This is a genomic window from Pseudomonas syringae pv. coryli str. NCPPB 4273 (genome assembly GCF_000972175.1).
In the GTDB taxonomy this organism is placed as follows: Bacteria; Pseudomonadota; Gammaproteobacteria; order Pseudomonadales; family Pseudomonadaceae; genus Aquipseudomonas; species Aquipseudomonas syringae.
Genome location: NZ_AWQP01000047.1, coordinates 1 through 44,544, shown reverse-complemented (window position 1 = coordinate 44,544; position 44,544 = coordinate 1). Strand labels below are relative to the sequence as shown.

38 protein-coding genes are annotated in these 44,544 nt (G+C 57.3%); 12 read left to right on the top strand and 26 right to left on the bottom strand.

The annotated features are described in order from the left end of the window. Positions 1-905: 905 nt before the first annotated feature. Entirely contained in the window at positions 906-1,148 is a 243-nt protein-coding gene (locus tag P406_RS18945) for a hypothetical protein (RefSeq protein ID WP_046237015.1), read from the top strand. Between the two features lie 57 nt (positions 1,149-1,205). Here the strand turns inward: P406_RS18945 and P406_RS18940 are convergent, their stop codons facing one another. The 8 genes from P406_RS18940 to P406_RS18900 all read right to left on the bottom strand — a co-directional run bounded on the left by P406_RS18940 (position 1,206) and on the right by P406_RS18900 (position 9,220). Then, a complete protein-coding gene (locus P406_RS18940; RefSeq protein ID WP_024660084.1) occupies positions 1,206-1,556 on the bottom strand; it encodes a hypothetical protein in 351 nt (116 codons plus the stop codon). Positions 1,557-3,614: 2,058 nt separating this feature from the next. Next, positions 3,615-3,884 carry a hypothetical protein gene (locus P406_RS18930; RefSeq protein WP_032698476.1) on the bottom strand — a complete coding sequence of 90 codons (270 nt, stop codon included), beginning with the start codon at positions 3,882-3,884 and terminating at the stop codon, positions 3,615-3,617. Continuing rightward, a complete protein-coding gene (locus tag P406_RS18925; protein WP_046237014.1) occupies positions 3,881-4,309 on the bottom strand; it encodes a hypothetical protein in 429 nt (142 codons plus the stop codon). The genes P406_RS18930 and P406_RS18925 overlap by 4 nt, the downstream gene beginning before the upstream one ends. 22 nt (positions 4,310-4,331) lie before the next feature. Next, positions 4,332-4,601: a hypothetical protein gene (locus tag P406_RS28095; RefSeq protein WP_080115744.1), complete on the bottom strand. Its 270-nt coding sequence runs from the start codon at positions 4,599-4,601 to the stop codon at positions 4,332-4,334. Between the two features lie 479 nt (positions 4,602-5,080). Next, on the bottom strand, positions 5,081-6,037 hold the full coding sequence (locus tag P406_RS18920; protein ID WP_046237013.1) for a tyrosine-type recombinase/integrase: 957 nt from the start codon (positions 6,035-6,037) through the stop codon (positions 5,081-5,083). A gap of 256 nt (positions 6,038-6,293) precedes the next feature. Beyond that, positions 6,294-7,355, bottom strand: coding sequence for an SDR family oxidoreductase (locus tag P406_RS18910; protein ID WP_003410201.1), 1,062 nt, complete (start codon positions 7,353-7,355; stop codon positions 6,294-6,296). Positions 7,356-7,444: 89 nt separating this feature from the next. Continuing rightward, on the bottom strand, positions 7,445-7,843 hold the full coding sequence (locus P406_RS18905) for an NUDIX hydrolase (protein WP_046237012.1): 399 nt from the start codon (positions 7,841-7,843) through the stop codon (positions 7,445-7,447). Positions 7,844-8,143: 300 nt separating this feature from the next. After that, on the bottom strand, positions 8,144-9,220 hold the full coding sequence (locus P406_RS18900) for an NAD(P)-dependent alcohol dehydrogenase (RefSeq protein WP_003410204.1): 1,077 nt from the start codon (positions 9,218-9,220) through the stop codon (positions 8,144-8,146). Positions 9,221-9,465: 245 nt separating this feature from the next. On the opposite strand from P406_RS18900, the gene P406_RS18895 reads away from it, so the two are divergent. Together P406_RS18895 and P406_RS18890 are read left to right on the top strand one after the other, a co-directional pair. Beyond that, the gene (locus P406_RS18895) at positions 9,466-12,375 is read left to right on the top strand and encodes a bifunctional diguanylate cyclase/phosphodiesterase (protein WP_046237011.1); all 2,910 of its coding nucleotides are present in this window, start codon (positions 9,466-9,468) and stop codon (positions 12,373-12,375) included. Between the two features lie 168 nt (positions 12,376-12,543). After that, the gene (locus P406_RS18890) at positions 12,544-13,098 is read left to right on the top strand and encodes a hypothetical protein (RefSeq protein WP_046237010.1); all 555 of its coding nucleotides are present in this window, start codon (positions 12,544-12,546) and stop codon (positions 13,096-13,098) included. Positions 13,099-13,309: 211 nt separating this feature from the next. Here the strand turns inward: P406_RS18890 and P406_RS18885 are convergent, their stop codons facing one another. The 8 genes from P406_RS18885 to P406_RS18850 all read right to left on the bottom strand — a co-directional run bounded on the left by P406_RS18885 (position 13,310) and on the right by P406_RS18850 (position 22,731). Then, the gene (locus tag P406_RS18885; protein ID WP_046237009.1) at positions 13,310-14,248 is read right to left on the bottom strand and encodes a carbohydrate kinase family protein; all 939 of its coding nucleotides are present in this window, start codon (positions 14,246-14,248) and stop codon (positions 13,310-13,312) included. Positions 14,249-14,270: 22 nt separating this feature from the next. Beyond that, positions 14,271-15,752, bottom strand: coding sequence for a xylulokinase (gene xylB / locus P406_RS18880; RefSeq protein WP_046237008.1), 1,482 nt, complete (start codon positions 15,750-15,752; stop codon positions 14,271-14,273). A gap of 10 nt (positions 15,753-15,762) precedes the next feature. After that, positions 15,763-17,244 carry a mannitol dehydrogenase family protein gene (locus P406_RS18875; protein WP_046237007.1) on the bottom strand — a complete coding sequence of 494 codons (1,482 nt, stop codon included), beginning with the start codon at positions 17,242-17,244 and terminating at the stop codon, positions 15,763-15,765. A 17-nt stretch (positions 17,245-17,261) separates the two neighbouring features. After that, on the bottom strand, positions 17,262-18,368 hold the full coding sequence (locus tag P406_RS18870; RefSeq protein WP_046237006.1) for an ABC transporter ATP-binding protein: 1,107 nt from the start codon (positions 18,366-18,368) through the stop codon (positions 17,262-17,264). A 30-nt stretch (positions 18,369-18,398) separates the two neighbouring features. Continuing rightward, the gene (locus P406_RS18865; RefSeq protein WP_003347187.1) at positions 18,399-19,232 is read right to left on the bottom strand and encodes a carbohydrate ABC transporter permease; all 834 of its coding nucleotides are present in this window, start codon (positions 19,230-19,232) and stop codon (positions 18,399-18,401) included. 10 nt (positions 19,233-19,242) lie between these two features. Then, positions 19,243-20,175: a carbohydrate ABC transporter permease gene (locus P406_RS18860; protein WP_046237005.1), complete on the bottom strand. Its 933-nt coding sequence runs from the start codon at positions 20,173-20,175 to the stop codon at positions 19,243-19,245. An 87-nt stretch (positions 20,176-20,262) separates the two neighbouring features. Further along, the gene (locus P406_RS18855; protein ID WP_046237004.1) at positions 20,263-21,585 is read right to left on the bottom strand and encodes an ABC transporter substrate-binding protein; all 1,323 of its coding nucleotides are present in this window, start codon (positions 21,583-21,585) and stop codon (positions 20,263-20,265) included. A 240-nt stretch (positions 21,586-21,825) separates the two neighbouring features. Further along, positions 21,826-22,731: an AraC family transcriptional regulator gene (locus P406_RS18850; protein ID WP_032702878.1), complete on the bottom strand. Its 906-nt coding sequence runs from the start codon at positions 22,729-22,731 to the stop codon at positions 21,826-21,828. 118 nt (positions 22,732-22,849) lie between these two features. On the opposite strand from P406_RS18850, the gene cobF reads away from it, so the two are divergent. Next, entirely contained in the window at positions 22,850-23,608 is a 759-nt protein-coding gene (cobF, locus tag P406_RS18845) for a precorrin-6A synthase (deacetylating) (protein WP_046237003.1), read from the top strand. A 139-nt stretch (positions 23,609-23,747) separates the two neighbouring features. On the opposite strand, the gene P406_RS18840 is transcribed toward cobF, so the two are convergent. Then, positions 23,748-25,082 carry a glycosyltransferase gene (locus P406_RS18840; RefSeq protein WP_046237002.1) on the bottom strand — a complete coding sequence of 445 codons (1,335 nt, stop codon included), beginning with the start codon at positions 25,080-25,082 and terminating at the stop codon, positions 23,748-23,750. Continuing rightward, positions 25,075-25,446 carry a response regulator gene (locus P406_RS18835; RefSeq protein ID WP_003410234.1) on the bottom strand — a complete coding sequence of 124 codons (372 nt, stop codon included), beginning with the start codon at positions 25,444-25,446 and terminating at the stop codon, positions 25,075-25,077. Before P406_RS18835 ends, P406_RS18840 begins: the two co-directional genes overlap by 8 nt. A 332-nt stretch (positions 25,447-25,778) precedes the next feature. Here P406_RS18835 and P406_RS18830 point away from each other — a divergent pair, with 332 nt between their 5' ends. The 5 genes from P406_RS18830 to P406_RS18810 all read left to right on the top strand — a co-directional run bounded on the left by P406_RS18830 (position 25,779) and on the right by P406_RS18810 (position 32,433). Beyond that, positions 25,779-29,297, top strand: a complete 3,519-nt coding sequence (locus P406_RS18830; RefSeq protein ID WP_024650116.1) for a response regulator — start codon at positions 25,779-25,781, stop codon at positions 29,295-29,297. 28 nt (positions 29,298-29,325) lie between these two features. Beyond that, entirely contained in the window at positions 29,326-30,168 is an 843-nt protein-coding gene (locus P406_RS18825; protein ID WP_080052540.1) for a CheR family methyltransferase, read from the top strand. Beyond that, positions 30,165-30,779: a chemotaxis protein CheB gene (locus P406_RS18820; RefSeq protein WP_046237001.1), complete on the top strand. Its 615-nt coding sequence runs from the start codon at positions 30,165-30,167 to the stop codon at positions 30,777-30,779. The genes P406_RS18825 and P406_RS18820 overlap by 4 nt, the downstream gene beginning before the upstream one ends. Beyond that, positions 30,773-31,954, top strand: a complete 1,182-nt coding sequence (locus P406_RS18815) for a hybrid sensor histidine kinase/response regulator (RefSeq protein ID WP_003420766.1) — start codon at positions 30,773-30,775, stop codon at positions 31,952-31,954. The genes P406_RS18820 and P406_RS18815 overlap by 7 nt, the downstream gene beginning before the upstream one ends. 101 nt (positions 31,955-32,055) lie before the next feature. Beyond that, positions 32,056-32,433, top strand: coding sequence for a response regulator (locus tag P406_RS18810; protein WP_003318062.1), 378 nt, complete (start codon positions 32,056-32,058; stop codon positions 32,431-32,433). 55 nt (positions 32,434-32,488) lie between these two features. Here the strand turns inward: P406_RS18810 and P406_RS18805 are convergent, their stop codons facing one another. Further along, the gene (locus P406_RS18805; protein ID WP_046237000.1) at positions 32,489-34,519 is read right to left on the bottom strand and encodes a response regulator; all 2,031 of its coding nucleotides are present in this window, start codon (positions 34,517-34,519) and stop codon (positions 32,489-32,491) included. Next, positions 34,516-36,000, bottom strand: a complete 1,485-nt coding sequence (locus tag P406_RS18800) for an ATPase domain-containing protein (protein ID WP_046237016.1) — start codon at positions 35,998-36,000, stop codon at positions 34,516-34,518. The genes P406_RS18805 and P406_RS18800 overlap by 4 nt, the downstream gene beginning before the upstream one ends. A 220-nt stretch (positions 36,001-36,220) precedes the next feature. Between P406_RS18800 and P406_RS18795 the strand changes: the two genes are divergently transcribed. Together P406_RS18795 and nudC are read left to right on the top strand one after the other, a co-directional pair. After that, the gene (locus P406_RS18795) at positions 36,221-37,033 is read left to right on the top strand and encodes a crotonase/enoyl-CoA hydratase family protein (RefSeq protein WP_046236999.1); all 813 of its coding nucleotides are present in this window, start codon (positions 36,221-36,223) and stop codon (positions 37,031-37,033) included. A 38-nt stretch (positions 37,034-37,071) separates the two neighbouring features. Beyond that, positions 37,072-37,908: an NAD(+) diphosphatase gene (gene nudC / locus P406_RS18790; protein WP_016568067.1), complete on the top strand. Its 837-nt coding sequence runs from the start codon at positions 37,072-37,074 to the stop codon at positions 37,906-37,908. Here nudC and P406_RS18785 read toward each other — a convergent pair. From P406_RS18785 to P406_RS18760, 6 genes are all read right to left on the bottom strand, one after another. After that, a complete protein-coding gene (locus P406_RS18785) occupies positions 37,876-38,655 on the bottom strand; it encodes a TSUP family transporter (protein WP_003410257.1) in 780 nt (259 codons plus the stop codon). The genes nudC and P406_RS18785 overlap by 33 nt on opposite strands. Positions 38,656-38,747: 92 nt before the next feature. Then, positions 38,748-39,896 (bottom strand): Gfo/Idh/MocA family protein, encoded by a 1,149-nt coding sequence (locus P406_RS18780; protein WP_046236998.1) that lies wholly within the window; start codon positions 39,894-39,896, stop codon positions 38,748-38,750. Positions 39,897-39,996: 100 nt separating this feature from the next. Continuing rightward, complete coding sequence (locus tag P406_RS18775; RefSeq protein WP_003348996.1) at positions 39,997-40,764, bottom strand: SDR family oxidoreductase; 768 nt, start codon at positions 40,762-40,764, stop codon at positions 39,997-39,999. A 27-nt stretch (positions 40,765-40,791) separates the two neighbouring features. Then, on the bottom strand, positions 40,792-41,859 hold the full coding sequence (locus tag P406_RS18770) for a phosphotransferase family protein (RefSeq protein ID WP_046236997.1): 1,068 nt from the start codon (positions 41,857-41,859) through the stop codon (positions 40,792-40,794). 212 nt (positions 41,860-42,071) lie between these two features. Beyond that, positions 42,072-42,389 (bottom strand): SCP2 sterol-binding domain-containing protein, encoded by a 318-nt coding sequence (locus P406_RS18765; protein ID WP_046236996.1) that lies wholly within the window; start codon positions 42,387-42,389, stop codon positions 42,072-42,074. 55 nt (positions 42,390-42,444) lie between these two features. Continuing rightward, complete coding sequence (locus P406_RS18760; RefSeq protein ID WP_046236995.1) at positions 42,445-43,155, bottom strand: histidine phosphatase family protein; 711 nt, start codon at positions 43,153-43,155, stop codon at positions 42,445-42,447. Positions 43,156-43,360: 205 nt separating this feature from the next. Between P406_RS18760 and sohB the strand changes: the two genes are divergently transcribed. Then, positions 43,361-44,383, top strand: coding sequence for a protease SohB (gene sohB / locus P406_RS18755; protein WP_003369385.1), 1,023 nt, complete (start codon positions 43,361-43,363; stop codon positions 44,381-44,383). The last annotated feature ends 161 nt before the right edge of the window (positions 44,384-44,544 follow it).

The window sequence follows — 44,544 nt, the reverse complement described above, 5'->3', positions numbered from 1 at the left end:
AAATCCGCTCTGCTGGGCGGTCGAGAGGGGAATCCGAAAGGGTTCCCCTTTTTCTTGCCTTGAGAAAACGTTCACAATCTATAGGCATCGTTCACACACTGCAATGGGAACGTCCGTTCTCGTTCAAATCATCGTTCACACAAGCATTCACAGTGGCATTCACACGAGTAAATGTGAACGACCGTAGCTAACCTACTGATCTGTATGACTTGAACACCTTCTTGTTAAGGTGGTGCTCATTGTTCGTGGCCTCACAATGGCAAGCTTCTAACCAACTGAGCTACGTGCCTGCTGTGGGCTGGACGCTACCCGACCCCTCTGTGGAATTTTCTTGACGCTCAAGGCAAGGGCCAATTTCTGTGTGCGTGGGGTCAGCAAGGCGAGAGGGGTAGGCAGGGGGTTAGGGGCTGTCCTTTCTTATGCATTGGTGGTCGGAAATTTCTATGAAAAATTATTGACGTGGTGTATGTATGGCGCAAGGCCATCCCTTGTCTGAGGTGTAGGAGGTACTGTGCAAAATCTTCTCAAAAGTCTGATGCTGCTATGGAGAGAGAGAAAATTCGGAGATGAGATAGCAGACCTGCTCGGAGTAAACAGACGTCTATTCCACAGCGCTATGGAAGAGGGTGGTTGCCGGTCTCACATGGTGAGGTTGTGCATATTGCGTGATGGGGGCGTGTCGAAAGTATTGATTGCTGTTGATTGTTGCAATTACTTGCTACCAGGTCTCAGGAGGTTAGAGAATAGATATGGACAGCAGGTATTGATAGAAACAGGTAGGGCGAATTTAATGGCCTATATTATAGAGAATCGATAGCTATAGAGTTGGAGTACGCAACTGAGTTGAACACTCACAATAGCCATTCGCTGGTTGCAAATGTCTAATCTGTCGGGCAGGAAGTGCTATGGATGATGAGCGCAGGAAGAGTATGAAGTTGGTTATGAAAGCAACAGCAGGCTATCATCCTGTGGGGGTTTTGTGTAACTGGGTTTTGATTAATTTCCTTTTTGCGTGTGTTGCGATAGCAGTATTCAAGGGTAAGGTGTTGAGTGCATTGCTTGTTTTCTTTGTGGTGTTCCTGATCAGACAAGTGGCTATGTATATGCTCACTCTGTATCTCGTCAGAAAGTATGTTAAAGAAAGGTGAATGTGGTCCTAGAGCTTTAGGTACAATGCACCCTACTTCTTTTAATAAATAATTCTCTCAGTTTGGTGACACTAGGGTCAGCCTTCGGAAGTCTGCTTCCCATTCCTCAGTCACTTTGGCTTCTTTAGCTAGGTGGCCTTCAATGTCTTGTTTCTTAGGACGACCCACTGGTCTGGTTACACCAGCAATCTTAAGTAGTTCCTTGACAGCAGGTATGCTACCTTCGTTAAGCGCATACTTCAATGACTCAAGTGACTTGTCGAACCAGTAGAGTCGATGTTCTTCTTTCCATCCTTGGTTTTCTGCATGGGTATCTAGCAGGGCTAGACTAACTCCAAGTGTTTTGGCTAGCTCAATGTGTGAGTAAGCTTCTACGTATTGCTGTTTGTGTTCGTCTTGAATATTCATATTGTTCTCTTTGAATGTGTGAGGATAGTAGTGGGCTTTCAGCAGGAGTCACTGCGTGACAGCAGAAGCAAGAGCACGCCACGTAGTGGCATACGCAATAAAGAAAGATCAAGAGCAATACATACTGGTTGGTAGTTCGCTTTTGATTCTCTCTTTTATGCGTGCTGTTGTCAGCTACGCTGACGTTGCTTTTGCTTTTAAGGAAGGTCCATCGATAGATGGTAGTCGAAGGATGGTGTCTTACTTGATATCCTAAGAAGGGAGTAGTACCTGTCAGCTTGCTGACGTTAAGGTGTTCTTAGAAATTGATCAAAAACTCTTAAGAGTCTTTAAGAGAAAATGATCAAAATGATGCTGACGTTGATCAATTCAAGGGGCATCTATAAGTTCCTTATATATCCGACCGTATTAAGTCCTAGCCTATAGCTAGGCTGTTCTTAGACGAGTAATCACTAAGCGTCACTGCGTGACAGGTATATCGATGTCTCTATATATATCCGACCGTATTAAATATGTCAGAGAGGGAGCGGTGGCTCCCCTTGTCTCTGTGTGTCACATTCGTAGACTGGTAGGTCTATCGTAAGGAGTAGGAGGAGGATAGATAGTTCCTCTCTATATCCGACCGCAATTAACACAGAGGTGGTTATGTCAGAGGTGAGTCATATGAGCGGTAGCTCCTCTACTATCCGAGCGTATTAAATCAAGGGGTAGTGGAGAGAGGTCTCTCTATATATATCCGAGCGTATTAACAATGGCTGATATGGTGTCCCCCATATATCCGACCGTATTAATGTTTGGTCAGAGAAGGGTAGGAGTCAGCAAAGCTAACTTCAAATTCTAGTAGTCCTTTGATGCTAGTGTTACGCTCAAGGAAGAAGCTCATGCCACTGATTGCATGTCTAGCGCATTGACATACTCTACGTGCTTGTCTGTCGCTCATTGGTGTGAGCCCTTCTAGCAGTATAGAGGTTTTAATGTTCTCAGTGCTCACGATGTCTAGCATACAAGCTTTCAGTACATGAGAAGGACTAGTGCTCATTGTACCATTGCTAACTCCCCCTGCGGTCATACAGGAGCCGTAGACATAATCATCGAGCCAAGGATGCGTCTCGCTGTGTGCCACCTTGAAGTGCTTAGCATAAGGGTTGAGCATGGTCTTAGGCTTAGGCCCTCTCTTAACTTTGATTTCTGTTGTCCCTACAGTCTGCTTGTTAGGAGATTGCTCGCAAGGGGTAAGGAGACAGATATTAGGCTTAGGTGGAAGGTTGCAGTTTCGAGCAGATGGATAATCATAAGGAACCTCGGGCATGGGGTGAGTGGTGTACTCCCCTAAGACTTCACCGCTGAGTTTGTCTAAGACATAATCACCTACACGAAGGGTTCTCTGTAGTTGAGTAACAATGTCTCTAATGTCGCTGGGTTGGTGACTTAGCATAAAGAGCGTTCTTCTTGTTGTCTGTAAGCCCCTGAGAGCGTTTGTAGGAGGCGTTAGGTGTAAGGTATACCCATTTCGTGAGAGAGCTGCTGGGGCCCTCTCAGGGCGTGTAAGGCCACCTCAGAGTTAATGACCATAGGGGCAATGCTAGCCTTGACGTTTATGTCTAATGCTAGTTTCTTGATAGGCATTGCATAAACAATTATGATTAGCTGTGGTAGTGACTGAATAAACTTGGTGGGCTTGCGGCTGCCCGGAAGGGCTTCAGCAATGAACAGTTATCGTCGTTTTTGAGATTGCTCAATGTCTTTTAACTGTAAATTAGAGATGTAGCCTGCTGCTTGTGACGAGAGTCGATACTGTAAAGAGAGGGCAGAGATGGCTTTGGTATTACCCTTAGCCGCTATCAGTTCCTTTGCAAGTCCTCGCTTGACAGTTATGGGGATGAGGTGTTTTGTTCGATAGTCTAGGTTAGGGATGTTGATGTAGTCGTCATCTGAACTCATACGGATGCTTTCATGTGATGCATGACATAACCGTTAGGGTTAGTCTGGCAATAGTAAGGAGGGTTAAGCAGGTGGCATACACGATGAATGCTGTAACCAACCAGCCAGTAATTGTCTTCATTTGATAGGCTTGCGTAGTTCCATGTCATCAATGATCTTATGCAAAGCAAAGGCTGATGTGAACGTACCTTCCAATGGTGAATTCTTAGGAAGGCCTACACAGACATAGCTTCCACGTTGATGCATCTGGTAGCTAACCCCCTTGTAAGTCTTCACTTCACCTACAAGGCTATTGTTACTCACCTCTGCCTGTTCAATCATGGCCTTGAGCTGAGCCTTACGATGTTCCTGATACTGACGCTCACCCTCTGAGATGTAATAGTTCATTCTTGAACTCCTAGACGCTTATAGACGCTTGCTTTGATCGCTTTCATAGCATCAGTTTGGTTCTTACCAGTTGCTGCTGGCCCACTTATGATGCTTCTCGTTACGCCAGTGAAGTTCCCTTCGCTATCATACTGGTTATTACTAGGCTTATTGGTGGTTCGATCAAGGCGTGCTTGCTGTACTGCCACCTGCATATCCAGACTCTCTCGAATCAGCGGATCAGTCTTATAGAGACGCTCAAGAGTGGCTTGCTTAACTTTCTTCATCGTGGCTACTGCATCCTTGGAACTGTCAAGGGCTCGGAGAGGGCGTGCCTCCTGTTCTAGCACCCAACCTGAGTTATGAGCAACCTGTTTTACTTCCTCAAGGGAGCGTCCTGTTTCTTGTGCCAATGCTACAAGGTCTTCGTGTTTGTATGTACGCATGTGTGTGTTCCTTCTTGGAGGGTTAGAGAGTGATGATGCGATATTGAAAGGGTGAGGAGTGAGCGTCACCTGATTTTCTGCGTTCTACCATTGCTGTATTTTTCAGATGTTTAAGTACACCCTCAACGGAGCGACGTGGAAGTGTGGTTGCTACTGAGAAATCATTACCAGAGATAGTGGCCCATCCGTCCTTGTCGGCTTGATTGCGAATCATCAGGTAGATAAGTTTTCTAGGTAGTGTATTGAGTTGATTGTGTTGTAGCGCAACAATATGTTCTAAAGTAATAGACATTGTCATACCTGTAAGTGAGTTGAGTTGTAGTTTTGTTTTAATGCTCCCCCTATATCCCCCCAGTTGGTCACGAGAAATATTATCTAGGGGAAAAGCAGAAGGCTCTGCATCGCGTAACTGCAAGCAGGGGTGTTTGTATTACATTGAGGTTTTGGTGTTGCTAAGGGAGGCAGGTGCTTTGTTGTCGATCTGAAATGCTATCCCCATACATATCTATACCTGATTTTTAGGGAATTCCCCTCAAATTATTTTCAGGTAGTCTATATTTTTATACTCTCATATATATCTATACCTAGTTTTCAGGGAAAACCGGACAAATTATTTTCCAAAGGGGGCTAATTAGTTTGCTTGATTGGTATGAGGCACGAGACTGTGAGTGTCTCTACGCCTCCTGTAAGGCTCTGTAAGGCACGCTATAAGCAAAGCCTAGAGCTGATGAGGGTTGCACTCTAACGTCTCACCAGCGAGCCTATAGGGCCTCAGTCAATCAGATGCAATACATCCTTGGCATTCAGATGGGAGTATCTGGCGACAGACCTTGTGTCCCTATGCCCCGACACAATCATTATCTGAGCGTTGTTAAACCCTCTCTTAGCTACATTGGTTATTCTTGTATGTCTGAGCTGGTGCAGCCTTACATTACTATCAAGGTTAGCTGCTGTCCTAGCTCTCCTGATGGCCTGTGAGACGCTGTGAGGCGCTACTGAGAACAGTCTGCCTCTTTGTATGCGTTCTGCTATGGCGAGTCTCTGAGCTTCTTCCAGAAGCTCTATCGCACGTAAGGTCAGGGGCACTGAGCGTGTACCATTCTTGCCATCTACTACGTCCACAATCCTCTGTTCCAAATGCAGGCAGTTAACTGTCAGCTTCAGTATCTCAGAACGACGCATAGCTGTTTCATATGCAAGCTCTGCTATCAGGGCCATTGTGGGTGATAGCTCATTGAGGATTAGACGTAGCTCACCAGCAGTCACCACCTTGTCACTGGACTTGTCAGGCTTAGGTAGGGAGATGTCACAGACTGGGTTAGGTATGTCTATTAGCAGGCCACGCTTAGCGTACTTGAAGAACCGAGAGAGGAACGCTAGTTGATGCCTGCATGTGGCTGCCTTGACGGTCTGTAAGCGCATCAGTTTGAAATCGTTCACTAGCTTGGGGGTAATGTCATGAATTGACTGAGGGAAAGCGTGAGCTAGTTGCTCAACTATCTGGACAGCATGGGTGTAGGAACCCTTGCCCTTGAGGTGGGAGTCACAGTAGGTCATGCCCAATGTGAAGATGGTGTGGTGCTTATGGTCTTTGATGACAGCCTCAAGCTTGTCAGCCCATGCCTGAGCCTCAGCCTGTGTAGAAAATGTCTTCGACTGAGGGGGTTTCCCTTTCAATCTGACCTGAGCGTTCCAGTTGCCTGATGGTAGGGAGCGGATGTTAGCCATGTTGACGCCTCATGATGTGAATGGGCGTTCTCTCAAGGCCATAGCCTGTATGGGCTAGGGGGTATTGCTCCTCTCCTTGACATGGTGGGGGTCGTTGGTTCGAGTCCAATCGCGCCTACCAAACAAAATCCGCTCTGCTGGGCGGTAAAAAAAGGGTCAACCGAGAGGTTGACCCTTTTTTGTTGTGCTCGCTTTACCCGCAGCCAGTGCCGGCTCTCGTGCCAACGCGAGCATTGGCACGAGAGGGCAAGTTGCCTCAGGGAATCAGGCGGTCACGACGCAGCTTTTCAAACACGTCGAAGAACGCATCGTCACTGGCCTGGAACGCCGTGAAGCCCAGTTTGCGGCTCTTCGACATGTCAGTGACAACTTCAATCGGACGGCCGAGGTCGGCATCGCTGTGCCATGGCGAAATCAGGCGGTTGATGTCACTTTCCTTGAGCTGATGCTCGCGAACGATGTCATCCCAGACCGCCTGATCGTTGGCCATCTGCGTTTCCAGCGGGGCTGGCTCGCTCGGGAAATCGGCTGGCTGCAGGCCGAAGTATTCGGCGATCTGTCCCCACATCCAGCTCCAGCGGAACACATCGCCGTTGGTGATGTTGAACGCCTGATTGGCGGCTGCAGGTGTGGTCGCGGCCCACAGTTGCTGACGGGCCAGCTGCCGCGCATCGGTCATGTCGGTCAGGCTGTCCCACTGCACGCGTGAGCCCGGGAATACGAAAGGTCGGCCGGTGGCTTTACAGATCGAGGCGTAGACGGCCAGGGTCGTCGCCATGTTCATCGCGTTGCCGACGGCGACACCGGTCACGGTGTGCGGGCGATGGACGCTCCAGGTAAAGCCATCCTTCTCGGCGGCAGCGAAGACTTCGTCTTCCTGGGCGTAGTAGAAGTTTTCGATATCCAGGCGCGCCTGCGATTCCCTGAACGGCGTTTGCGGCAGGGTGCCTTTGCCATACGCTTCGAACGGGCCGAGGTAATGCTTGAGGCCGGTCACCAGCGCAACATGCTTGACACTGCCAGCGGGCCGCACAGCGTCCAGCACGTTACGCACCATTGCAGCGTTGACGCGGATGTTTTCTGCTTCAGTGGCCTGACGCGACCATGTAGTGATGAACACGTGGGTGGGCTTCACATCAGCCAGAGCCGCACGCACGGACTCCGGGTTCTGCAGGTCTGCAGCTACCGGGATCACGCCGGGCCGCGCTGACGGGCTACGGGAGAGGGCGGCAACCTGCCAATCGTTGTCCAGTAACAACTGTGTGATTGCACTGCCGACAATGCCACTTGCGCCAACAACCAGGGCGGTCTGAGTCATAGGGGTCTCCTGAGACGGGGAAGAAAGTAATGAACCGTCTGCTGTCTCAGAACAGCATCAGGCCATACCGTTCAACCCGATTGTCCTGATTACCCTGTAACGTGGCTCCGGGCACCGGAAACGCCTTCGGACTCGTTGGCATATGACTTGACGATGGTTTTGGTCGCACTGCTGGCTTTCAGGTCACCAAGTTTCTGCAGCGCAAGCCATTTGCAGGCGGCAATTTCGTTCTGCGGCGATGGCTCGCTGGAGGCTGGGACCTGGGCGGTGAAAACGTAATGGGCCACTTGATCCTTTTCGTACACATCGAGGTACAGAAGATCAAGGTCGGCAAGCCCGGTTTCTTCGCACAGTTCACGCACTGCGGCCTGGAAGGGCGTTTCACCCGCTTCAATCTTGCCGCCGGGCAATGCCCAGCGGGATTTCGGTTTGCGCACGTAAAGGACCTGGCCGTCACGTTTGCAGATGACTGTCGCGCGTTGTTTCATAATCCGTTCACCTGTTAAACGTCCGTTGACATGAGTATCTGCAAGGACTGCGTGAACTTGAGACTCAAAGACAGTCAGTAGTAGTCACCAAAATGTAATAAATAGTTCATTTTGGCGGGCGCCGCTCAGGCCGTAGCGTGAAACAGCCAGATCGAGTCGCACAGCAGGCGGGTTGCCGATATCTGCAACCCGGTTGCTGCACTAGAGTATGGACATCAGTGGGCGATTAGCGGCGATCGGTTCACCGGGGGCGACGTACGGCATGTCAAATTGCAGCCGTCCTTGGCCGCCAGGTGCGCATCAGGCAGCGTTCGAGTCGGCAGCCGCTTCCTGCTTGAGGCTGTCCATGTCGATGACGAAGCGATACTTGACGTCGCCCTTGAGCATCCGCTCGTAAGCCTCGTTGATGTCCTGCATGTTGATCATTTCGATGTCGGAAACGATGCCGTGCTCGGCGCAGAAGTCCAGCATTTCCTGGGTTTCCTGAATGCCGCCGATCAACGAGCCAGCCAGGCTGCGACGCTTGAAGATCAGGTTGAACACAGCAGGTGACGGATGCGGCTCTGCCGGCGCACCGACCAGTGTCATGGTGCCGTCGCGCTTGAGAAGAGACAGAAAGGCGTCCAGATCATGCGGCGCTGCCACTGTGTTGAGGATAAAGTCCAGGCTGTTGGCCTGAGCAGCCATCTGTGCCGCGTCCTTGGATACCACCACTTCGTCGGCGCCCAGACGCAAGCCATCTTCGCGCTTATTGGGGGAGGTCGTGAACAGCACCACATGGGCACCCATGGCGTGGGCGATCTTGACGCCCATGTGGCCGAGACCGCCAAGCCCGACAATGCCGACTTTCTTGCCCGGGCCGACCTTCCAGTGGCGCAAGGGTGAATAGGTGGTGATACCTGCGCACAACAGCGGCGCGACGGCAGCCAGGTTGGCATCATGAGAGATGCGCAAGACGAACTTTTCCTTGACCACGATCTTGTCGGAGTAGCCGCCGAAGGTGTTCTCGCCGCCAAACACCGGGCCATTGTAGGTGCCGGTGAAGCCGCTCTCGCAGTATTGCTCGTCGCCCTCGGCACACGATGCACATTGCTGGCAACTGTCGACCATGCAGCCGACGCCAGCCAGGTCGCCGACCTTGAATTGCTTGACGTCGGAGCCGACCGCCGTGACCCGGCCGACGATTTCGTGACCCGGAACAGAAGGATAGAGTGTGTTGTGCCACTCATTGCGCGCAGTATGCAGATCGGAGTGGCACACGCCGCAGTAAAGGATGTCGATCTGAACATCGTCAGCGCCGGGCGAGCGACGTTCGAATTGATGGGGCTTGAGTGTGTCCTGAGCCGATTGCGCTGCGTAGCTGTATGTCTTGACCATTACTGTCACCTGTTCAATGGGGATAAGTGTAACGCCGTACGACAGCATAGCCGAGCCTCGCTCAATGACCTTGCTGTACGGCAATGCACCTGAATCTGACCCATGGGGCTGCCATGTAGTGCCCCGCGTCACACAAGCATCATCGGGAAGCCGAAGGATCTGCCAAAAAGGTATGAACTTTGCAACAATGCCCTGTCACGCTTGTAATCTTTGGTCATGGTTTTAAGGATGACCGCCGTCGGCTCATGCATCTGGATGCTTCCATGACAGTCTCACTTCTAGCCACCGGCCTTTGCCCAAGCGTAGCCTGCACCTCACGCACTCCCGGGAGCGCGTTGACGGCTAACCGAGACCGATTCTCCTGTCACGCCTCCATCGAAGCACTCATCAGCGCCGCAAGGGAGCAGACAGGCGCCATTGCCTGGGCTGCATACGCCGCCGGCGAGTTGAAATGCCTGCTTGGGCAGGGCGACGACACCGTTGTCTGGCCTGCACACATCGCCGCTGAAGACTTCGAGACGTATTGCACTCAATTGCAGCTGCATTGCCGGGTCGCGGGGCAGGGTGAGGGCGTGCTGGGTTGGGTGTTGGTACCGATGGCTGAAAAAGACCACCCCTTGCTGGTCGATCTGGCGGTCAGGCTGGGCTCGCTGTTGCAGACCGCGGCGTTGATCCGCGCGCAGAACACGCAGCGGGTTCTGTATGAAATCAGCCTGCTGGCCAGCACTACGCTGGACCGCGGTGCTTTTCTGCAAGGCGTTCATGAGCAACTCGGGACCCTGATCGATGCCGAGAACTTCTACGTTGCGCTGTATGACCGGCAAAGCGGCAAGATCACCTATCCTTATTACATTGACCGCTTCGATGACGAAGCGATGGCACACGAGACGTTCGAGTTTATCGACGCTGATCGAATGTCGCTCACCGGATATGTGTTGAGCAGCGGGCAGCCGTTGTTTCTGGATGCCGCCTGTATCGAGCTGGCCAAGGCCGAAAACCGGTTTTACTGCGTCGGACGTCTGCCCGAGTTCTGGATGGGCGCGCCCTTGAAAAATGCATCGGACGAAGTCTTTGGCATGGTCGCGATGCAGGTTTATGACGTGTCTCGTGTCTACAGTGCTCAGGATCGGGCATTGTTCGCCGTCGTGTCGCGCCATGTGGCCATGGCACTGGACCGCCAGCTACACCGGACGGACCTCGAGCAGGTAGTGGCCCTGCGCACGCAACAGCTTTCTGCAGCCAACGACGCGTTGCGTCAGGAAGTCAGGGATCGCGAGCGTGCCGAGCATCTGCAGAATGCGTTGTTCCAGATTGCCGAGCTTTCCAGTCAGCCCGGTGACATGAACGAGCTTTTTCGCAGTCTGCACATGATCGTCGGCGAGTTGCTGGTGGCGCTCAATTTCTACATCGCGCTTTACGACAGTGCGACGGGCGAAGTGACCTTTCCGTACTACATTGACGAGTTCAAGCCCGCGCCGCCGCGCTCACGGCGCGGGCAGCGGGGGTTTACCGAGTACGTGATAGGCCAGCGGCGACCGTGCCTGATCGATTACGAGGAAGCCCGCAGGCTGGAAGGCCTTGGCGAGATCGAGGTACAGCGACAATCCGGTCGTTGCTCTTCATGGCTGGGTATTCCGCTGTTCGACGGCGGACAGGTTCGCGGCGTGCTGGTGGTGCAGAGTTATTCCAAGGACGTGAGCTATACCTTGCGCGATCAGGAGCTGCTCACCTTTGTTTCTCGCCACATCGATACGGCACTGTCCCGGCGCAGCGCGGCAGAAGCGATCCATACTGCCAATGTTCTGCTTGAGGCCAGGGTTCGAGACAGGACCCGTGAGCTGGACCGGGCCAACGCCAGGCTGCAGCACGAAAACTCCCATGACTCACTCACCGGGCTGCCCAATCGCAGCCATTTGCAACATCGGCTGAGGCAGGCCTGGCAGGACTTCTGCAGCAATGGCCAGCAAGTGATCGTGATGTTCATCGATCTGGATCGCTTCAAGATGATCAATGACAGCCTGGGTCATCACTGCGGCGACATCCTTCTGGTGCAGGCCGCCGAGCGCCTGCGCAATTGCATGCGCGAACGGGACCTGCTGGCGCGGCTGGGTGGCGACGAGTTCGCCGTGTTGAGCATCGACACGCCGCTGCAGACCGGGACGGAGATCGCCCAGCGAATACTGACGGCGTTCGAGCAGCCGTTCGTGATCGATGATCACACGGTGTTCTCTTCCTGCAGCATCGGTGTGGTGGGCGCCGACAGCCGCTTCCATCAGGAACCGGCTGACCTGCTGCGCGATGCCGATACCGCCATGTACCGGGTCAAGAACGGTGGGCGGGACAGCTTCGCGGTGTTCAATCAGGCGTTGCGCCGCGAGGTGTCGGACCAGGTCGAGCAGGAAGGTGCGTTGCGCACGGCGCTGAAACGTACGGATCAGTTGATTCCTTATTTTCAGCCGGTGATCTGCGTCAATAGCGGAAAATTGCTGGCGTTCGAGGCGCTGATCCGCTGGTGCATGCCGGATGGACGAATCGTCGGGCCAGAGAGCTTTCTGCCGGCGCTCGAGGGACTGCGCCTGATTGGCCGCCTGGACCTGTACATGCTCAAGCGTGTGGTTTCCATTCTGGCGCAACCCGAGAACGGTCATTGGCCACCCGTGCATGTGAACTGTTCGAGTTACAGCATCACCCGTCCGGCATTCGCTGCGGAAGTGCTGGCGTTGCTTGCCGAGCACAATGTTGCGCCTCAACGTCTGTGTCTGGAACTCACCGAGGGCGCACTGGTGGCCGATCCCGAGCAGGCACGCCTGTCGATGAAGCTCCTGGCCGAGCAGGGTATGTCGGTCATGCTCGACGATTTCGGCGCGGGCTTCTCTTCGCTCAGCTACGTGCATCAATACCACTTCAGCGGATTGAAAATCGACAAGTCGTTTATCTTCGGCCTGGCCTCCAGTGTGCGCAGCCGCGCCATCGTGCGTGCCATTGTGCGCATGGCCGAATCCCTCGATCTGACCGTGGTGGCCGAAGGTGTCGAAGACCTTGAAACGCTTGAGCTGCTGCGCGAGATCGGCGCCACGCAGGCGCAGGGCTACTACTTTTCCGAGCCGTTGCCGATTGAGCTGCTGACTATCAACACCGGCCGTGCTGCAGGCTGACGCTCGGCCAGTGCTTGCCGCAGACGGCAGGCTGTATCCGTTCTTTGACGCGGTCGATTTTTCCGGATTTTATTTAAGCTCTTAAAATCAACAGGTTATGGATTTATAAGACAGTTGGCACTGGACTTGCTGGTGAACCTGCGCAACAGGTTCATCAGGAGGTGAGAGATGATTATTGGCACGAGTGCGCTTGAGCAGCTTGTTTCCCGGGCTGTTGTCGGGCGCAAGACCGTGGATGAGGTGTCCCAGGACGCCTTCAGCTCGGTCGCTGCCGCTGGCCTGACATCAGGTTCGGCACCGGTTACCGCGCAGACCAGCAGTTCGACATCGCAAGACAGCAAGCAGGAAAACAGCGGTTACAACGAATCCTTTGCACGGATGATGATCAACCTGAAGTCCGCCGGTGATACTTCACTGTCGGAAAAGACGGCTGACCGTGACAACGGTGTCATCGGTTCAGTGGCTGGCACCACCAGCACCACTGACACCGCATCGACGGATTCGGTACAACAGAAATTCATGGACTCTCTGAAGCAGACAGCCGAAGAGAAAGTGCGCGAAAAGCTGACGGGTATTACCCAGAAAGACTATGACGCCATGGCACCTCAAGACCAACTGGCAATTGACCAGAAGGTGCAGGACGCGCTCAAGGAAAAGCAGAACGACGTTGCGGATGACATCAACACCCGCATCAGAGGCATCAAGGCCGGTATGGTAGCTTGATGTTTGTTAGGCGACTTTGATGACCTTTTCGTGAACAAGCGAAGCGTCGCCCGGCTCACTCCCACCTAGGGAATGCTTTCCGATGGAGTTAAGTATCGATACTTTCTCCCTTCAGACATGCATTTAATGGGTGGGAGTGAGCTTGCTCACGAAGACTACCGTCCATACACCGCAGTTGATGCGGGTGTATGGAGGTAGCGTTTAAGCCTTCTCACCCCAATTGATACCTGTACGGCAAGTCCGGCCCGACCTTTGTGCAGGTCAGCGCGGCCGCGCCGACGGCGAAATTCAGCATCTCGTCCAGTGTTTCCCGTGACAGCGTCGACAAGCCTTGTGGCGTGTCGAGCTGGCGTTCACTGAGGAAGGTCAGCAGCGCGGCCTGAAAAGTATCACCAGCCCCGACGGTATCGGCGGTGACCACGGTTCTTGCCGGCACCGACCAAGTGCCGTGCTGGCGGGTGAAGACGCTGGCACCTTGCGTGCCGCGAGTGACGATGACCAGTTGCGTACGCTTGCCGAGCCAGCCTTCGGCGATCTTTTGTGGATCGTTGTCCGGGTACAGCAGGTGCAGGTCTTCGTCGCTGACCTTGATCAGGTGCGCATGCTCGGCGAACGCTGCGACCTGGCTGCGCCAGCGCTGAATGTCCGGTGCCGGGTTGAGGCGCACGTTGGGGTCCAGCGAGATCAGCCGTGTGCTGCTTTCACGGGCGACCAGCGCCAACAGTGTGTCGGCAATCGGCTGCACCACCAGTGAAAACGAGCCGACGTGAATGCCGCGTACCTGCCCGTCGAGTTCCGGCAAGTCTTCCAGGCGCAACTGGCGGTCTGCGCAGCCGTCGCCTCGAAAGCTGTATGTCGGCGATCCATCGCTGCCCACGGCGACCATGGCCAGAGTGGTGGGCGCGTCGAAGTCGATCAGGTGGTCGGTATTGACCGTTTCCTTTTCCAGCACGGCACGCAGACGGCGGCCCAGGTAATCGGTGGACAGCCCGGCAAGGAAGCTTGCGTCCACGCCCAGACGGCGCAGGCCAATCGCAACGTTGAACGGAGAGCCGCCGGCAATCGCATCGAACCCCAATCTGTTTAGGGAACCGCTGTCATCCGCGCGGGTGAAAATATCGAACAGTGCTTCGCCACAAACCAGAAACATAAGTGCTCCATGAAAAAACGCTTCAAACCTTGCGCAATTGCGCCTGATAACGCTGATAGACCTGCTGATAGGCGGCCACATTATGCACCACGGGGTGCGTCTCACTGCCTTGGTCGAGACTCACGCAGCGTTCGCAGAGTTGCTGCAGGTCCTGAGCCTTGCCGTTGGCGCGCGACCAGCACCAGGCCGCTTGAATGGCGGCGCCCAGTGCGGCGGCTTCCGAGTGGTCGGTGCAGATCACCGGTGTGTTCATGATGTCGGCCACGATCTGCCGCCACACGGCACTTTTGGAGCCACCGCCGATCAGACGGATCTTTTCGCTTTTTATGCCGCTGTCGCGCAACAGGTCCAGCCCGTAGCGAAGGCCGAAGGTGGTGCCTTCGACCACCGCACGGGACAGGTTGGCCTGGGTCAGATTGGTGCTGTCCAGCCCGACGATGCTGCCGGTCGCATCGGGCAGGGCGGGCACGCGTTCGCCGTTCAGGAAGGGCAGCATCAGTACGCCTTCGGCACCGATCGGCGCCTCGGCGACCGCCTGATTGAAGCCGGCGATGTCGAGGGCGAACAACTCGCGAATGGCGGTCGTCGCGTTGGTCAGGTTCATCGTGCAGATCAGCGGCAACCAGCCGCCGGAGGATGAGCAGAAAGTCGCGACCGACTCATGCTCGCTGACCCGCGCCTCCTCGGCGTAGGCATACACCGTGCCCGAAGAGCCGAGGCTCATGGTGATCAACCCCGGCTGGATATTGCCTGTGCCGATCGCGCCCATCATGTTGTCGCCGCCGCCACTGGAGACCAGAGCGTCAGGGTTCAGGCCCAGCAGTGTGGCGACTTCAGGACGCAGTACGCCCACCGGTTCATGGGCTTGCAACAGCTGTGGAAGTGCCTTGCCCAGACGACCGCTCGGGTCGATGTGCGCGAGCAATGGCAGGTCCCACTCGCGAGTGCGCACGTTGAAATAGCCGGTGCCCGACGCGTCGCCAAACTCGGTGCAGCAGCGGCCGGTCAGCCAATAGTTGAGGTAGTCGTGGGGCAGCAGCACCTTGTCGATCCGCTCGAACAGATCCGGGTATTGCTCCTTGGTCCACAACAGCTTGGACACGGTATAGCCTGGGGCGATGACCAGACCAAGGCGTTGCAGCGACCCCTGCGCGCCGCCCAGGTAGTCCAGCAGGCGCTGGTTCTCCGGTGCCGACTCGGTGTCACACCACAGCTTGGCCGGGCGCAGTACCTGGCCCTGAGCATCGAGCAGCACCAGGCCATGTTGCTGGCCCGAGACGCCGATGCCCTGAATCTGCTGGCCGGAAATGCCCGCCGCTGCGAGTGCATCGCGGGTCGCCTGTTGCAGCGCGTCCAGCCATTGCTGTACGTCCTGTTCGCGGCGACCGTTGTGGTCGCTGATCAGGCTGTGCGGCGCCGAGCCTTCGCCCAGTACGGTGCCGCTTTCGGTATCGAGCACCAACACCTTGGTGCCCTGGGTCCCGCAATCGATTCCAAGAAACATGGGAAGTCCCTCAGGCCTTGGCAACCAAAAGTTTTTCCAGTGTGCCACTCACACCCAGTTTGCGGAGATCATCGAGGTTCTGCTCGAAGGCCGCCACGAATGCTTTCGATTGCGGAATGGCCGAGCCAAAGATTTCTTCCACTCCCAACAAGCGCTCAGTAATGAGCGCGTCATCAGCCACCAGCGCCTGACAGAACTCGGCTCGCGGGTCAGGGATTTTGTAGGTCGCGCCGTTCTCGTCGACACCTTTCAGATAGAGCGCCCACGCGGCGACCACCAGTGAAGCGCGCGCAAGGTTGCCTTCGTCCAGAATCAGACGATTGATCGTCGGAATGGTGAACTTGGGAAATTTCGACGATCCGTCCGAACAGACCCGTTCCAGCTGATCGGCAATCGCCTGGTTGGAGAAGCGCTCGATCAGCGTGTCCTTGTAACCTTCCAGGTCGATACCTGGCACCGACGCCAGTTGCGGGGTCACGTCCAGGTCCATGTAGGTGCGGATATAGCTCACGAACAGCGGGTCATTCATGGTGTCGTGTACAAAACGATAACCCTTGAGGAAGCCCAGGTAGGTCAGTGCAAGATGACTGCCGTTGAGCAGTTTGATCTTCATATCTTCATAGGGCGTCACGTCATCGGTGAACTGCACGCCGACTTTTTCCCACGCCGGGCGACCATTGACGAACTTGTCTTCCAGCACCCACTGCACGAATGGTTCGCAGACCACCGGCCAGGCGTCGTCGATGTGTTTGTCGTCGGCCAGTTGCAGCCGGTGGGCTGCGCTGGTCATTGGCGTGATGCGATCCACCATCGCGTTGGGAAAGCTGACGTTTTCCTTGATCCAGTCATGCAGATCGGCATCGCGCAACGTGGCAAATGCCAGCAATGCCTTGCGTGTCACTGCGCCGTTGTGTGGCAGGTTATCGCAGGACATCAGGGTGAAGGCCGATGTGCCTTGCGCCCGGCGCCGGGCCAGTGCGGCGCAAAGGAAGCCGAATACCGTTTTTGGCTGATCCGGGTTCGCCAGGTCGTGCTGGATCTGCGGCAGATGGGCCATGAACTGACCGTTGCTGTCGTCGATGCAGTAACCGCCTTCGGTGATGGTCAGCGAGACGATGCGGATGTCCGGGCTGGCCAGTTTGTCGATCAGCGCCTGCGGGCTGTCTTCGGCCAGCAGCATGCCGCTGATCGAGGCAATGATGCGGGTTTGGGTGCCGGGTGTGTCACCCAGTTCATAGAGCGTGTACAGGTAGTCCTGTTGCGCCAGTGCATCGCGCACGGCCTTGTCTTCAGGACGCAGGCCCACGCCGCAGATGCTCCATTCAAAGCCTTCGCCGCTGTTCATCAGCGCATCGGTGTAAAACGCCTGATGCGCCCGGTGGAAGCCGCCGACGCCGATGTGGGCAATGCCCTGGCGAGTGTTGTCGACGGTGTAGGCGGGCAGGGCGATGTCGGCGCCCAGTTGGGACAGATTGTTTTTGTTCAGTTTCATGACGGGCTCTCCGGAACTCAGGCTGCGGCGGTCTGCAAGGTTTTGGCAATCACCAGACCTTGAGCATCGAACAGGTGGCATTGGGCACTGTCGAGATGCAGGTTCAGCGTCTCGCCGTACTGGCTGGCCAGGTCACCACGAATACGCATGGTCAGCGCCTCGCCCGAACGGGTGCGCACGTGACAGTAGGTGTCACTGCCAAGACGTTCGCTGACGTCGGCAATCACCTGCAACTGGCAATCGTCGCCCTGGGCAAGGTTCAGGTGTTCCGGGCGGATGCCCAGCGTTACCGCAGCGCCGACGCTTTGTCCTGCGCCATTGACCGGCAGGCTGATGCGCGTGCCGGCATCCAGCTCGACTTCGCAGCTGGTGTTGTCCGCCCGGCTGATTCTACCTTTGAGGAAGCCCATTTTCGGTGTGCCGAGGAAGCCGGCAACGAACAGGTTGGCCGGGTGGTGGTACAGCTCGAGCGGCGAGCCGACCTGCTCGACCTTGCCGCCGTTGAGGACGACAACCTTGTCGGCCAGGGTCATGGCTTCCACCTGATCGTGCGTCACGTAGATCATGGTGGCCTGCAGCTCTTTATGCAGGCGCGACAATTCCAGGCGGGTCTGTACGCGCAGCGCGGCGTCGAGGTTGGACAGCGGCTCGTCGAACAGGAAAATCTTCGGGTTGCGCACGATGGCCCGGCCAATCGCGACACGCTGGCGTTGCCCGCCGGACAGCTGCTTGGGCTTGCGCTCCAACAGCGGCCCGAGCTCCAGAATGCGTGCGGCTTCATCGACCTTCTTCTTGATCTCGGCCTTGTCACCGCCCGCCAGATCCAGTGCAAACGACAGGTTCTTGCCGACGGTCATGTGTGGATACAGCGCATAGGTCTGGAACACCATGGCCAGGTCGCGCTTGGCCGGAGTGACCTGCGTGATGTCCCGGCCATCGAGTTCGATGGTTCCCGACGTCACTTCTTCAAGCCCGGCGATCAGCCGCAGCAGGGTGGATTTGCCGCAGCCCGAAGGCCCGACGAAGACCACGAACTCGCGGTCTTTCACATCCAGGTCGATACCCTTGATGATCTGGTGACCGTCAAAGCCTTTTTGCAGATTGCGGATGCTCAGGTTAGCCATGTTGGACTCCTTCTTGTTCTTTGGGCCGGGCTATTTGACAGCGCCGAACGACAGGCCGCGAACCAGTTGTTTCTGACTGATCCAGCCGAAAATCAGAATGGGCGCACAGGCCAGGGTCGATACCGCTGACAGCTTGGCCCAGAACAACCCTTCGGGGCTGGAGTAGGAAGCGATCAAGGCAGTCAACGGCGCTGCGGCGGACGAGGTGAGGTTCAGCGACCAGAATGCTTCGTTCCAGCACAGGATCAGCGACAGCAACGCGGTGGAAGCCAGGCCGCCCTTGCAGATCGGCATCAGCACGCGAAAGATCTCCTGGCGGGTGCTGGCCCCGTCCAGCCGCGAGGCCTCGAGGATCTCGCCGGGGATATCCTTGAAGTAGGTGTAAATCATCCAGACCACGATCGGCAGGTTGATCAGCGTATAGATGATGATCAGCGCCAGCCGCGAATCGAGCAGGCCAAAGGTCTTGGCCAGCAGATAGATCGGCATCAGCACGCCCACCGGCGGCAGCATCTTGGTCGAGAGCATCCACAGCAGTGTGCTCTTGGTGCGCTTGGTTTCGAAAAACGCCATGGAATACGCCGCAGGGATCGCGATCAGCATGGCCAGCACCGTGGCGCTGAAGGAAATCAGCACCGAGTTCCAGGCAAAATGGAAGTAATCGCTGCGCTCCTGAATATGCAGGTAGTTTTCCAGCGTCGGGGTGAAGAACAGCTGTGGCGGTGTCGCGAATGCATCGATCTCGGTCTTGAAGCTGGTCAGGACCATCCAGAAGATCGGAAAGAACACCAGCGCAGCGATGATCCAGGACAGGGCCCCGAGCAGCAGGCTTTGCAGACGGCGTGATTGTTTGAGGGTCATCATGGCAAGGTCCTCATGACTTGTCGGTGAGGTTTTTGCCGATCATCCGGATCAGGATGATCGCCGCGATGTTGGCTATGACCACGGCAATCAGCCCGCCCGCCGAGGCCATGCCGACGTCGAACTGCAGCAGCGCCTGGATGTAGATCAGGTAAGCCAGGTTGGTCGAGGCAAAGCCCGGCCCGCCGTTGGTCGTGGTAAAGATTTCAGCGAATACCGAAAGCAGGAAGATCGTTTCGATCATCACCACCACGGCGATCGGACGCGCCAGATGCGGCAGGGTCAGGTGCCAGAAGATCGCCAGCGGACCTGCGCCGTCCAGCCGCGCTGCTTCTTTCTGCTCCTGGTCGAGCGACTGCATGGCGGTCATCAGGATCAGAATGGCGAACGGCAGCCATTGCCAGGACACAATGATGATGATCGACAGCATCGGGTAATGGGCGAACCAGTCAATCGGTTCGGCGCCGAAGAACTTCCACACCGCTGCGAGTACGCCGGACACCGGATGAAAGATCAGGTTTTTCCAGATCAGCGCGCTGACCGTGGGCATGATGAAGAACGGCGAGATCAACAGCACACGGACGATGCCGCGACCGAAAAACTCACTGGCTTCCAGCAGTGCCGAAATCAGCACGCCGAGGATCACACTGATCGCCAGCACACTGCCGACCAGCAGTAATGTATTGCCGGCACCCGGCAAGAAGCCGCTGTCGGTCACGAAATACTGGAAGTTCTCCAGGCCGACGAATTCGTTTTCGCCGGGGGAGAGCAGGTTGTAGCGGATCAGCGAGAAGTAAATGGTCATGCCCAGCGGCACGATCATCCACACCAGCAGAAGCACCACGGAAGGACTGACCAGAAACCAGCCCGGCTTGAATCGACGGCTTTTGAGCGGTTGCTGTTCGCCGGACAGGTCCGTGCGTTCAGGGGAGGCTGAGGTATTCATGGGGAGCTCCGAACCGGATTGCACCAGAGTTGTTGCGCAGTTGAGCGGCAGGGCGAAAGCATCGGCTTTCGCCCTGGTGCGTGACGGTTACTTTTTCGGGTAACCCGCTCGTTTCATGTCGCGCGCGGTAGCGGTTTGCGCATTGCTCAAGGCCTTGTCAACAGTGGACTGGCCTATGAGTGCTGCAGAGAACTGCTGACCGACGCTGGTGCCGATGGCCTGGAACTCGGGAATGGTCACCAGTTGAATGCCGACGTAAGGCACGGGTTTGAGGGTTGGCGACTTGGGATCGGCCTTCTTCAACGACTCAAGCGTGATGTTGGCAAACGGTGCTGCCTTTTTGTATTCGTCGGTGTAGGTCGAGGCGCGGGTGCCCGGCGGTACGTTGGACACGCCGTCGGTATCGGCAACCAGTTTGGCGTACTCTTTCGACGTGGCCCACTGGGTGAACTCGGCAGCGTCCTTGGTGTTCTTGGCGCTGGTCGGGATCGCCAGCGACCACGAGTACAGCCACGATGAGCCCTTGTCGGTCACTTCGTGCGGGGCGTAGGTGAAGCCGACGCTGTCGGCCACTTTGCTCTGCTTCTTGTCGGTCACGAACGAACCGGCCACGCTGGCGTCGACCCAGATGGCGCACTTGCCGCTGTTGAACAGCGCAAGGTTCTCGTTGAAACCATTGCTGGAGGCTCCCGGCGGGCCGGACTGCTTCATGGTGTTGACGTAGAAGTTCAGCGCGTTCTTCCACTCTGGCTGGTCGAACTGTGGCGTCCACTGCTCGTCGAACCAGCGTCCGCCATAGGCGTTGGCCAGCGTCGTGATCAGTGCCATGTTCTCGCCCCAGCCAGCCTTGCCGCGCAGGCAGAGGCCGTACTGTTCCTTGGACTTGTCGGTCAGTTTGCCGGCGAACTCGGCGATCTGGGTCCAGGTAGGGCGCTCGGGCATGGTCAGGCCGGCGGCCTTGAACAGGTCGGTGCGGTAGTAGGTGATCGAGGCTTCAGCATAGAACGGCAGGGCGAACAGTTTGCCGTCTACCGACAGGCCGTCGCGCACGGAAGGGAACACATCGTCCAGCGCGTAACTGGCAGGCAGGTCTTTCATTTCCTGTAACCAGCCTTTCTGACCCCAGAGTGAGGCTTCGTACATGCCGATGGTCAGCACGTCGAACTGGCCGCCCTTGGTGGCGATGTCAGTGGTCAGGCGTTGACGCAGGACGTTCTCTTCCAGCACGACCCAGTTGAGCTTGATGTCGGGGTGCTGTTCTTCGAAGGTCTTGGAGAGGCGCTGCATGCGAATCATGTCGCTGTTGTTGACCGTGGCGATGGTCACGGTCCCCGCTGTGGCACTGCCACTGAACACGAAACAGGTGCTGAGGACGGAACTGGCGAGCAGAAGTTTTGCTGAGTTCTTCATTGATCACTCCTCTTCCACGCCCAAAGGACTGTAGAAGGATGGTTATTGTTTTTTTCTCTTCCGGAGGTGAGGAAGATGTGCATTGATTACACCGGCGTTCGGTCTGAAAGACAAATCCTGCGCCGCACTCTGACTGATACTTTTTTGCACTCGGGTGCGAAAAGACAACAGCGCCGAATCGCCCATAGGGCGGCTTCGGCGCAACTCCAGCGTAGACGATGAGGGCGACGGCGGGGCAAATCAGTACAGGTTTTGTTCGGTCAGACGCTGAACGGCGAGGCGACGGTAGTGCGACGGGGTCATGCCTTTGAGTTGCTGAAAACGCCGATTGAAGTTGGAAATATTGTTGAATCCGGACTCGAAGCACACATCGGTGACCGGTTTGTCGCCGTCGGCGAGCAGTTCGCACGATTTGCTGATGCGCAGACGATTGACGAACTCCACGAAGCAGCGCCCCGTAGCCTGTTTGAACACCCGGGAAAAATAGGTCGGTTTCATGCCCAGATACTCGGCGACTTCCTCCAGCGGCAGCTCGCGGCCATAGTGGGCGAAGATATAATCCACCGCCCGGTTGGTGCGATCCACGCTGTGCTCGTCCGCCGTATGGGCAACCGCCGTGCCCGACAGCAACTGGTAATCTTCGCTGGCGGCCAGCAGCTCGAGCAGGATGAAGAAGTGACCCAGGCGAGTGATGCCTCGCGAGTCGGCGATCTTCTGCATTTGCTTCATCGCCTGACGAATTGTGCGTTTGCAGCGAAATTCGATGCCGTAGCGGGCGCGCTCCAGTAGCGGTGTCAGGGTCTTGAGTTCGGCAAACACCTGATTGCCACTTTCCAGCAGCTCATCGGTAAAGTTGACCAGCATGTCGCGCTTGGGCACCTCTTCGCCGTCGTCGATCTGGCTGATCCAGTTATGCGGCAGGTTGGGGCCGGTGAGAAACAGGCTGGCAGGATTGAAATTGCCGATGTAGTCGCCGACAAACACCTTGCCGGAGCTGGCGACGATCAGATGCAGTTCATATTCCTTGTGGAAGTGCCAGCGTACCAGCGGGCAGGGGAAGCCATGCTCGCGGTAGATGATCGACAGACCGTTGTGGTCGTCCATCAATTCGTAGGAAGGGTCGGCAATTCTTGTTGTTTTATTCATTGGCGATGTCATGTTCATCCGTTGCCAGAAGAGTAATGTGCCTGATTTTCCAGTTCAATGCCCGGTCATTGGCAAAAATCGCCTACGATCGGGCCTCTGCCAGTGGAGGCGTTGACCGATGAAACAGATCCTGCTGATCGGCATGGGGGCCGGGGATCCCGAGCAGATCACCCTGCAGGCCGTTGCGGCCTTGAACCGTGCAGAGGTGATCTTCATCCTCGACAAGGGCTATGTCGACGATCAGTTGCTGAGGCTGCGCAAAGAGCTCTGTCAGCGCTATATCACTCATGAACGCTACCGTCTGGTGCAAGTCCAGGATCCTCGGCGTGAAGATGATCCACAGGCCTACGAGCGCGGCATCGAGGGCTGGCACGAACAGCGCGCAATACTCTTCGAGCGGTTGTTGACCGATGAGCTTGGCGTGGATCAGGTCGGCGCGTTTCTGGTCTGGGGCGACCCGTCGCTCTACGACAGTACGATGCGCATCCTTGACCAGGTTCTGGCGCGGGGTAAGGAGGCTTTCGAGTATCAGGTGATTCCCGGCATAACCAGCGTCCAGAGCCTGGTCGCGCGGCACCGGATCCCGCTCAATCGCATCGGCGAGTCGATTCATATCACCACCGGCCGACGCATGGCGACAGCTCCGCTGCAGCAGCCCGGCAACGTCGTGGTGATGCTCGACGCGCACTGCACATTCGAGCGTTATACGGGGCAGGGGCTGGACATCTATTGGGGCGCGTACCTGGGCACGCCGGACGAAATACTGGTGGCCGGCCGGCTCGATGAGGTCTGCGAGAAGATCAAGCGCCTGCGCAGCGAGGCACGCGAGCGCAAGGGGTGGATCATGGATACCTATTTGCTGCGCAAACCGGCCTAGGCTCTGCAGGAAAAGTGGCTGCGCTCGGTGATGCTGCGTTAAAAACAGGCTCGGAATGCTCATTTACAAACCGTAGACTCCGCTTCCTCGCCTGTTTTTGCCTTGCCTGACCTTCGCTCGCCGACTTTTCTCATTGAGCCTAAGCCGGTTTTTCATCCTTGTTGCGATTCTTCGCTTCGATCCACTGCGCCATGTATTTGGTGCTCTTGTGGTGATGGTGCCGCAGCATGGCGCCGGTGAAGTTCGCCAGACGATGCTCCGCCAGTCCGTTGCGAAGGGTGTCGATGCGTTCGATCAGGCTCGCACAGTGCTGCCGATGCTGAAAGCGCGCCTGCAGCAACGCCTGACCCGCTTGTTGCGCTTCAAGCCAGAGGTTCTGGTCCTGATACAGCCTGACCGCAGCGCCCGCGATTTCCGCAGGGTCGTTGGCAATGATGCCGGGCCACGGCAGCCCGCCGCTCATGGCCTCCGCACCCACCGGCGTCGTGACTGACGGCGTTCCGCAGAGCATCGCGTCCATCAGCTTGCCCTTGATGCCGGCGCCGAAGCGCAATGGCGCGAGGCACACTCGCGCATGGGACATGACCTCCAGCGCATCCTCGGCCCAGTGCTTCACATGAAAGCCCTGCGAGGCATTGTGCAGCGCCGAGGCCTTGGGTGGCGTATAGGCACCGTATATGTGCAACTGAGCGTCAGGCAGTTGCTGACGAATCAGCGGCCAGATAGCGGTTTTCATCCACAGCACCGCATCCCAGTTGGGCGCATGGCGGAAGTTGCCGATGCTGAGGAAGTGCGCACGCTGTGCAAAAGGCCGGAAGCTGTCGGGCGCGCCGTCGATCATCAGCGGACACCAGTGCAGCAGCGCGGCGGGCAGGCCGAAAGGGCCGCTCAACAGGGCGATTTCGACATCTGACGTCATCAGGTTGAGGTCGCAGCGATACAACGAAGCAATTTCGCGCTGCGCCAGATCACTGCATGCGATCTGCCGGAAAAGCTGCGGCGCTGAAACGTCGGCGCTGCACGGTCCGGCCTCGGCGCAATCGCTGTTAAGCGAATCCTTCAACAACTGATGGCGTGCGTGGCGCAGGCTCTGGAAATCCGACGTTTCCAGAATGCGTAGTGCGTCGGGACACTGCTGCTCGACGCGCCAGCCGAACTGCTCCTCGATCATGAACTGATCGAAGAGCACGACGTCAGGCTGCAATTCGCTGACAAATACGTCAAAACTGCTGTCGTTGAGCGCGATATGCACTTCGCGGATGCCCAGACCGAGCAGATCGGCGCGGTGCTCGCCTTCGGTGGCAGGGCTGGCAAAGGTGACCTGCCAGTCCTGCTCCAGAAAGCATTGAATCAATTGCATCATGTGCCCGCTGGCAGCCGAAGAACGCGGCTCTGGCCATACGTAGCCGATGATCAATAAGCGGGTGCTGGCAGGCTTTTCAGTGCTGTTGAGGGCAGCGTCGATGTCAGTCAAGGCTGTTTCCAAGAATGCTTTTTACCTTGTCACGCAACTGGTCGATGGAGAACGGCTTGCCGATCGAGTGCATGCCTGGCGGCACGTCGATATTTTCGGAGTAACCGCTGGCGAACAGCACCGGCAATTGCGGGCGAAGTTCGATGACCTTCTTGGCCAGTGCGGTGCCCTTCATATCAGGCAGCCCCTGGTCAGTCATCAGCAGGTCGATGTGATTGGAATCGTCTGCAACAAAGGCCAGTGCCGACGTGGCGTCCTCGGCTTCCAGTACCTTGTATTCCAGCTCTTCGAGCACGTCGACAATCAGCATGCGCACTATGGCGTCGTCTTCGACCACGAGAATGGTGCGGGCTGTGTCGGGCATGGTTGACTCCTTAAACCTGAATAATGGCGATAGCGCAGACAGTGTGGAATTTTGCACATCCTTTCCCGTCGACTCAGGGTAACCGAGCGAGGGCCTGTCGGCTGTTGATACAGTCCTTGTATCAGTAAATAAAAACCGGGTGGAAGTTCAATCGAGGCACAAATACCGTAAATCGCGAGGGCGAATCACGGGTTGGCGTCATTAATGAATACAGGCGTGAGCTTATCGCCCATTTATGTGTGAAATTTCAATCCTCTATGTCGGAAATAAGAGTGTTTTTCGTAGGTTTACGGCAAACTCTACGGTTTTGATCCACTCGTCAGGGATATTTCATGAATCGGACGTCTGTTGTCGATGAACAACGCTTTCGAAAATTGCTGGGTCGTAACGTTGGCTTGCCATTGGGTGTCGGTGTACTGAGCGCAGTTTTCTTCATTTTGCTGATCAGTTATCTGCTCACTGCAATACAGTGGGTCGAGCACACTGACCGGGTAATCAACAACACCAACCGCTCAATGAAACTGTCGATAGACATGGAAACCGGCATGCGCGGTTTTCTGCTGACGGGTGATCAGCATTTTCTCGACCCCTATGAGGTCGCCAAGCCGCTGTTGCTCGCCGAGCTGCAGGGGCTGGAGAAACTGGTAGACGACAACCCTACGCAGCTGGATCGGTTCAGACGTCTATCCACGCTGCAGCAGGAGTGGAATGCGTTCGCCCAGGAGATGATCACGTTACGGCGCACCAACGGCGATTATCAAACGCCGGTGCTGGCCGGACGTGGCAAGCGCATCACCGATCAGATCCGCACCGAATATGATCAGGCCGTGGAGATGGAGCAGCAACTTCGCCTGACCCGCAATGCGGAAGTCACGCGCAGTACGATTCTTTCCGTCACCCTTTATCTGATATTCGTGGTGATCGTCAGCGCAATTCTGGCCTATATCGGCCGCAGGGATCTGCTCTCGCTGTCGAATACTTACAGCGAAAACCTCAGGCTCCAGGAAGTCAACGCCGAGCGCCTGCAGAAGGTGGCCTGGCTGCGCAATGGTCAGAGCGAGCTGGCCGAGCAGGTCCTGGGGCAACTGACGCTGAACATGCTGGGCCGCAATATTCTCCAGTTTCTGACCCAGCATCTGGGCGCGTCGGTGGCGGCGGTCTACATCCGCCAGGACCACGGCGGCCTTACGCGAGTCGCCTCGTATGGCTTCTCCCGCGAACAGGAGCAGCAGGATCAGACCATTCACAGTGATGAAGGCATTGTCGGGCAGGCCGCCCAGCAGGACCGCATCATTACGCTGGATGAACTGCCGGACAATTACTTCAAGGTTGCGTCCGGCCTGGGCGACGGTTCGCCGCGCAGCGTGGTGGTGGTGCCGACCAGCAACGACGATCAGGTCAACGGCGTGATCGAACTGGGCTTTCTGCGCACCCTGACCGAGCGGGATGTCGAGTTTCTTGAACTGGTGGCGGACAATATCGGCACCTCTATCGAAGCCGCCCGTTATCGCCAGCGTCTGCAGGAAGTGCTGGCCGAGACCCAGCAGCTCAACGAAGAGCTGCAGGTGCAGCAGGAAGAACTGCGCACCGCCAATGAAGAACTGGAGGAGCAGTCGCGCATCCTCAAGGAATCCCAGGCCCACCTGGAGACGCAGCAGGCCGAGCTGGAGCAAACCAACGAGCAACTGGCCGATCAGAGTCAGGCGCTGGCCGATCAGCGCGATGCGCTGGATCGCAACAACGAAGAACTGAATATCGCTCAGGCCGAGTTGCAGGCGCGGGCGGACGAGCTGCAGCGCGCCAGCAAATACAAGTCCGAGTTCCTCGCCAACATGTCCCACGAGCTGCGCACGCCGCTCAACAGCTCGCTGATTCTCGCCAAACTGCTGGCCGAGAACCCGGGCGAAAACCTCACCGCCGAACAGGTCAAGTTTGCCGAGTCGATCTATTCGGCGGGCAATGACCTGCTGAACCTGATCAACGACATTCTGGATATTTCCAAGGTCGAGGCCGGCAAGCTGGAAGTGCGCCCGGAAAACAGCAGCGTCCCCCGACTGGTCGAAGGCCTGCGGACGCTCTTCCAGCCGCTGGCCGCCGAGAAGAAACTCGCGTTTACCGTCGACATCCAGGCCGGTGCGCCCACCATGCTGTTCACGGATCGCCAGCGTCTTGAGCAGATCCTCAAGAACCTGCTGTCCAACGCGATCAAGTTCACTGAAGCAGGCTCGGTCAGCATGGTCGTTTCGCGTCAGCCGGGCGCGGGTATCGCGTTCATCGTGCGTGATTCGGGCATCGGTATCGCCGAGGAGCATCAGCAGGGTATTTTCGAAGCGTTCCGTCAGGCAGATGGCACCACCAACCGGCGTTATGGCGGTACCGGATTGGGGCTGTCGATTTCACGAGATCTGGCGGCATTGCTGGGCGGGTCGATCAGTGTGACCAGCGCACCGGGGCAGGGCAGTATTTTCAGCCTGGTGCTGCCGGAGCATTACGTCGAGCAAGACGACCGCGAGCCGGGCAGCGATCTGCCAATCGTGCCAGCGCCTGCTGCGCTACAACCGTATGCCCCTGTGCTTCCGGTCATTGCGCAACCTGTTCCGGCACCCGTGCCGATGGATACGCCGGTGCCGGTATTTGCCGACGACCGCGACAAGGCACCTTTCCAGCGGCGCTGCATTCTGGTGATCGAAGACGAGGTGCGATTCGCCCAGATTCTCTACGATCTCGCCCACGAACTGGGCTACGACTGTCTGGTGGCGCATGCTGCCGACGATGGCTTCAATCTGGCATCCCGCTATACGCCGGATGCGATCCTGCTGGACATGCGCCTGCCGGACCATTCGGGCCTGACCGTGCTGCAGCGTCTCAAGGAGCTGGCGCCCACCCGGCACATTCCGGTGCACGTGATCTCGGTCGAAGATCGCCAGGAAGCCGCCTTGCATATGGGCGCGATTGGCTACGCGGTCAAGCCGACCACGCGTGAAGAGCTCAAGGACGTGTTCGCCAAGCTGGAAGCCAAGCTGACGCAGAAGGTCAAACGTATCCTGCTGGTCGAGGATGACGCGCTGCAGCGTGACAGCATCGCGCGCCTGATTGGTGACGATGATATTGAAATCACTGCGGTAGGCTTCGCCCAGGAGGCGCTGGACCTGCTGCGCGATCACGTCTACGACTGCATGATCATCGACCTGAAGCTGCCGGACATGCTCGGCAATGAATTGCTCAAACGCATGTCGATGGAAGACATCTGTGCCTTCCCGCCGGTGATCGTCTATACCGGCCGCAATATGACCCGCGATGAAGAAGCCGAGCTGATGAAATACTCGCGCTCGATCATCATCAAGGGTGCGCGTTCGCCTGAGCGGCTGCTCGATGAGGTCACGCTGTTTTTGCACAAGGTCGAGTCGCAACTGTCCAACGAGCGGCAAAAGATGCTCAAGACCGCGCGTAGCCGTGACAAGGTCTTCGAGGCGCGCAAGATCCTCGTGGTCGACGACGATGTGCGTAACATCTTTGCCCTGACCAGCGCCCTTGAACATAAAGGCGCGGTGGTGGAAATCGCCCGCAACGGTCTGGAGGCGATTGCCAGGCTTAATGAGGTGGAAGACATCGATCTGGTCCTGATGGACGTGATGATGCCTGAAATGGACGGTTTTGAAGCGACCATCGAGATTCGCAAGGACCCGCGCTGGCGCAAGCTGCCGATCATTGCCGTCACGGCCAAGGCCATGAAAGATGATCAGGAGCGCTGCCTGCAGGCGGGTTCCAACGATTATCTGGCCAAGCCCATCGATCTGGATCGCCTGTTTTCGCTGATCCGCGTCTGGCTGCCGAAGATGGAGCGTATCTGAATGAGGCTTGAATGGAGGGGCGTCTGCGATGCCAGCCCCGGGCGGTACCATGCCTATTGATCGAAGCATGGATATCGAACTGCGCCTGCTGATCGAAGCGATTTACCTTCAGTACAGCTACGACTTTCGTGACTACTCCGGCGCTTCGGTGAAGCGCCGCGTGATCCATGCGCTGCGTCAGTTCGATTGTGCAACCATCTCCGCCTTGCAGGAGCGTGTGCTCCATGATCCTGCAGCGTTCATGCAGCTGCTGCAGATTCTCACGATTCCGGTCAGTGAGATGTTTCGTGACCCGTCGCACTTTCTGGCGATCCGCAACGAAGTTGTGCCGGTACTGCGCACTTACCCGTCACTCAAGGTATGGATCGCCGGTTGCAGCACGGGCGAAGAGGTCTATTCCACGGCGATTCTGTTGCGCGAGGAAGGGCTGTTGGAGCGGACCATCATCTATGCGACCGATATCAACCCCAGCTCGCTGGAAAAGGCCAAGCAGGGCATCTTCTCCATGGACAACGTGCGGGCCTATGCCGAGAACTATCGAAAGGCGGGAGGGCAGCGCGATTTTGCCGAGTACTACACGTCTGCCTATGACTATGCGATCTTCGACAAGACGCTGTGCGAGAACGTCACGTTTGCCGATCACAGTCTGGCCACAGATAGTGTATTCTCCGAAACGCAATTTATTTCTTGCCGTAACGTACTGATTTACTTCAACAAAAAGCTTCAGGATCGAGCATTCGGGTTGTTTCATGATTCGTTGTGTCATCGTGGCTTTCTGGCGCTGGGCAGCAAGGAAACGCTGGAATTTTCCGCCTACGGTGGCGACTTCGAGGCGCTGGTGAAACCCGAGCGGATTTACCGGAAATCATGAGAACCACGTTTGGCGATGAAGCGCCCAGCCACGCGTTACCCGTGGTCGATGCCATTGTGGTCGGTGCCTCGGCGGGCGGCGTGGAAGCCCTGCTGAAAATATTCAGCGGTCTGCGCATAGGGTTTTCATTGCCTATCCTGATGGTTCTGCATCTACCTGATGATCGGCATAGCCAGTTGGCCAATGTGTTTCAGAACCGTCTGGCAATTCCGGTCAAGGAAGCCGACGACAAGGAGAGCATCGTGCCCGGCACTTTGTACGTTGCGCCAGCGGGCTATCACGTCTCGGTGGAGTCCGACTTTTCCCTGTCACTGAGTCAGGAGGACAAGGTGTTTTATTCAAGGCCCAGTATCGACATTCTGTTCGGTTCGGCCGCTGATGCCTATGCGCCGCGACTGGCTGGCGTGCTGTTGACCGGTGCCAACAATGACGGCGCGAACGGGTTGCTGCAGATCAAGAAGTACGGTGGTTTCACGGTGATTCAGGACCCCGCGCAGGCCCAGGCGTCTACCATGCCTGAAGCGGGCCTGGCGCTGCACTCGCCCGATTACCTCCTTTCCCTGAACGATATTGGCCGCTTGCTGGTCGAGCTGGAACGAACCGCATGTTAAGTGAAATTCAGGCAAAACTGCTCATCGTCGATGATTTGCCGGAAAACCTGCTGGCGCTCGAAGCGCTGATCAAGCGCGGCGATCGAATCGTCTACAAGGCGCTGTCTGCGGACGAAGCACTGTCACTGCTACTGCAGCACGAATTCGCCATGGCCATCCTCGACGTTCAGATGCCCGGGATGAACGGCTTCGAGCTGGCCGAGCTGATGCGCAGCACGGAAAAGACCAAAAGCATTCCAATCGTCTTCGTCAGTGCTGCCGGGCGCGAGCTGAATTACGCCTTCAAGGGCTATGAAAGCGGTGCCGTGGACTTCCTGCACAAGCCGCTGGATATTCACGCGGTAAAGAGCAAGGTCAATGTGTTCGTCGATCTCTACCGACAGCGCAAGGCCATGAAAATACAGGTCGAGGAGCTTGAGCGCAGTCGCCAGGAGCAGGAAGCCTTGCTCAAGCGTCTGCAGTCGACTCAGGGCGAGCTGGAACACGCGATTCGCATGCGGGATGACTTCATGTCCATCGTCTCCCACGAGGTGCGCACGCCGCTCAACGGCCTTATTCTGGAGACCCAGCTGCGCAAGCTGCACCTGGCCAAGGACAACGCCGCGGCGTTTACCATGGAGAAGCTGCACGCGATGGTCGATCGCGATGAGCGACAGATTCAGAGTCTTATCCGCCTCATCGAAGACATGCTCGATGTATCGAGGATCCGCACCGGCAAGCTGTCGATCAGACCGAGCCCGTTCGACCTCAGCGAACTGGTCACGCAACTGCTGGAAAGCTTTGCCGCACAGATCGCTGCCGCCGATTCCAGCGTCACCCGGTTTGCCGAACAGCCGGTAATCGGCGTGTGGGACGAATTCCGTATCGAGCAGGTGGTTGCCAATCTGCTCACCAACGCGCTGCGTTACGGTGCGCGAAAGCCGATTGAAGTGCATGTGTACAGCAAGGACAGCGAGGCGTTCATCGAAGTCAGGGATCAAGGTATTGGCATTACGGCCGAAAACCAGAAGCGCATCTTTCAGCAGTTCGAGCGGGTGTCGAGCAATCACGCTGTTGCCGGATTAGGTCTTGGGCTGTTCATTTCCGATCAGATCGTCATGGCGCACGGCGGTCGTATCGAAGTGGAGAGTGAAGAGGGCAAGGGCTCGGTGTTTCGAATCTGTCTGCCTCTGTAAGGTCGCCGCCACCGGCAGTCAAGTTTAATCACAGGTTGGCGCAACCTCCCACGCGTGCCGTGGTCGTAATGGCAGCTATTTATAAGATCAAAGGCAGTTCAATGAGCGCTGATGCAGAAAACGTCGTACTAATCGTCGAAGACGAGCCCCTGATCCTGATGCTTCTGGCCGATTATCTGTCGGGTGAGGGTTATCGTGTCCTGAAAGCCGAGAACGGCGAGCAGGCTTTCGAGATTCTGGCGACCAAACCCCATCTCGACCTGATGATCACCGATTATCGGCTGCCGGGCGGCGTTTCGGGCGTCCAGATTGCCGAGCCTGCGATCATGCTGCGGCCTGAGTTGAAGGTGATTTTCATCAGCGGTTACCCGGCGGAGATACTCGATTCGGGCAGCCCGATTGCGCTGAAGGCACCCATTCTCGCCAAGCCCTTCACCATGGACACCTTGCATACCCAGATTCAGAAGCTGCTGGCTTGATGACAAGTGGGCGGGCAACTGGACAAATCTGCGCTACCTGAAGCCTGAGCATTGCTCAGGCTTCTATCATTTCCCGTACTTTTGAAGTCAGGTGATCGAACGCAAAGGGTTTGGTGATCAATTGCATCCCTGTGTCCAGAAAACCTCCGCGCACCGCCGCATGTTCTGCGTAGCCGGTAATGAACAGCACCTTGAGCTCCGGCCGCAGTTGTCTGGCTATTTCCGCCAGCTGTCTGCCGTTCATGCCTGGCAGCCCGACATCGCTGATCAACAGATCGATGCGCTGTCCTGATTCGAGTATCGGCACCGCGTCCGACGCTTCTCCGGCCTCGATGAAGGTGTAGCCCAGCTCACCGAGCACCTCACTGACCAGCGTACGCACGGCCGGGTCGTCTTCGACAATCAACACGGTTTCACCATTCTCGGCATAAATGGCATTGCTCTGAAAACTCTGCTCGGCCTCAGACGCAAGCCCCTTAAAGCGCGGCAGAAACAGTTGTACGGTAGTACCGACGCCGACCTCGCTCTTGATCAGGACGTGGCCGTGCGATTGCTTGCTGAAGCCGTAGATCATCGAAAGCCCCAGACCAGTGCCCTGGCCGATGGGTTTGGTGGTGAAGAAAGGGTCAAACGCCCGACTGATGACGGTTTCAGGCATGCCGCAGCCATTGTCACTGACGCTCAGCACGACATAGTCACCAGGCAGCAGGTTCTCGTAGGCATTGGTGAACGATCTGTCCAGTTGCTGATTGGAGGTCTCGACCACCAGCGTACCGCCATCAGGCATGGCATCGCGGGCATTGAGTACCAGATTGAGCAGGGCGCTCTCCAACTGGTTGGGGTCGGCTTCTGCGGTCCACAGATCGTGCGCAAGACGCAGTTGCAGGTGAATGCTCTCGTTGACGCTGCGCTGCAGCAGTTCGTCCATGGCATTGACCAGATGGTTCATTTCGACCGGCTTGGAGTCCAGCGACTGACGCCGCGAGAAGGCCAGCAGCCGATGGGTCAGGGCGGCCGCGCGGTTGGCCGATGTGACCCCCAGATCGATCAGGCCATTCAGGTCTTCGATGCGGCCACGCGCCAGCCGGCGCCTTATCAACTCCAGGCTGCCGATAATGCCGGTCAGCATGTTGTTGAAGTCATGGGCAATCCCGCCGGTCAACTGGCCGACCGCTTCCATTTTCTGTGACTGGCGGAGAATCTCCTCTTTGTGACGCAGCTGCGAGGTTCGCTCTTCAACCTGTTGTTCGAGCGTTTCATTGAGGCGGCGCAATTGCGACTCGGCCTGTTTGCGCTCGGTGATGTCAGAGGTCACACCGGCAAGGGAGCCGACCAGGCCGTTCTTGCTGCGAGTGGCGCGGGCGCGTACATCCACCCAATTGAGTGAGCCGTCCGGCCAGACATTACGGTATTCGATGATCAAGTCGACACCGGTGTCCAGGCTGCGCTGCAGCGCCGATTGCATCCTCGGTTGGTCTTCGAAGTAGACGGCGGCCAGCCACTCCTGGTAATCAAGCGTGTTCTGCTCATCACGGCCGTAATGACTTTTGGTGATGTCCGAACAGGTCAGCTTGAGGTGTTCCGCCTCCAGCACCCATGAGCCCAGCCTGCCAGCCTTCAGGGCGTTCTGCAGGCGGCCTTCACTTTCGTGCAGGTCCTCCATGCGCGCCCGGGCTTCATACTGGCGTCTACGACCACGTACAGCCGTCATGACCAGACTGACCAGCGTGACGGGATGGAAAGGGCGTTCAAGAAAGGTCACGTTGCCCAGCAGGTTGCCCATGCGTGCCGACGGGTTGTGATCCGGTCCGCCGTGATGGGTCAGCAAAACGATCGGCAAGTCCGACCAGGGCGGCTGGCGGCCGAGGAGTTCGAGCAACGGGGTCATGTCGGCGTTGCGCAGTGCCTCGTCGGCGATAATCGCCAGGCCGGCGCCCGCGCTCAGCTCTCTGACCAGCTCGGACACATCATGGGCTACCGTTGACGGATAGCCCGCTTCGTCGAGAATACGCGTGGCGATCTGGCTGTCCCGCCCGCGTGGGGCGAGAATGATCGCGCGCTCTGACAACAGACCTGGAGTACTCACAGGTCGTCATCCTCCAGTAGCGGTTTCTTGTCACCCATGTATGACGGCACACCGCGCAGCACGCCCTGAAAGGCCGCCAGCGGTTCGCCGATTTTCAGTCCGCTGGAACTGATGCGGTACTCTCGGATAGTGGATTCGTGAGTGCCGGTACGTTTCTTGATGATCGATATGGCACGGCGTACCTGACCCAGCGCTTCGAAATAGCGCAACAGAATCACGCTGTCGGCAAGGTAGGTAATGTCCACCGGCGAGCGCATGTCGCCCACCAGTCCGTGTTGCGCTACGGTCATGAAGGTCGAGGCGCCCTGGCGGTTGAGGTAGAGCAGCAGCTCGTGCATGTGCAGAACCAGCGCGCTTTCTTCCGGCATTGCCGCCTGATAGCCGTTGATACTGTCGATGACGACGGTCTTTATCTGCTTTCTATCGACTGCGCGCCGCACGCGGTGTGCGAATTCACCTGGGGACAGCTCTGCCGCGTCGATCTGTTCGACCACCAGATTGCCGGTTTCCTGCAGCGCACGCAGGTCGATACCCAGTTTGAGCATGCGCTCGAACAGCAGGCCCATTTCCTCATCGAATATGAACAGGCCGACACACTCGCCGCGCGCCACCGCCTGTGCGGCAAAAACCAGCGAGATGAGCGATTTCCCGGTCCCGGCCGGGCCGAGAATCAGGGTGCTGGAGCCGCCCTCGATGCCGCCGCCCAGCAGATCGTCCAGCTCCTTGATGCCACTGCTCAATTGAGTGCGCGCGTAGTTGGAGCGGTGCTCGGCAGCCACCAGGCGCGGGAAGACTTGAATACCGTTCTCGGCAATGTTGAAGTCATGAAAACCACCGCGGTACTTCTGGCCACGGTATTTGACGATTTTCAAACGTCTGCGCTCGGCACCGTAGGTAGGTGTCAGTGCTTCGAGGCGGATAACGCCGTGGGCAACGCTGTGCACGGTCTTGTCCAGCGCCTCGGTGGTCAGGTCGTCCAGCAGCAGTACCGTCGCGTTGTAGCGGGTGAAGTAATGTTTGATGGCCAGAATCTGGCGCCTGTAGCGCAACGAACTCTGCGCCAGAAGACGGATTTCCGAGAGGCTGTCGATCACCACACGGGTGGGTTTGACGCGCTCGACCACCTCGAATATCTGCCGCGTTGCTTCACCCAGCTCCAGGTCAGAGGAATAGAGCAGGCTCTGGTGGTGATCGGCGTCGAGCAGGCTTTCAGGCGGCGTCAGTTCGAAGATATTGATATGTTCGTCGAGCTCCCAGCCGTGCGAGGCTGCACCCGAGCGCAACTCGCTTTCAGTCTCGGACAGGGTGATGTACAGGGATATTTCGCCCGCTGCCGCTCCGGCCTGCAGAAATTGCAGGGCCACAGTTGTCTTGCCGGTTCCGGGCTCTCCCTCAAGAAGAAACACATGACTGCGTGAAAGACCTCCTGCAAGGATGTCGTCCAGGCCTTCAATGCCGGTTGCCGCTTTTGACGTATTCAAGTATCGCCCTCTGATAACCGCACAGGTTTTGTTGCTATTCATTACTGGACCTTAAGGTGATGCGGCCGTTCCCTCTATTTGAGGGGGGCGGCCATATCCAATATAGCCGGGCGGGTGGTTTGCGGGTCCGGCGAATGTCAGTTCAGCCCGGTTACGATGTATCGGGTGCTGTTGTTATAGTCCTGCACCTGAACACCCCAATCTCCCTGAGGATCACGTCGTGACCGATTATCAAAGTTTCCGGGTCGAGCTGGCCGACAGCATTGCTCACGTACAAATCAACCGGCCTGAAAAACTCAACGCAATGAACGAGTCGTTCTGGACGGAGATAATCGACATTTTCGACTGGATAGAGTGCACTGACGAGGTACGCGTCGTGGTACTCAGCGGTGCGGGCAAACACTTTTCGTCAGGCATCGATCTGGCACTGCTGGCCTCGGTGGCCAGCCAGATGGGCAAGGATGCCGGGCGTAATGCCCGTCTGTTGCGGCGCAAGATCCGCGACATGCAGGCCTCGTTCACTGCCGTGGACAATTGCCGGAAACCGGTTCTCGCCGCCATTCAAGGCTATTGCCTGGGCGGCGCCATCGACCTGATTTCCGCGTGTGACATGCGTTATGCGGCGGCCGACGCGCAGTTCGCCATTCGCGAGATCGACATGGGCATGGCTGCCGATGTCGGCACGCTGCAAAGGCTGCCAAGGATCATCGGTGATGGTGTATTGCGCGAACTGGCCTACACCGGGCGTACCGTCGGCGCTGAAGAGGCGCAACGGATCGGGCTGGTCAATCGCACCTTCGATGACCCGGACGGTCTGTTGCAGGGTGTCCTGGCGGTGGCTCGGGAAATAGCCGGCAAATCGCCCATCGCCATCGAGGGCACCAAGCAAATGATCAGCTACATGCGTGATCACAGAGTGGATGACGGTCTAGAACACGTTGCCATCTGGAACGCAGCCATGCTGCAATCACCTGACCTGAAACTGGCGATGGCTGCGCAGATGAGCAAGCAGAAACCAGTCTTCGATAATTGATACATGACAAGGCTCGAGTCTGAGCTAAGGAGTTTCCCATGTCGCGCCCGGAGCGTTGGACAACTGCAGTTCTGGATGTCGAGGCCCCTGGCGGTTTGGCTGTGGTTCAGGGGGATCAGGGTTTTTTGCTGGATGCCAACGGGGTGCTGTTCCCCAGAAGCTGGCTGGCTGCGCAGGACCTGCCGGTGCAGAGCGAGCACGGCATCGGCTATTTCGACGGTGAGCCTGTCTACCTGCTGGTGCTGGAACGCTCGGTTAGCGTCGAGGGTTGCGCCTGGCAGGGCTTGCGTCAGTTCATGCTGGAAGGCGATTTCGCTGTTTTCCAGATGCTCGGCTACGCCGCGCAAGTCAGCACATGGGCGAGGGAACACCGTTTCTGCGGTGCCTGCGGTCGTCCCACCGTGCAGATTCGCGGGGAGCGGGCGATGTTCTGCGAGCACGATAACCTGCGGCTGTACCCGCGTATTTCGCCGAGCATGATCGTGCTGGTTACTCGGGGTGATGAAATCCTGCTGGCCCGCTCACCGCGTTTCGTCACCGGTATGTACAGCGCACTGGCCGGGTTTGTGGAGCCGGGTGAGTCTGCCGAGGACTGCGTACACCGCGAGGTGATGGAAGAGGTGCAGGTACGCATCAAGAACCTCAAGTACCGGGGCAGCCAGTGCTGGCCGTTTCCGCATTCGATGATGCTCGGGTTCCATGCCGAATACGAAAGCGGCGAAATTGTGCCACAGGCAGAAGAAATCGAAGACGCACGCTGGTTTCATGTCGATGACCTGCCGCCGTTACCGGCCAATCGGTCAATTGCCCGTTACCTTATCGAGGCGTACCTGGCCGAGCGTTCAGGCGCCCCCGAACCAGTGCTGCCAGGCTAGGCGCACGGTCAGGCCCAGGACCACGGTGATGAACACCGGGCGGATGAATTTGGCACCGCCCTTGATCGCGGTGCCTGCACCGAAGTAGGCACCAAGCATCACCGCAAGGCCCATGCTCAGGCCGATGATGTAATCCACCTGGCCAGAAAAGATGAACACCGACAATGCCACGGCATTGCTGACGAAGTTCATGCTGCGCGCCACGCCGCTGGCCTTGACCAGATCCACCGGGTAGAGCAGCAGGGTACTGACTGTCCAGAAGGCACCGGTACCCGGCCCTGCAACACCGTCGTAAAAACCCAGTCCCAGTCCTTGCGGCAGCTGCCATTTCTTCTTGATCGGCGCGTTGCTGTCCAGGGGCGCCTTGGGCGTGCCACCAAACAACAAGTACAGCCCGCAACCGAACACAATCACCGGCAACATCTGGTTCAGCCATTCGGCTGGCAGGTAATGGGCGATCACCGCGCCAAGCGCAGCACCGACTGCAGTACCGGCCACTGCATGCAGCCATTGGCCTGGGTCAAACAGCTTGCGACGGTAGAAGGTGAAACTGGCCGTCGCTGAACCAAAGGTCGAGCTGAGCTTGTTGGTGCCCAGCACCAGATGCGGCGGCAGGCCGGCTGTCATCAGCGCAGGGGTGGTCAGCAGTCCGCCGCCACCGGCGATGGCATCTATGAATCCCGCTATGAAAGCGACCACGGCAAGAATGGCGAGGGTGGTCAGGTCGACGCTGAGTTCAAAAGGCATGGTGGCAGAGGGCTTATGGCGAGGACGGCAAGGGGGCAGAATGGCTGCCCGAACGTGGCGCATTCTACCCCTTGTACAACGTTTGCAGGAAGTCAGATGTCGGTGAGCGCGACCCAGCGTTGCTCGGCAGCGGCCACGCGAATGGCCGTCGCCAGGCGCTCGATGTGCCACGCTTCCTCGAAGTCCGGGCCACGGCTGCGCTGACCGCATACGGCCTGGATGAGCGCTTGTACTTCGAGCGCCTTGAGCTCGTTGTAGCCCAACTGGTGGCCGGGAGCCGGGCAGAATGCGGCGTAACCCGGTTGTGCAGGGCCGGCCAGCAGGCGCTGAAAACCATCGCGCCCGGCTGCGCCTGTACGATAGAGGCGCAGCTCGTTAAGCCGCTCCTGATCGAACGCCAGCGTGCCCTTGGTGCCGCTGATCTCGAAACTCAGGTGGTTTTTGTAGCCGTGTTTGAGCCAACTGCTGCTGAAGGTTCCGCGCGCACCATTGGCAAAGCGCAGTAGCGCGTGCGTCTGGTCGTCCACTGCAATGGCGCGCATCTGCTGGCTGCCGAGGCTCGCCGGGCGTTCACGGTGTACGGTGCTGGAGTCGGCGCAGACTGCTTCGACGTCGCCCAGCAAATGACGCGCCATCGCCAGCAAGTGGCTGCCCAGATCGGCCAGCGCACCGCCCGCATGCGCCGCTTCACAGCGCCACGACCAGGGTGACGCCGGATTACCCATGAAATCCTCGCTGAACTCGCCCTGAAAGCTGACGATCACGCCCAGCTCGCCGGCTTCGATCATTTCTCTGGCAAGGCCGATCATCGGGTTGTGCTGGTAGTTGTAGCCGACCTGGGTGACGACCCCCGCAGCCTTGGCGCTACGGCGCATTTCATCGGCCTGGGCGAGGCTCACGGCCAGCGGCTTTTCGCAATACACGGCCTTGCCTGCAGCGATGGCGGCCATGGCCATGGGAAAGTGCAGGTGATTGGGGGTGGTAATCGCCACGATCTGCACGTACGGATCATCGATCAATTGCTGCCAGTCAGCGTGGCTGCGGTCGAAGCCCCAGGCGCTTGCGCATTGCTCGGCGCGTGCACTGTCGGCGTCCGCCAGCGCGGAAAGCCGGATGCGTGCAGGCAGATCAAGCGCGGCGTTGGCGTTGCCGAACGCCAACGCATGGGCGCGGCCCATGAAACCGGTGCCGATCAGTCCGATACCCAGTTGCGCAGGCGATGTGGAAAGGGATTCCCGCATGACATTCTCCAGAAAGGATTGTTGTTATGCGGAAAATATATTCCATATATTGTTTAAATGGAAAATTAATTCATTTTCTTTCTGCCAGTCAGAGGGATCTTCAGGATAAGAAGCCCCCGTCGACGTTCAGCGCCACGCCGGTGGTATAGCTGGAGGCCTCACTGGCCAGGTAAAGCACCGCGCCGGCCATCTCGCTGGGAGCGGCAACACGTTTCAGCGGGATCTGTGACAGCGCCATATTGAGGATCGCGTCGTTCTTGACCAGTGCCGATGCGAACTTGGTGTCGGTCAAACCGGGAAGCAGGGCGTTACAACGAATACCGAACTCGGCGCACTCCTTGGCAAACACCTTGGTCATGTTGACCACGGCTGCTTTAGTCATCGAATAGACGCCTTGATAGGCGCCCGGCGATACCGCGTTGATGGACGCCACGTTGATGATGCTGCCGCCGCCGTTCTCGCGCATCAGCTTGCCAGCTTCCACGGACATGAAAAAGTAACCGCGAATGTTGACGTCGACTGTCTTCTGGAAGGCGCCGGGATCGGTGTCCAGCACGTTGCAGAACTGCGGGTTGGTGGCGGCGTTGTTGACCAATACATCCAGGCGCCCGAACTGTTGGCGAATCTGCGCGAATGCACTGCTTATCTGTTCCAGCTCACCGATGTGGCAGGCAATGGCTGTTGCCTTGCCACCCTCGCTGACGATGGCGTCCGCCACCGCCTGGCAACCCTCGAGCCGGCGACTTGAGACGATAACGTGCGCGCCTTGCTGGGCCAGCAGCCGAGCAATGGCTTCACCGATTCCTCGGCTGGCACCTGAAACGAATGCAACCTTGCCATCAAGGTCGAAGAGCTGGGTTCTGGACATGTTATTTCCTTGTCTTGGCGCTGGCGGTCAGAGGCTGGATTTTTCGATCACGCTCAGGCTCATCTGCTCCAGCAGCCTGTTCATGTGAATGAATTGGGCAAAGCGTTTGTCCTGGGTCTGGCCATGGAAAAACCGGTAGTAGATCTGTTGCACGATACCGGCCAGACGGAACAGGCCATAGGTGTAGTAAAAATCGAAATTGTCTATGCGCACGCCAGCGCGCTCGGCGTAATAGTCGACAAATGCCTGGCGGGTCAGCATCCCCGGCGCATTGCTCGGCTGGCGGCGCATCAATTGAACCGGGGCTGGATCGTCGGCCTGTACCCAGTAGGCGAGGGTGTTGCCCAGGTCCATGAGCGGATCGCCAAGCGTGGTCAACTCCCAGTCCAGCACGCCGATGATGTGCATCGGGTTGGCCGGGTCGAGGATCACATTGTCGAAACGGTAGTCGTTGTGCACGATGCTCGAGGTGGGCGAGTCGGCAGGCATTTTGTCTATCAGCCAGCGCTTGACCTGCTCCCATGCCGGAGCGTCAGGGGTCAGCGCTTTTTCATAGCGTTCGGACCAGCCGGAAATCTGCCGTTGTACATAGCCTTGCGGCTTGCCGAGATCACCCAGGCCACAGGCCTGATAATCGACGCGATGCAGGTCCACCATTTTGTCGATGAAGTTTTTGCACAGCTGTTCGGTCTGTGCTGCATCCAGCGCTAGTTCCGGCGGCAGGTCAGAGCGCAGGATGATCCCCTTGACGCGCTGCATGACGTAGAACTCCGAGCCGATCAGTGACTCGTCCGTGCAGTGCAGATACGCCTCGGGACAGTAGGGAAAGGCTTCCTTGAGCTGATTGAGAATGCGGTACTCGCGACCCATGTCATGGGCGGAGCGCGCCTTGTGTCCGAAGGGTGGACGACGCAGTACCAGTTCCCGCTCAGGGTACTGAAGCAGGTAGGTCAGGTTCGATGCGCCGCCTGGAAACTGACTGATCGTCGGCGTGCCGTGAAGATCCGGCACGTGCGCCTTCAGGTACGCGTCGATCAGGGAGGCATCCAGTTCTTCGCCGCTGCGAATCTCGGTGGACTGGTCAGTCAGTGCCATACGTATCCCTTGTGTTTATTTTGGTCAGCGCAAACTATTGACTAATCTAATGATCGTCCAATCCGCGATCAAGCGCGTGACCGCTTTATAGGCTAGCGTGTTGCCGGGCAATCAGTGGCTCTGATCACTGTTTTGTAGAAACGTGCGGGCATAAAAAACCGAAGCCGGCAGGGCTTCGGTTTTCAGGTAGTACAGTCTGCTGCGCGGCAGGTTTATACCGGGAACAGCTCGCTGAGCTTCATGGCCAGCATCATGTCGCCTTCGGCACGCAGCTTGCCACCCATGAACGCCTGCATGCCATCGGTTTCGCCGCTGACGATGCCCTTGAGTATCTCGCTGTCCATGAACAGGGTCACGTTGGCGTCCGGGTTTTTGCCTTCCTGCAATTCGCAGGTGCCGTCCTTGACGATCAGGGCGTATTGCTTTTCTTCATCGGTGATGTCGAAGCCAAAGATCAGGTCCAGACCGGCAGCAGCAGCTGGGTTGAACTTGTTTTTCATGGTCTGTACAGCGTCTGCTACTGAGGTCATGGGGTGATCCTTTTAGAGTGAGTGCCAGCGTCCGACAGGACGCGATTGGCCGGGCTCAGCGATAGGTGATGAGCTCCGGCGCCTTCAGCAGTTGCAAATGCGTGTAACCGTTGAAGGAAGCCAGGGTCACGTCGTTGCCTTTGAATTTAAGCTGGTGCAACGACGTATTGACGATGTGCCAGTGAAGCTCCAGTGCCTTTGATGCAGGCATTCCGGTAATCAGATGCAGCAGGGCGGTAATGGTGCCGCCGGAGGTGAATACCGCGATACGCTCATGCGGGCCGGCAGCCTGGAGAATCCGCTTCAGGCCTGCTTCGACGCGGGCCACGAACGCCTGCCAGCTTTGCAGACCCGGTGTGTCGTAGTTGCCACTCAGCCAGCGCCCGGTAATCAGGTTGAACAAGCGCTGGAACCCTGCAGGGTTTGCGGCGGCATCGCGCAGAATATCCAGCGCTTGTGGTTCGTCTTCGAGCAGCGCCGGTATCAACGCCCTGATCACACCTTCGGCATCGAACTCATCGAACGCGCTGTCCAACTGCACATCAGGCGTATCGAGGCCTGCTTCGGTGTACTGGCCCAGTACATGCTGGGCGGTGTCTTTCTGGCGCATGAGCTCGCCGGACACGCAGCGATCGAAGCTCAGGCCTTGCTCGGCAAGATGGGCACCCAGCACCTGAGACTGACGAATCCCCACGGGCGACAGCACGTCGTAATTGTCGGCACCAAATGAGGCTTGGCCATGTCGTATCAGGTAGATGCTGCCCACGTCCGTTTCTTCTCGGTACGCTGAAGGTTCACCGAGGTTATGAGGGATGCCGGGGGACTGTCAATGAAAAAACATACGCTCGTTTGAAATCATCGTTTTAATGGTTTGTAACGGGTCATTGGCTGGTGCGCCGCACAGGGCGTCGGTATGCTGCATTCATCACAGCCCTTGATTGGTAAGGGCCTGACACTAATGAGGGATATTCGTGGATTTCGTTGTCGATTACGCAAGTTTTCTGGCCAAGACCGTGACGCTGGTGATCGCCATCGTTGTGGTGCTGGTTGCCATTGCGTCCATGCGTGGCAAGGGCCGTCGCAAGTCGTCCGGACAATTGCAGGTTACCCGGCTCAATGATTTCTATAAGGGCCTGCGCGAACGGCTTGAGCAGTCATTGCTGGATAAGGAGCGCCTCAAGACGCTGCGCAAGGAGCAGGGCAAGGCGCTGAAGAAAGAAAAAAAACAGGCCGAGCCCAAGGCCCGTGTCTACGTGCTGGATTTCGACGGGGACATCAAGGCCTCGGCGACTGAAAGCATGCGTCATGAAATCACCGCGCTGCTGACCCTGGCCACCGACAAGGACGAAGTGGTGCTACGCCTGGAAAGCGGCGGCGGCATGGTTCACAGCTACGGCCTGGCGTCCTCGCAACTGGCGCGCATTCGTCAGGCAGGCATCCCGCTGACCGTGTGCATCGACAAGGTCGCGGCCAGCGGCGGCTACATGATGGCGTGTATCGGCAACAAGATCATCAGCGCACCGTTCGCCATCCTGGGGTCCATTGGTGTGGTGGCACAACTGCCCAACGTCAATCGCCTGTTGAAGAAGCACGACATCGATTTCGAAGTGCTGACCGCCGGTGAATACAAGCGGACCCTGACGGTGTTTGGCGAAAACACCGAGAAGGGCCGCGAGAAATTCCAGCAGGACCTGGACATCACCCACGACCTGTTCAAGAACTTCGTTGCCAGCTACCGCCCGCAACTGTCCATCGACGAAGTAGCAACGGGCGAGGTATGGCTGGGCATGGCAGCGGTCGACAAACTGCTGGTCGATGAACTCAAGACCAGTGACGAGTACCTGGCCGAGCGCGCCAAGGATGCCGATGTGTTTCACCTGCACTACGTGCAACGCAAGAGCCTGCAAGAGCGCATGGGCATGGCGGCAGCCACCTCAGCGGATCAACTGGCCACCAAGTGGTGGGGACGTTTGACTCAGCAGCGGTTCTGGTAGGTGTGGGTGAAAAGCTGACTTGAGTCGAATCTCAATCCAACTCACATCCCAGAACCGCTGTGTGACGCGGAGCGTCACGAACTGCATTCCCACGCGGAGCATGGGAACGATAGTTATCAGTTCCAGAGCCGCGCCTTTAGCCAAATTGCTCTAAAGTGCTT

What these genes read in the sequence shown, in the direction of transcription:
- P406_RS18940 (WP_024660084.1), bottom strand. Translation starts at nt 1,556, where the DNA reads ATGAATATTCAAGACGAACACAAACAGCAATACGTAGAAGCTTACTCA.
- xylB (WP_046237008.1), bottom strand. Translation starts at nt 15,752, where the DNA reads ATGTTTCTTGGAATCGATTGCGGGACCCAGGGCACCAAGGTGTTGGTG.
- P406_RS18945 (WP_046237015.1), top strand. Translation starts at nt 906, where the DNA reads ATGGATGATGAGCGCAGGAAGAGTATGAAGTTGGTTATGAAAGCAACA.
- cobF (WP_046237003.1), top strand. Translation starts at nt 22,850, where the DNA reads ATGAAACAGATCCTGCTGATCGGCATGGGGGCCGGGGATCCCGAGCAG.
- P406_RS18780 (WP_046236998.1), bottom strand. Translation starts at nt 39,896, where the DNA reads ATGCGGGAATCCCTTTCCACATCGCCTGCGCAACTGGGTATCGGACTG.
- P406_RS18925 (WP_046237014.1), bottom strand. Translation starts at nt 4,309, where the DNA reads ATGCGTACATACAAACACGAAGACCTTGTAGCATTGGCACAAGAAACA.
- P406_RS18770 (WP_046236997.1), bottom strand. Translation starts at nt 41,859, where the DNA reads ATGGCACTGACTGACCAGTCCACCGAGATTCGCAGCGGCGAAGAACTG.
- P406_RS18775 (WP_003348996.1), bottom strand. Translation starts at nt 40,764, where the DNA reads ATGTCCAGAACCCAGCTCTTCGACCTTGATGGCAAGGTTGCATTCGTT.
- P406_RS18850 (WP_032702878.1), bottom strand. Translation starts at nt 22,731, where the DNA reads ATGAATAAAACAACAAGAATTGCCGACCCTTCCTACGAATTGATGGAC.
- P406_RS18835 (WP_003410234.1), bottom strand. Translation starts at nt 25,446, where the DNA reads ATGCCCGACACAGCCCGCACCATTCTCGTGGTCGAAGACGACGCCATA.
- P406_RS18895 (WP_046237011.1), top strand. Translation starts at nt 9,466, where the DNA reads ATGCATCTGGATGCTTCCATGACAGTCTCACTTCTAGCCACCGGCCTT.
- P406_RS18885 (WP_046237009.1), bottom strand. Translation starts at nt 14,248, where the DNA reads ATGTTTCTGGTTTGTGGCGAAGCACTGTTCGATATTTTCACCCGCGCG.
- P406_RS18820 (WP_046237001.1), top strand. Translation starts at nt 30,165, where the DNA reads ATGAGAACCACGTTTGGCGATGAAGCGCCCAGCCACGCGTTACCCGTG.
- P406_RS18825 (WP_080052540.1), top strand. Translation starts at nt 29,326, where the DNA reads ATGCCAGCCCCGGGCGGTACCATGCCTATTGATCGAAGCATGGATATC.
- P406_RS18765 (WP_046236996.1), bottom strand. Translation starts at nt 42,389, where the DNA reads ATGACCTCAGTAGCAGACGCTGTACAGACCATGAAAAACAAGTTCAAC.
- P406_RS18785 (WP_003410257.1), bottom strand. Translation starts at nt 38,655, where the DNA reads ATGCCTTTTGAACTCAGCGTCGACCTGACCACCCTCGCCATTCTTGCC.
- P406_RS18810 (WP_003318062.1), top strand. Translation starts at nt 32,056, where the DNA reads ATGAGCGCTGATGCAGAAAACGTCGTACTAATCGTCGAAGACGAGCCC.
- P406_RS18860 (WP_046237005.1), bottom strand. Translation starts at nt 20,175, where the DNA reads ATGAATACCTCAGCCTCCCCTGAACGCACGGACCTGTCCGGCGAACAG.
- nudC (WP_016568067.1), top strand. Translation starts at nt 37,072, where the DNA reads ATGTCGCGCCCGGAGCGTTGGACAACTGCAGTTCTGGATGTCGAGGCC.
- P406_RS18815 (WP_003420766.1), top strand. Translation starts at nt 30,773, where the DNA reads ATGTTAAGTGAAATTCAGGCAAAACTGCTCATCGTCGATGATTTGCCG.
- P406_RS18890 (WP_046237010.1), top strand. Translation starts at nt 12,544, where the DNA reads ATGATTATTGGCACGAGTGCGCTTGAGCAGCTTGTTTCCCGGGCTGTT.
- P406_RS28095 (WP_080115744.1), bottom strand. Translation starts at nt 4,601, where the DNA reads ATGTCTATTACTTTAGAACATATTGTTGCGCTACAACACAATCAACTC.
- P406_RS18900 (WP_003410204.1), bottom strand. Translation starts at nt 9,220, where the DNA reads ATGGTCAAGACATACAGCTACGCAGCGCAATCGGCTCAGGACACACTC.
- P406_RS18905 (WP_046237012.1), bottom strand. Translation starts at nt 7,843, where the DNA reads ATGAAACAACGCGCGACAGTCATCTGCAAACGTGACGGCCAGGTCCTT.
- P406_RS18830 (WP_024650116.1), top strand. Translation starts at nt 25,779, where the DNA reads ATGAATCGGACGTCTGTTGTCGATGAACAACGCTTTCGAAAATTGCTG.
- P406_RS18910 (WP_003410201.1), bottom strand. Translation starts at nt 7,355, where the DNA reads ATGACTCAGACCGCCCTGGTTGTTGGCGCAAGTGGCATTGTCGGCAGT.
- P406_RS18855 (WP_046237004.1), bottom strand. Translation starts at nt 21,585, where the DNA reads ATGAAGAACTCAGCAAAACTTCTGCTCGCCAGTTCCGTCCTCAGCACC.
- P406_RS18865 (WP_003347187.1), bottom strand. Translation starts at nt 19,232, where the DNA reads ATGATGACCCTCAAACAATCACGCCGTCTGCAAAGCCTGCTGCTCGGG.
- P406_RS18920 (WP_046237013.1), bottom strand. Translation starts at nt 6,037, where the DNA reads ATGGCTAACATCCGCTCCCTACCATCAGGCAACTGGAACGCTCAGGTC.
- P406_RS18930 (WP_032698476.1), bottom strand. Translation starts at nt 3,884, where the DNA reads ATGAACTATTACATCTCAGAGGGTGAGCGTCAGTATCAGGAACATCGT.
- P406_RS18870 (WP_046237006.1), bottom strand. Translation starts at nt 18,368, where the DNA reads ATGGCTAACCTGAGCATCCGCAATCTGCAAAAAGGCTTTGACGGTCAC.
- P406_RS18875 (WP_046237007.1), bottom strand. Translation starts at nt 17,244, where the DNA reads ATGAAACTGAACAAAAACAATCTGTCCCAACTGGGCGCCGACATCGCC.